Here is a 57,671-nt window from a genome sequence, read left to right on the forward strand (position 1 = left end):
AAGCGCAATTATTTAGCAGCACCAAGAGTGCCGAAAATACTTTAAATCGAGTTACTTGGGCATTAACGGTTGTTTTTCTGGGTCTAACTGTGGTTCTAAGTGCTAACTGGTTGCCCAAATAATTGAAAACGAACATGGGGAATATCACCCAAAATCAACTATTTTGGCGACGGTTAATAGTTCAATTTCGCTCACTACAAGTAGCAGTTCTGACTTTAGCGATAAGTACAGGACTGCTAGTTATTTTGAGTAATTTTCCAGTTGATGCTGTTTTGCCGGAACAGGGAAGAAACTCTCTATCTATTATCCAAAAACCCCATTCTTTACCACCAACTTTGGCACAATGGCAAGATCCAACAAATAGTGGTGATTATTTTGATCAAATCAAATCTACGAAAGTTGGCTATTTAATTTGGTCAATTTTTCCCATAAAAGTGAAGATAGAAACACCAACAAATATTAGTGAAAAACAATCGCAACTATGGGTTAGTAGTGTTTTAGAAGCAGTGCAAGAATGGAGTATTTATTTACCTTTGCAGATAGTGAAAACATCTGATATTGCAGATATTATCATTATTCGCAAAGCACCTCCTTTGCAACTTGATCCTAATAGGAAAATACTTAGGGCGCGTTCGGCTTTAGCTAGTTATGATTTATATAATTTCAATAATATTTTATTTCACCGTTTCACAATTCTGCTGAGTCCTAGTCAAACTGGTGATTATGTATTATCAGCAGCACGTCATGAACTTGGCCATGCTTTAGGAATTTGGGGGCATAGTCTTCTAGAAACTGATACTATGTATTTTGCTCAAGTTCGCAATCCACCGCTTATTTCTGCACGTGATGTGAATACTTTGAAGAAGGTTTATGAACAATCTACGAGTTTGGGGCATAATTGAATTTACTTCATGCAAAGGCACAAAAGTAAGATTTTAAGATGAAGGCAACCAGTTTTTATCTAAAATCTGATCTAAGGTGTAAGGACAGATTTCTGGTAAGTTGGTAAGTTTGGTTTTGGCTTTAACATAATCTAAGGCATTGCTGTAAATGAGATTGATATTTTCTGCTAAATGGTTGCGTAAGTTACTGGTTAATTCTTCATTAATTTGATTACGAAAACTAATAATTTCCGCAGCCCAATGGTTAGCATTTCTGGGCTTTTCTATATGCCAGTTTTGATAAAGTAGTAAATGTCTAATAATTTGTTCTAATAAACTTCTTACGCGTCTTTTTCGGTTTTCGCCAATTCTTCTAATTCTGCTATTAAGTTATCATAGTCAATCTCCCCTAATTGGCGAGATTTGAGACTTTCAATTGTCTCCTCTAACCATTGTGAGTAATTAGACTCATATAATTTGTTGATCTCAATAGCTGTTTTCATTTAGCTTGATACTTCATAGCTTGCTTATGCGCTTGAGCTAGTTCTTCCTCGTCAATACTATGATAACAAGTTTTTTATCCGTTGTCAATGGCGTTTTCTTCTTATAATTGGGAGGCTGTATAAATATATCAATGCAAACTTGATTTTTAACAGCCTCCTGATTTGATTAAACTCGACGTAGGTTCATTAGTTCTTGAGGAGATGCAAGCATATCAATGGCTACAAAGAAGATTTTTCCATCTGGATTGATTAAAAAGCGCCAAGAAATATTCATACCGACTGTGACACCAAACCAAGGAGTTTGCACTATCCCTGTGATTTTTAGTTGCTTAGAACCGTCTGGTTGAACTTCACAAATACCTTGTTGTGGCATCATGTTAAGTCCTTGTGCTTCTTCACGCATATATTTAGCGATCGCTTCTGGTCCTACAATTGGCTTTTGAAATGGTGGTTGTAGCGCACCGTCGTTAGTGAATAGGGCGATCGCATCATCAAATTTATCTGCATTCATGGCTTCAATGTAGCCTAATACAGCGGGTTCTGTAATCCCGTCAATTTTAACTGAGGAAATAACTGGGGTTGTCCGTTGGAAAGCAGGTTCTGTAGATTCTTTGGGGTAACTGCTTGGACCTAATTCAGAAGTATCAAAGCCCATATTTACTACGGTATTCCGTAATACGGTAATTTGCTGACCTTGATCAAGCTTTTGTGTAGCTTCTAACACAAATCTTACACCAGGAGACATTTGATAACCAACTGGAATGGGAGTAACGATTCCCTGTTTCATCAATTCTCCTAACTCATACCAAAAAGCGAGTTTGGTATTAACGCTAAAGAAACCATAGGAACGGCTGATAGGAGTATCAGCACGGCTGGCTAAATCCCGCATGACTTTGGTTTGATCTTCGCGTGTCATTTGCTTAATTTGAGTCAGCAAACTGTCTGCTAGTTGTAAACGTGCTGCTCCTGGTGCTGCGGGAGTAATGGTCTTACCCATTTCAGTATAAGCATACCAAAGATAAGCTAGTTGATCGTCAACGTTAAGTTGATCGAATAATGCTATGGTTGCGGGAATGGGACTAGGAACTTGAGTATTAGAAAAAATAGTTTGAGCAGACTGGATAGTTAAAGCCACAGTCGGAATCTCCAAGATAATTTGTTAATTAGTCGCTGTTGAGAGATAAGTTAAAAATGTTTATTATGAACTTATCTGCTATGTAAAGCAATGTAACGGCAATCTTAAATTTTGTAAAGTAACAGAAATTACGAATTGACAAAATGTATTAAATGTGATTTATAAAAAACTGGGATTTTAGTAGTTAAATCTACAATAAAAATCTTTCCCCCATAGAAGCAGAGAGAAAGATGTGATCAGTAATTCTCAATCGGGCTGGCTGATAGAGTAGTGTCAGCCATAATTATAATATGTTGAATGTCTGCTTAACTACCCCAACTTAGTGTCAAAGGTCGTTGTGCTAGAACTTGGCTATAAAGCTCTTCTAGTTGAGTAATATTATCACTGAGGGTATAACGTTCTAATACGCGATTTCTGGCTTTTTCTCCCAACAATGTTGTTAACTCTGGATGATCTTGGAATAGTGGTAACAGGGTTCTGAGTTGCGATCGCACACTGCTTGTATTAATTACAACACCTGCCCCTTTTTCTAAAACTTCCCCGTCTGCACCAACATCAGTAGCTAAACAAGCTAAACCGCAGGACATAGCCTCTAATAGAGACAAGGATAAACCTTCTACTAAAGAGGGTAAAATAAACACATCTGCACCCCGCAAAATTTCGATGCGGCGATTTTCGTCAGCGATAAATCCTAACCAGATGATGCCATATTCTCGCCCATAAAACGATTCCAAAGAAGGCTTTAATGGTCCATCACCGACAATCAGTAATTTGGTATTAGGTTCCATGTCTGATTGTTTCCAAGCACGCAAGAGAGATTCAACGTTTTTCTCTGGAGCAATTCTCCCTTGATAAACAAACAAACGATCTGCCCCAAATTCGGCCTTAATATGGGAAATACCAGGAGAATATTTGACAGTATCTACACCATTAGGAATGACAGCAATTTTACTTTCCCCAACACCCATGCTTGATAATAATTCCCGCTGAATTTGGGAAAAGATAATGACGCGATCGTAGTGATCCAAAAAAGGAGCGTAGAGTTGATAAGCTAGAAGTTGGGTACTAGATATTAATTTTGCGCCTTTCCCTGCAAATGGAGTGTGAAAAGTTGCAATGAGGGGCAAATTTAATTCTTCACAAATTTCTGGTAAGACAAAATCTAAAGTTGATAGAGTCAGAGAAGCATGAACTATATCAGGCTTAATTTCCCTAAGAGAGTCTTTCAGAACTTTAGTAGCTTTGAAAGAGGGAATTGTGTAAACCTGGGACTTGTAAATAAATGGTAAAGGAACTTCTTGACAATTAGGCCAATTGTCTTTGGTTGGTTCTTCTTGAGTAAAGTGGAGAAAACTAACCTCATGTTCCCTGTCTAGCAATCCGTTGGTAATTTCTCGACTGTAGGTGACGTTACCACAAAAGGGTGTTTTTTTTCCAATCCAAGCTATACGCATTCTTTGGTTATCTATGAAAGAAAAGCGAGTGTAAACAATACTGTTTTTATTATGCTGTTGTGATTGCTGAATTTTTGTGAATGACAAAAGCTCAGATGTTTTTAAATGACAGTAATGGCGAAACTCAGTAAATAAATTTATTGATAATGTTAATAAGTTATGAACTGTATAAATTAATCACAACTTAGATACTGATTATTTAGTTGATCCCCAGCAAGTATTTTACATCTTGCTGGACTAATTTTACCATGAAAGCCGATAGTTAGATACAGTTGTTGATTATTTACCAGATGATAACTTCCTAGAATGATAGTAACTGCCTAAGTGCTTAGAACCTGAATTGATCGTCAAAATTCTGCCACTACAGAGTTTTATTCTTGATGATTAACTGCTGAATCATGATTTCGGCTATACCAGGTAAAGAGACCCCCGCATAAGACGATGGCAGCCAAGGTAAAAAATACTACTTTTAATCCCACAAAAGTTTCCGCTACACCAGCTAAAGCCAAGGGGAGAGAGAGAGCAATATTAATCACATTATTTTGTAGTCCAAAGACTTTACCTCGCATAGCTGCGGGTGTTTCGGTTTGGATGACGGTTTGCATAGGTATACCGACTAGAGCGCCAAATACTCCCATAAGGGCGATGAATAGCAGCACTGGTAAGAGTTGGGTAGTGAATAGAGATAAACCGATTAAAGAGCCTGTCATTCCTAAACAACCCCAAAAACTGAGTTGTTTATAGGAAAAACGCTGGCCAAATTGACCAAGAATTGTTGCTCCTCCAGCCATACCCACACCACCAGATGCTAGTAAAAAGCCGAATTGAGAAGCTTTCAGATTAGGAATAATTTCTGCCATGCGAACTGCGAGAACAGTAAGGGCGGCAAAGACAGAAAATAAGATAATTAGTTGTAATAAAGCATTGCGGAGTTGATTATTCGCTTTGAGATAACTAAACCCGTCGCGCAAGTCAGAGAAAACATGAGGAAATTCTGTTTCTGGGGGGTGGGGTTTTTCTTTAGTTTGCAGTAGTAATAATATTAGTCCAGCGATCGCATAACTACCACCAACCAAAATTTCCTTACCCAGTCCACCACTACCACCTAATTGTGACCAGAGTCCATCGGCTAATGCTAAAACTGGTTCACCTACGGCAAAACCTATAATCAAAGAAGCCATCATTGTCGTTGTGTAGAGAGAATTAGCCGAAAGCAAATCCTCTTCTCGCACCACTAAAGGAATAGCTGATTGTTCGGCGGGGGCGAAAAATTGGGTTAAGGTAGAAACCAAAAAAGTCACACCTAAAATAATCAAAAAACCTACTGGTAAAACTCCCACAGGCCGCCAACCATGGGTTAACCAAAGTAGAGGAGGAATTACCAAAACCAGAATACCGCGCCAAATATTTGATGCTACCAATACGACTTTTTTTGACCAGCGATCTACAAAAACCCCGGCTACAGAACCAAAGAGAACTGCTGGAATCGTAAATGCCATCATTAAAGCCGAAACCCAACCACTAATACTCTGATCACTAGCTTGAAATTGGCTGTTAATCAAAGCAATCATTAATACTAAATAAACCTTATCTGCTAGTTGACAGAAAACTTGACCTGCCCAAAGAGCCAGAAAATTCGGATTTTTTAATACAGGTAAAAAACCCGCTTGTTTATTTTTTTCCGATGTGGCTTGTCCACCATCACCAGCATCTGTAAATGGCATCTTTTCTGGTGTTAAAACATCTTGAACGCCATTAATATTGCCATTTGTCTGTGTAATTTTTAATGATTGATCCGATTCTATTTCTGATGTACAAGTTTCATCTTGAGAAACATCCGGTGATGACATTTCTGGATTATGAATATGACTAAGTTTAGGTGGAGAAGCAACATTATGATCTGATGCTGTATGCTTTTTTTTAGCTTGGCTAGGTGAAAGAGACCGGCTTTTTCTATCTAAATCAGACGATTGCATCATGGTTAGCGGCAAAATAAGAATCAATCAAAGTGGCAGAGCGAATAGGTTGTCCAAAATGATACTGGACATACTGACGCAAAATTTGCTCAACAGATAACCAGCCAGAATAATCGGCTGAATCTATTTGTATTATCTCTGTTTCCGACAGATGTTGAAGCATAAGCAGTTCTTTCCCATTCAAACGACGAGAAATAATTGGTAACTCCTGCTGGTGAAAAACTGTTTCATAGCTGGGGTTAGAGGTTGAGGAATCAGGAAAATTTATGTTTTTTCTGGCTTCCGTCTCTCCATTTTCCCATTTCTCCTGCTCTATTTTTTTCGCAAGCTTTTCCAAGCATCTAAGCAAATTATCCCACCAGTGGGAATACTAAATCCTACTTGCCAGTGGGGATTTGTCCAGTCTGGAGTTAAAAGACGCTGGGTTAAGCCGCAAAATTCTACTTGGGGGGTGAGTCCTGCTAATCCTAAAAGGTGGAATACACCTTGGACTAGATGAGCAATTACAGCTTTTATTTCTGTTTTGGGGATACTTTCTAACCGCTGGAGATGTTCATTAAATAATTCATAAAGTTCTATTTGGGGTTGTTCGCTTAAAGCTTGACACAAGACTATTTCAGCTAAATATTGACTAGCAGCTAATTTACCTAAATCTTTAGATAGACCAGAATAAGTTTTTATAGTTTCAGCTTGAGTAATTCTATCGAGATTTCTACCGGGGGAAATTAGTAATTCATTGATGACAAATATCCCCATTCTCCCGCCCAAGCTGGAGTTTTGTTTACGAGTTCCCGGAGCGATCGCCCGAATTAACCCAAATTCATGAGTTAAAATTGTGACTATCTTATCTGATTCGCCGATCGCCTGAGTTTTGAGATTAATGCCAGTTGCTTTGTAGGTTTTACTCATTTTTAGTCAGTGGTCAGTAGTCAATGGTCAATGGTCAGTGGTCAGTAGTCAGTAGTAAAGGAAAAACAACTGACAACGAACAACGGACAACAAACAAATGACTACTGACTCGTTTCTTTTTCTGGGTTATTACGTTGACGGAGTAAATCTATCGCGCGAGATGTACCTAATCGAGTAGCACCAGCCATGATTAAATCTAAGGCTTCGTTGTGAGTGCGAATACCTCCTGATGCTTTGATTCCTACCCGATCTTTTGCTATTTCCTTTAAAAGCTTAACATCTGCTACAGTTGCACCACCATTCCAACCTGTACTGGTCTTTAAGAATGCAGCACCCGCATCCATAGCGAGTTCCGCAGCTATTTGTTTCTCCATATCCGTGAGGAGGTTGGTTTCGAGAATCACCTTTACAGGCTGTCCAGCTTCTTCGCAAATTGTAGCAATTTCCCGATGAACTTCCTCTGTTTTACCGGCTTTTAGCCATCCTAAATTAATGACTACATCTAACTCAGTAGCACCATTGTCTACTGCTTCTTTAGCTTCATACAACTTAACTGCTGAAGTCGTTGCACCATTGGGAAAGCCAATAACCGTACAAACATGAGGATTTTTTTATGAAGCAGTTCGGCTACTTGCTTGACATAGCAGGGATTTACACAAACCGCTGCAAAATTAAATCTGTATGCTTCATCGCACCACTGACTAATCTGCTCTGGCGTAGCTATTGGTAACAGCAGAGAGTGGTCTATAAATGGCGCAATATCAATATTGGGATAGTCTGCTGCCATCATTTGTTTTTCTGGTGTAGTGTTTATTAAACTTTATGAAAATTAAAGTATTTCTTATATATTAAACCACATACAGGAGAAGTGAGACAGTAGTGGCGCAGGGCGTGCGCCCTTATTATTGCAAGTCAGTATTTAAAAAGTCAAGAATAGTTTGTGCTAATGCTTTAGCTGCTAAGTATGGAACACCATTACCAACAGTTTTAAACATATTAGTAAGTGACATATTTTCTGGCAGTGAAAAATTAGCAGGTAAAGATTGAATAGCTAAAGCTTCTGCTACAGAAATGCGTCTAATTTTGTAAGGATGTAAATGGACTTCATTATTACCATAGCAAGCTGTGGGAGAATAACGCCATCTATGGAGACGTTTAAAAGACTTTTTGGAATCATCTCCTTCTTCAATAGTAGCAAATTTAATTTTACCTGCTCTGGGTTGAAAATAGTGTTTAGCATTGGGATGGTTGAGAACGTTATTTTTTCTAAACCAATATTCAACGGTGAGTTGTTCAGGAATATTTTCAGGACAAGGAATTATAGAATCTTCTTGAAATAGTTCGCACTTATTCCAAGGATGAGTAAACACTTTTTCTTGAGGATATAAAATATATTTTTCCCAAGGAAAGGTAAAATCATCTTTGATTTTCATATCTTTGAGAAAATTATCTTTAAAGCCTATTAAAATAATTCTCTCTCTATCTTGAGGGACACCATATTCAATAGAATTAATTAACCGTTCTGTTAAAATATAACCTGCTTGTTGTAATTTTATTTTTAATTCTTCAAAAAATAAACGGTGTTTTGTTGTTCTCCATAAACCTTTGACATTTTCAAATAAAAAGAAATCTGGTAAGTTTTGACAAATTAATTCAATATAAGCAGATGACAGTTTACCATTATCACCTAAATGTCCTTTGTTTTTGCCACCGACCGAAAAATCAGGACAGGGGGGACCACCAATAAAGCCAATTATATGATTTGATTTACGGGAATCTTTGACTAATTCATTTAATCGTTGTGCTGGTGTTCCTGTGATTAATTTACTTACGTCTGCGACTTCACCTTGATGATATCCATATTCAGGTTGTGGGAGGTTGAGTTTTTCCCGTGAATAGCGATATGCGGACATGAATGGGGGGAATATTTCGTTGACGTAAGCGATTTTATAGCCGCTGTTTTCAAAGCCTAAATCAAGGAATCCTGAACCGGAGAAAAAAGAGAAGACGGAAATAGTCTCATTCATTGGTAAGATCAAATGATGCTGTTTTTGCTGAATTAATTAAATATTATTATGTCTTCATCCGATTGGGAAAAGTTCTTATCTGAAGGAAAACGGGCAGTTGAAATAGTTCGTAGAGGGTTAATAAATCGCGGTATCAATGCTGGTGAATCAAGAATAACAGAATTTGGTACTGATGAAGATATTCCAATATATAGCAGTGATAATCAGTGTCAGCTATTTTGGGTATCCGTTAAGAGTGTTTCCAGTTTAGTGGAAAATCCCCGTATTTTACCTATTGGTTATCAAGGCTGGATGTGTGGTGAAGTTGAAAGCAAGCAATGGATTAATCCACCATCTGTCATTATTTGGTATTGTCTAGTCAATGGTATGGCCTGGGGTGCTATTCCTCCCAGACGGTTAAGTACCCGTTGGTTTATTTTTCCTAACCGTTGGGGAAAGATAGTAGACAAGCGCAAAACAAATGAGTTAGGTTATACAGTATATCTTTATCCAAGCTGGCTGTTACTACCGGATGAAATACTCAGCAAAGAAGAAACTATTTGCTATATTCAGAGGTTAAGTCAAGAATGAGTTGAATAGAATTATAATAGTATTTATACAGTTACCTGGATAGAGGTTACACAACAAAGATTAATATCTATACCAATTTAGAGGAAATGTAACTATGTATGAAGAATTTATAGATTTTGAGGGTATTTTCAATCTTGCATTTAAGCACACGGAAGAATTGATTGATCTAGGGTTTGATATTAGTGATCCTGCTGGTGTAACAGAACTTGAATGGATAGCAAATAAATATCCAGAAATTGCGGAACGTTGTAATGAAGCTTTGCTAGAACTAATTGAAAAGCAAGCTACATCTACTCCTGCATTTGTTGGTGTTGGATATTCTGAGAGTAATTTACATAGTTTTTGATTACATTATGAATGTAATCGGATTAACAATCATGAATATACCAGGGAATTAATTCCCTGTCTAATAGCTCAAGTCTACTTTAGTAGACTAAAGATTATTTTTTAGTTCACTTGAGTAGACTTTGACTATTAGCCTATGATTAAAATCGTAGGTGGTTTAGTTCCTTAGTGCAAGAGTTGAACTATTCAATAATTTCGTCATATTGATTTAAATCGTCTTCCGGTAATTGTTTTATTTCCATAAATACATCTTCCAAAGTTTTTTCATCTAGCCATTGATGACGTTCTTTTGTATAGTCTCCCTCACCAGGATGAAAATATTGAATAAACCGAATAGTATCAGCAACTCCCAGAGAATTAATTAAGGCATCATAGCCTTGTTTGATAATTTCATTTTGGGTTTTCATCATTACTTTCCTCTGCTTGTATTACTTCTGCCAGCCATTGCACAGGGTTATTAGTTTTGACGTTAATTAATTGAGAATATTTTTGATATTTTTTGATAAGTCTATCATCTGTTGTCAAAAATATATCTGCCTGACTTCTTTCAGCACTGGCAATGTGGGTGGCATCATAGCTGGAGAATCCTAATTTTTGGAGTTCAGCGGATCTGCTTTCAATGAAGGCGTTATTAATAACTTTAATTTTAGCAATAAAGAGTAATTTTTTGATGTTTTGTAATCTTTCTATATCAGGTGTTTGGTTTAATTCAGCGATTAAAGCACTACTATTGATGAGTTTCCAAGTCCCTGATTGACATTGACTCAGAATTGTCATAACTGCCTGTGCTTCTAAATAAATACGAGATTGCGTTTGATCATCAAATGGACGATTTAAACAACAAGCATCAAGATATATTATATATTGTGTAATCATAGTGTTTAATCATCTAAATCATAACTAAAATGTATAAATTACAAAGAATATTCAGCGGATTTGTATTACTATCGGTACAAGTAGTATATTGGATAATTAGTTCAATTGTTGATATTAAATATTTTTATCAAAAAAGGTTAGCACTGGCAAAATCTCAGGAAATTCTCGATTGGGTGAAAACTCAAAATATACCTTTAGATACTAGTGAAAGCTTGAAATTACCTGATCATATAGTAAATATCAGTCATGATGGGTTAGTTCAAGTTCTGCATACATCAGAGGATAGCTACTGTGTAGCAATTATAATTCAATATAAATATACAACAGGTGCAACACGAAGGGCTAAAGGTATATTTGTTTGTGATTTCCCCTTAAATCACAGATATTTGACCAAAATTCCTGATATTTGTCACCGGATTAATATATTAGGAGAATATCAAAAGCCATACAAAGTCGCCTGGGCGTTTACAAATCTTGAGGTTGAAAAGCAATATAATGATTGCTTGTTTGCAGTTTATCGTCAGTTGGGGTAATTAGTTTATTTCTAAAATCTACCAATAACTAGATAATTATATATACCTACGTAGACTTAACTATAATTAAAAGCATATTTTTGTTGAATAGTAAACTATATTTGATCTGTAGTTAAATAAATTAAAAATATACTGGATAAAATATTTAGCTAGATTCAGATAAAACGATACCATGTTGATGAATTGAGATGGTATAAAAATTATCTAATTGCTAAAAATTCAATTTACTACTAATTTAGACATGATTGTTGAGTATTGACTGGCTAGAACTTGAGTTGAATAGAGTATAAATTACATGGGACAAGGTTTTTTACAAATTGCTTTAACGCTGTGTATTGTCATAGTCATTACCCCAAGACTGGGAAAATACATAGCCCGCGTTTTTTTAGGAGAAAGGACAATACTTGATCCTGTTATGAAGCCAATAGAGGCAATAATTTACATTTTAGGGGGTGTGGGTAAAAAAAATGATATGAGTAGCTGGCAGTATATCCGCGCCTTGCTATTCAGCAATTTAATGATGGGTGGTATGGTTTATGCTCTCCTCTATTATCAGGAATTTCTACCCTGGAATCCCAATAAACTAGGGAGGATAAGATGGGATTTATTACTACATACTACTATTTCCTTCCTGACTAATACCAATCAACAGCACTACGCGGGAGAAAACACCTTTAGTTATTTTAGTCAAACATCAGCTTTAGGCTTTTTGATGTTTACTTCAGCGGCTAGTGGTTTAGTGGTGGGAATAGCCTTTATCCGCGGGTTGACAGGGAGAAAACTAGGAAATTTTTATGTTGATTTTACCCGTGCTATCACGAGGATATTACTACCTTTATCTATTATTGGGGCGATCGCTCTGATTATTTCAGGTGTACCCCAAACCTTAGCCGAAACTCTCGTAGTAGAAACCTTAGAAGGAAGAATTCAGTACATAGCTAGAGGTCCAGTAGCATCTTGGGAAATGATCAAAATGTTAGGGGAAAATGGCGGTGGCTTTTTCGCAGCTAACTCCGCTCACCCTTTTGAAAATCCCAATGGCGCTTCTAACTTAATCGAAATCATCGCTATGCTGGCCATTCCCACCTCTCTAATTTACACCTACGGCATATTTGCCAATAACCTTAAACAAAGCTGGCTATTATTTTGGATGGTGTTTATCATCTTTGTTTTCCTGATTGGAGTTACAGCCATAGGAGAATTGCAAGGAAATCCCCTGATTAACAATGCTTTGCGATTAGAATTACCTAATCTGGAAGGTAAAGAAGTCAGATTTGATTGGGCGCAAACTGCATTATGGGCAATTGCAACTACCGCTACCATGTGCGGTGCTGTCAACGGAATGCACGATTCTCTCATGCCCAATGGCATATTTTCTACCTTATTCAACCTATTTTTACAAATAATTTGGGGTGGACAGGGAGTAGGAACGGCTTATCTATTCATTTACCTGATTCTCACCGTTTTTCTCACCGGTTTGATGGTAGGGCGCACACCGGAAATTTTTGGGCGCAAAATTGAGAACCGAGAAATTGTTCTTGCTAGTGTAGTGCTGTTAATTCATCCAATGATGATTTTAATTCCCAGTGCTGTAGCTTTAGCTTATCCTATATCTTTATCAGGAATTAGTAACCCAGGATTTCATGGTATTTCCCAAGTAGTTTATGAATACGCCTCAGCCACAGCAAATAATGGCTCTGGCTTAGAAGGATTGAATAATGATACTTTATGGTGGAATTTAAGTACAAGTGTCAGCATTTTGGCAGGGCGTTATATCCCCATGATTGCCCTGATCCTTTTAGCTGCTAGTATGTCTGAAAAACAAGCTAGTGCCGAAAGTCGTGGGACTTTAAAAACAGATTCTCTACTATTTACTGGTATTACCGCTGGTGTCACTCTAATTTTAGGAGTTTTGACATTCTTCCCAGTTTTAGCTCTAGGTCCAATCGCTGAAGGTTTTAAACTCGCCGCTGGTAGTTAGAAGAAATGAGGTGATGAGGAGAATATTTCTCTTAATCACCCATTGTCAATTGTCAATTATCAATTATCAATATATGAACTCAGCCGCAAATACCTCTAATTCTAAATCGCCCCGTTCTCGTTATCGGCGCAAGAAACGTAAAAAAACGCGGGTAACAAACAACGGACTCTATTTCCGGTCAATTGGGGATGCTTTTATCAAACTACATCCTAAATATGCCATCAAAAATCCGGTGATGTTTTTGGTCTGGATAGGAACAATTATTACTTTCTTCGTGACCATTGATCCCGAATTATTTGGACCGATAAATCAAAACAACCCTCATCTGTTTAATGGCTTGTTAACTGGAATTTTGTTCTTGACGGTTCTATTTAGCAACTTTGCTGAAGCCATAGCCGAGGGACGGGGTAAAGCCCAAGCTGATACTTTGCGTTCCACCCAATCAGCAACGATCGCTAAAACCATCACCGTTGACGGCACAATTACAGAAGTTCCTTCCACTAGCTTGAAACCAGGAGATACCATCTATGTAGTCTCCGGTGATGTAATTCCTGCTGACGGTGAAGTGATCATGGGTGTCGCTTCTGTGGATGAATCGGCAATTACGGGCGAATCTGCCCCAGTTCTTAAAGAATCAGGTTCAGATGTTGCTAGTTCAGTTACAGGTGGTACGCGCATAATTTCCGATGAACTGATTATTCGCATCACTGCTGAACCAGGTAAAGGCTTTATTGACCGGATGATTGCCTTAGTAGAAGGAGCAGAACGCACCAAAACACCTAATGAAATTGCTTTAACAGTATTATTAGCGGTTCTAAGCTTAGTATTTTTATTGGTAGTGGCGACTCTTCCCGCCTTTGCCTACTATGTCAATAGTCCTGTTAGTGTCTCCATTTTAATTGCTTTGTTGGTAGCACTAATTCCTACAACTATTGGTGGTTTGCTGAGTACCATCGGCATTGCAGGTATGGATAGAGTTGCCCAATTTAACGTTATTGCTACCTCTGGAAGAGCGATCGAAGCTTGTGGAGATATAAATACCCTCATTCTCGACAAAACAGGGACAATTACCCTGGGCAACCGTTTGGCTGAAGAGTTTATCCCTATCAATGGTCACTCAATGTCAGAAATTGCTAATGTGGCCTTGGCTGCTAGTATTTTTGACGATACTCCAGAGGGTAAATCTATTGTCCGACTTGCAGAAAAGTTAGGTGCTAATTTTGATTTAGACCGCAAACAGGCACAAGGGATAGAATTTTCCGCAAAGACGCGCATGAGTGGCACTAATTTACCTGGAGGAAGGGAAGTGCGAAAAGGTGCAGTAGAAGCAATTAAAGGCTTTGTGCTTTCGCGTCATGGACAGGATAGCCCAGAATTAGATGTTGCTTACGAACAAGTTTCCCATCAAGGCGGTACACCTTTAGCTGTTTGTCTCGATAACAAAATTTATGGTGTGATCTATCTCAAGGATATTGTTAAACCGGGTATCCGTGAACGATTTGACCAACTGCGGCGAATGGGAGTGCGGACAATTATGCTCACGGGAGATAACCGGATAACGGCTTCTGTGATTGCTAAAGAAGCTGGAGTAGATGAATATATCGCGGAAGCTACACCAGAAGACAAAATCAGTGTGATTCAACGGGAACAGGCTGAAGGAAAAATCGTGGCGATGACTGGGGATGGAACTAATGATGCTCCTGCTTTAGCTCAGGCTAATGTAGGTGTGGCTATGAATACGGGAACACAAGCGGCTAAAGAAGCTGCGAATATGGTGGATTTAGATTCTGATCCTACCAAATTAATTGATATGGTGAGTATTGGTAAGCAATTGTTAATTACCCGTGGGGCGTTGACGACGTTTTCGATCGCTAATGATATTGCTAAATATTTTGCGATTATTCCGGTATTGTTTACTGCTGCTAATCTAGGAAGCTTGAATATTATGAAGTTAAGCAGCGTCAATTCGGCTATTCTCTCGGCGCTGATTTACAATGCTTTAATTATTCCGGCTTTGATTCCCCTAGCATTAAAGGGAATTAAGTTTCGACCTTTGACAGCTAATCAACTTCTCCAACGAAATATTTTAATTTATGGCTTAGGTGGGGTGATTACACCATTTATTGCTATTAAGTTAATAGATATGATGCTCACATTTGTGGGTTTAACGTAAATAATTACGTGAGTAAGTAATCGGATAAAATTAAATTCACTTGTTGAGAGAGGGAACAGGGAGCGGGGAACAGGGAACAGAAAAATCAGAATGTTATAGGAAACGGTATAAAATTAGATTCAAAATTACATTATGTCTATGATCAGAGAAGCTATCAGAGCAATCAGAATAACTCTGGTAATTTGGTTATTAACAGCGATTATATATCCTCTTTTTGTATTGCTAATAGGTCAGTCACTGTTCCCATTTACAGCTAATGGTAGCATGATGTTAAATATCAATGCTCAACCGATTGGTTCGACTTTGATTGGTCAAGGATTTACATCAGATAGCTATTTTCATGGTCGTCCCAGTGCTGTTAGGTATAGCCAAGGTAAAAAAGCTCAACCTACTGGTATTTCTGGGGGTAGTAATCTTGCGGCTACTAATCCAGAACTCAAGGAACGCATTCTCAAGCAAGTAGAAGAATTTCAGGATGACAATAAACAACCTCTAGCTGATTTGATTTATACATCAGGATCTGGTTTAGATCCCCATATTTCTTTGAAAGCAGCAAGACAACAAATAGAGAGAGTAGCACAAGCACGAGGCATAAAAGAAGATGAGATTATTCCTTTAATTACTAAATATATTGATGGGAGATTTTTAGGATTTTTCGGTGAACCAGGGGTGAATATTTTACGTTTAAATTATGCTCTGGATTTACAAGATATTAATCGTCAACGGAATTAGTAATTAGTCAGTTGTTTAATATTTGAAAGATCCGTAGGGTGCGATCGCGTAACGCACTCTATAAATACTTAAGTTAAGGAAATTGTCTGAATCAGGATATATGGTTACTGAGCGAAGTCGTTCGCGGAGCGTGGCGTTAGCCATAGTACAGGATTTAAGGATGAACAGGATTAAGACTGAGATTTTATCACCAATCACCAATTACCAGCCTCATAAATATGAGTATTGTTTTGACATGGGTAATTGTATGAATTACACTACCATTGACAATCTATAAAAATATTTGAGTCAATGCACCCGACTCGCGTGATTGGTTTAATGAGTGGTACATCTGTAGATGGGATAGATACCGCTTTAGTAGAAATTTCTGGTAGGGATTTGGATCTGAAGGTGGAATTACTAGCAGGAGAAACATATCCTTACCCTCCTCAAATCAGGGAAAAAATTCTGGATCTGGGGGCTGGTAGTGCTGTATCAATGCTAGAGTTAGCTGCAATAGATGATGCGATCGCTCATGCTTTTGCTGAAGCTGCTCAAAATATTCAAGCTGGTTATAAAGCGGCTACTTTGATTGGCTCTCATGGTCAAACTGTATACCATCGGCCACCCCAGATAGGAGAAGAATTAGGTTATAGTTGCCAATTAGGACGGGGAGACTTAATTGCCCATTTAACAAATATTACTACTATCAGTAATTTCCGAGGTGCTGATATTGCTGTCAGTGGTCATGGTGCGCCGCTTGTGCCTAAAGTTGATGCTTATTTACTCAGTCATCCCCATGAAGACCGTTGTGTTCAAAATATTGGTGGAATTGGGAATGTAACTTATCTCCCAGCCCGTGGTGATAATTGGTTATCGCAAATTCGGGGTTGGGATACAGGTCCTGGTAATAGTTTATTAGATTTAGCTGTAGAGCATTTTACAAATGGTGCTAAAACCTATGATGAAAACGGTGATTGGGCAGCTAGTGGGACACCATGCAATCCATTGGTAGAACAATGGCTAAGTCAAGAATATTTCCACTTACCACCCCCTAAATCTACTGGACGGGAGTTATTTGGCATAAATTATTTGCATCATTGTTTACAAGATGCCCAAGCCTACGAACTCAATCCCGCAGATTTTTTAGCAACCATTACAGAACTGACAGCAGCTTCTATTGTTCATAGTTATGACACTTTTCTCACAAGAAGGCCACATAAGGTGATATTGTGTGGTGGTGGTAGTCGCAATATTTACTTAAAAAATAGACTAGAGTTATTGTTGGGGAAAATACCGATTGTAACTACTGATGAATTTGGCTTGAGTGCCGCTTTTAAAGAAGCGATCGCCTTTGCGGTTTTAGCATACTGGCGAAACATGGGAATTACGGGTAATTTACCCGCTGTAACAGGAGCATCCCATGATGTGCTTTTAGGGGAAATTCATGGTAATCATAGCTAACTCAGCTATATTTCCGCCTTTTTCTCTCAGAAGACTATGGTAATACGTATTTCTAAAATTTTACTGTGCTGGATTAAAACAAGGAATTTAGCAAGTGGGTCATACTTTTTTATTAGAACCAGGACGTTGGGTAATGCAAGGTAATTGGCTGGAGCGCAATAGTCCACCAATCCCCTTGAAAGGTTTAACATTGGTTGTTTGGAATCGAGATAATTGGTTCTCTATGGCTACAAAATTAACATTCCCAAACAGCGATCGCGCAGAAATCTCTTTTCAATACAAGGGACGACTTCATGATGGAGAACGCCAATATACTTTTTTGCTCCAGCATAATTCTTTAGGACAAGTAGAAGGTGAAGGTTGGATTTGCCCAGAGACAATTGTGCAGCGTTATTGGGTAATCAATGACACTTCTAGTGAGGGAAACTATCGTCAAAGACGTAGTGGTTTTGAAACCTTGCATCGAATTAATGACGATCAATATTACTTAACAAGCGGACTGCTTGCTGGTCATTTTTTAGACAGTACAATGGAAGCTAGTCTAGAACGTCAAATATAATTGTTACACTCATTTATAAATATGTGAATCATAGCCATGACAATCCTATTCAATTTGGGCAAAAACTCAGTATATACTTAGGGCTAGAAATCATAGGGACGTATCCCTGACGGGACTGGAAGCATCAGCATTTGGTGTAAGGGCGAAGCATTCGATGTAAGGGCGTTCGCGAAGCGTGCTGGAAGCATCAGCATTCGGAAAATAAACTTGGGAAAAACCGATAATTTATCACCTGAATGCTTCGCCCCTACAGGAGTCAGAAGGAAGAAGAATATTTCGCACTTACTCCTTGCGGACTGGCCTCTGCTCCTTTGTGCTAAGGTAAAAATCTGATTATGTAGTGTAACTCTTATGGGGTGGGCAAAAAGCCAGCCCTTAATGTGCTTTTAATTCAAGCACAAAAGTATAGTAACCTTTAGTAGTAGAAATGTACTCAATGCGGATTAATCAATTTTACGTAAATATATGGGTAGGATTGAGTATCTTGCGTAAATCTACTCAAAAAAGGGATAATTAGCTTGGAAACCGTTGTCTGATCTAGACTTCATCTCTTAATATATCCCATCTATGTAAACAGAACCCACAAAATTGTCCTCTGAATTGTTAAACATTGGAGTCGAATTTTTTCTATGTCAGACCCCAACATTGGTCGCTTACTCGGAAACCGCTACCACATACAAGAACTAATTGGTACTGGAGCAATGGGACGAGTTTATTGTGCTAAGGATACTTTGTTGGGCGGTGTCCCCGTTGCTGTTAAGTTTTTGTCTCTATCAGTCCAAAACGAAAAAATGCGCTTGCAAGACCGATTTGAACGAGAAGCAAAAACTTGCGCTTTACTAGGTCAAAAAAGTATCCATATTGTCCGAGTGATGGATTATGGCGTAAATGAAACATACTATGTGATGGAATATCTACAAGGACAAAGCTTGAGTAATATAATTCGCAAGCAAATTCTGACCTTACCTAGATTTCTGAGCATGGCCAGACAGATTGGGCTGGGATTACAGTGCGCTCATGAAGGTATTATTGTAGATGGAAAAATTTGTCCAATCATTCATCGTGATATTAAACCTAGTAATATTATGGTGATTCAAGATCCTAGTTTTGGCGAATTAGTCAAAGTTCTAGATTTTGGTATTGCTAAATTATTAATATCTGATAGCGACCATACAAAGTTCTATTTAGGGACTCTAGCTTATTCTTCTCCTGAACAAATCGAAGGCAAAGAATTAGATAGTCGCTCTGATATCTACAGTTTTGGTATCATGATGTTTGAAATGCTCACAGGGAAAATGCCCTTATTAGCACAAACTAATACCTTTGGAGCATGGTATAAAGCCCACACTAGGGAAAAACCTCGCTCTTTTACGGAAACTTCTCCCACTGTGCCAATACCAAAGCAGTTGGAAGATTTAATTATGAGTTGTTTATCCAAAAAAGCTAGTGAACGCCCTCAAACTATTAGGGAAATTATTAATATTCTTACCGTTCTAGAACAGCATAAAGATATACGCAATATTAACCAGGATACTCTGACAATTACGAATGCCTTTGCATATACAGGATCAGAAGAAACTGTTCAAGGTAATTTCCCCTTAGTTCCTACACCAATAGGGAAAATAAAACCTGAAGCGTGGGTATCTCCAATTCCCGATAATAATACATCATCAGAATTAAAAAGATATTCAATCAATGATGATGTCACCCAACTTGTTACTTGGCCAAACAATAAACCAATTGCAGATATTGTGTTTATTCAACCTATTTACCACAACAAAAATCTGTTACCCGCACTTTGGGTAATGTTACCCCAACAAGAAATTCAAAAACGTTTAGTTTGTACTCGCTACAATCAATTTTTGTTTATTTCTTCTCCCCATCCAGTAGTGTTATGGATTACAGTTATTTATACCCGTCAGCATGGTGCTAAATGGTTGCCTTACTATTTGGATCTCAAGACTAGTTTTGGTCAAGAAATTACGCGGTTATTACAAAATACTGGTCAATATCGTTTATTATTCTTTGCCAAAGAAACTCCTAATCCTTGTACTCATATATTGCCGTCAAGTATTGCACCTGCTCAACGTGAACGATTACAAGAATGGCTACAAGCTAGTAGTTTTTCCAATTCATCAACAGATCCTCAGATTAGTAAAAATTTGTTGAAAAAAGAATATGAAAAAATTAAATCTAAAATATTATCTAAGTTAGAAACCATTGATACAGATTCTCCTTTTGATCTTTCTGGTTGATCAAGTTGTTAATATAAAATTCCGTTACTTTACCAAATACTAATATGTCATTTGTTCCTTTACATATTCACAGCGATTACAGCTTGCTTGATGGGGCTAGTCAACTACCAGAATTAGTAGATAGAGCGATCGCATTAGGGATGAAAGCGATCGCCCTCACAGATCATGGTGTCATGTATGGCGCAGTTGAACTCATCAAAATCTGTCGTAACAAGAACGTCAAGCCAATAATTGGCAATGAAATGTATATTCTCAATGGTGAGATTGACAAACAAGAACGTCGTCCTAAATATCATCAAGTCGTATTAGCTAAAAACACACAAGGCTATAAAAACTTAGTTAAAATTACCACCATTTCTCACCTCCAAGGAGTACAAGGTAAAGGCATTTTTTCCCGTCCTTGTATTAACAAAGATTTACTCAAACAATATCGAGAAGGTTTAATAGTCACCAGTGCTTGTTTAGGTGGAGAAATTCCTCAAGCAATCCTGAGTAATCGGCCAGATGCAGCCAGAAAAGTTGCTAAATGGTATAAAGAAGTATTTGGTGAAGATTTTTATTTAGAAATTCAAGATCATGGTTCACAAGAAGACCGAATTGTGAATGTAGAAATCGTCAAAATTGCGCGGGAATTAGGGATTAAATTTATTGCTACAAATGACTCTCATTTTATCTCCTGCTTTGATGTAGAATCCCATGATGCCTTGCTCTGTATTCAAACAGGTAAACTAATTAGTGAAGATAAAAGAATGCGGTATAGCGGCACAGAATACCTCAAATCTGCCGAAGAAATGCAACAGTTATTCCGTGACCATTTAACCGATGATGTCATCGCTGAAGCCATAGCAACAACAGAAGAAATTGCTGATAAAGTTGAACCTTATCATATTATGGGTGATCCGCAAATTCCCACACCCACAATCCCTTCAGGACATACTGCGGATACTTATGCAGAAGAAGTTGCATGGGAAGGACTTTTAGAAAGATTACATCGCAAATCTCGCAATGAAGTAGATCCAGTCTATAAAGAAAGATTGGAATATGAATTAAAAATGATTCAAAAGATGGGATTTTCTACCTACTTTTTAGTAGTGTGGGACTACATCAAATTTGCACGAGATAATAATATTCCTGTTGGTCCGGGACGGGGTTCTGCGGCTGGTTCTTTAGTAGCTTATGCCATGAAAATTACGAATATTGACCCCGTACATCATGGTTTACTATTTGAAAGATTCCTGAATCCTGAACGGAAATCAATGCCTGATATTGATACGGATTTTTGCATTGATAAACGCGATCAAGTCATTGATTATGTAACTAATAAATATGGTGTTGATAGAGTTGCCCAAATTATTACTTTTAACCGTTTGACATCAAAAGCAGTGTTAAAAGATGTCGCTAGAGTGTTGGATATTCCCTATGGTGAATCTGACAAAATGGCGAAAATGATTCCAGTGGTGCGGGGTAAACCCACTAAGCTGAAAGTGATGATTTCCGATGAAACTCCTGAACCAGAATTCAAAGCCAAATATGATAATGAACCTCATGTAAGGCGCTGGATTGATATGGCCATGCGAATTGAAGGAACTAACAAAACCTTTGGTGTTCATGCTGCTGGTGTGGTTATTTCCGCAGAACCATTAGATGAACTTGTTCCCCTCCAACGCAATAATGATGGTTCTGTAATTACTCAATATTTCATGGAAGATTTGGAATCATTGGGATTATTAAAAATGGACTTTTTGGGTTTGCGTAATTTAACCCTAATTCAAAAAACCATTGATTTAATTGAACAAAGTAAAGGATATCGAATTGATCCTGATGAAATTACAGGACAAGAAAGAAAAGCCCAAAAAATATTAGCTAAAGGTGATCATACAAGCTTACCCAAAGATGTAGCTAAGGCTTATTCATTATTAGAAGCTGGTGATTTAGAAGGGATATTCCAATTAGAATCTTCTGGAATGAAACAGATAGTTCGAGATTTGAAACCTTCCAATATTGAAGATATTTCTTCTATTCTGGCACTTTATCGCCCTGGTCCTTTAGATGCAGGATTAATTCCTAAATTTATTAATCGTAAACATGGTAGAGAAGAGATTGAATATGATAGTCAAATTTTAGAACCAATATTAAATGAAACCTATGGAATCATGGTTTATCAAGAGCAAATTATGAAAATTGCTCAAGATATGGCTGGTTATAGTTTAGGACAAGCTGATTTACTCCGTCGGGCTATGGGTAAAAAGAAAGTATCGGAAATGGAGAAACAAAAGCAAAATTTTATTGATGGTTCTGCAAAAAACGGTGTAGTACCGCAAGTTTCTGAACATTTATTTGGGGATATGTTGAAGTTTGCGGAATATTGTTTAAGTTATGATACGGAAATTTTAACTGTTGAATATGGCTTTTTACAAATTGGGGAAATTGTTGAAAAACAGGTTGAATGTAGTGTTTATACTGTTGATAGTAATGGAATGCTTTACACTCAATCAATTGCCCAATGGCATAATCGTGGACAACAGGAAGTTTATGAATATTTGTTAGAAAATGGGGCAATTATTCGCGCTACAAAAGACCATAAATTTATGACTGACGAAGGGCAAATGTTACCTATTGATGAGATTTTTGCCCAAGGATTAGATTTGTTACAGGTGGAAAGTTTACCGCTGTCATAAATCTTGGTGTTGATAATACGTGATAATATACGTTAATCTGTGGTTCTAAGCATTTAGTTGTATTATGGTTTAAATATTCCTCAACTATTTATATTCATGATTTTCTAAAATCGCTATGACGGATCACCTTTTTATTTTGGAACAGGGGTGAATAACTACGAAATCAGGCTCTTTTTTTGGTTTTGTGCGCGAGGAGGTGGGTGTAAAAAATCTATTTTCTCTCAATTTGGCTGAAATTATATCTACATAAGGCTTTGACTGATTTTTTCTATCTACACTCTCGCGCACCTTACACAGTAAGAGTTTCGGCTATTTTTCTTCTTGACACTTTTTCTGGAATGGACTATTATGATATCAGTCGCGCAACCGAACCTTGAAAACTATATATACTCAGGCTTTCAGCGCCCCGCTATTGCAATTTCCACTAATCCCTATTAGGGATTGAAACAGTAATTTGTGGGATGAGGAACTTACTTAATTTTATTGCAATTTCCACTAATCCCTATTAGGGATTGAAACTTACCATGACTAACGTTAACTTAGAAGCAATCCGTTATTGCAATTTCCACTAATCCCTATTAGGGATTGAAACGTTTGCCTCTTCGATTCTGCTGTCTAATTCTTTCAAATTGCAATTTCCACTAATCCCTATTAGGGATTGAAACAACACCAATCCTATCACCTGATTTCCTATAGCTGGAATATTGCAATTTCCACTAATCCCTATTAGGGATTGAAACATGAAGTAAATAGTGTGAGGACTTACTAAAATGATTGCAATTTCCACTAATCCCTATTAGGGATTGAAACACTCCATGACCTTACAAGCCACTCAAGACCATAAAATTGCAATTTCCACTAATCCCTATTAGGGATTGAAACGAATTACTTTGTAAGTGATCATCAAATCGGGGTTATTGCAATTTCCACTAATCCCTATTAGGGATTGAAACTAGGTCAGTTTTACCAACAATCAGGCGAATTTGAAAATTGCAATTTCCACTAATCCCTATTAGGGATTGAAACTAGCAAATGCTTGACTACGCACGGATAAGGACCCAGAAATTGCAATTTCCACTAATCCCTATTAGGGATTGAAACACAGATTTCTCTCGACCAATTACTTGAAATTGCGTTAAGATTGCAATTTCCACTAATCCCTATTAGGGATTGAAACTAACAGTGAAATAGTCATCACTAATTGGGCGCACATATTGCAATTTTCATTAATCCCTATTAGGGATTGAAACGCTTGAAAATGTAGCATCTACTAAACAGAGAAAAATTGCAATTTTCATTAATCCCTATTAGGGATTGAAACGATCAAGCTGTGCGTCGGTAGCGTTCCAGTTAAAATTGCAATTTTCATTAATCCCTATTAGGGACTGAAACCCACAGCAGAAACTCATTTACCAACTATTGAAATTTAATAACAATCTAAACTCAAAATAAATCCAGGTAATATCTCTTCACCTAATAACTCAGTCGGTAAATTTCGTACTTCTACATTTTTTTCTAAACGATAAATTTCTACTTGTTGCTGTTGAGGATTGATCAACCATCCTAATTTTACCCCTGCATCCATATATTCTTGCATTTTAGAACGCAGACTTTCTAAATCATCCGTTGCTGACCTCAATTCAATCACAAAATCCGGTGCAATGGGGGGAAATTTGCGCCTTTGTTCTGGGGTTAATGCTTCCCAACGTTCTGTTTTAATCCAAGCAGCATCAGGAGAGCGATCGCCTCCATTTGGTAATTTAAATATAGTCGAAGAACTAAAAGTATAACCCAGTTTTGTTTGACGATTCCAAATACCTAAATCAGTAATTAAATCAGCTTCTCTATTACCGCTTTCTCCTCCCACTGGTGGCATAATAATTAACTCTCCTCTTGCTGTGCGTTCAAATTTTAAATCGCTATTTTTTTGACATAGTTGATAAAATTGTTCATCTGTGATATTGACACTGTTAATATTTAACTTCAAAGCAGTAGTAACCATATCATTTTATCCACTACTTGAGGAATAGAGTTTTTTACATTATATATTTTAGCACAATTAATAACTTTTAATTTTTCTCATTCTTCCGTTCATATCTCGTTCCCATACTCTGTATGGGAACGAATGTTAAAAGGCTTTGCCTTTTGTTTTAAACTAGAGTCAGAGACTCCTGATAGCATTCCCAGTCTGGAGACTGGGAACGAGATATTGATCATGTTTTATTATAAATAAAAATCGGAACTCTTTTATATGCAGGTGTCCCACTTTTTGGATCAATTTCTGCTTTAAATAAAACATTAGTTTCAGGATAAAACATAAAAGCTACACCTTCACGAATTGCACCACAAATAACTTCAATATTCTCTAATTCTCCTACATTTCCTTTAACGATAACTCGTTGATGTTCCTGAAATCCTGCTTTTTTAATATCCAAACTATTCATTAAAATACAATGACGATGGGGCATATTTCTATATTTATCTTCACTGCGATAAACTACTGTATTATGTTGTCCATAACTGCGCCCTGTTCCCAATATAACTACAATCCCTGACTGATTTTCTTCAACACCAAAATCTGCTTTTTTAGGTAAATCTAATTGCGGTAAAGGTGTAACAAACATCTGCGCTTTACCATCAGATGTGGGAAATTTCGGTTCTTCTAAAATCCGTCCTGGAATGATAAATTCTTCTTTTGTTTGATCAATATCAGCTATTTTTTCATAACCAGGAATGGTTTTAGCAATTAATTCTCTCACATAAACTGTATCTTGTAATTTATGCCAATTTATCGGATTTTCACCATGTAAACCATGAGCAATTTCTGTAATTAATTCTATTTCGGAAATCAAATCAGAATTATGGGGTTGTAAATGACTTTTACCTTCATCATTTAACCTCACAAAATTATTTCCTGATTCAGTTGTGGTTTTATGAGGATTTTCAAATCTATTAAAGACTGGTAATATTAAAGTTTGCGTTTTTCCTAATCCGTGAAAATGTCCTAAGTTCGGTTTGGTAGATATATAAAATATAGTTTCTATTTGTGATAATGCTTGTTTTGCTTGCTGTAAGTCTGGGTTCGCTGCATACAAATTTCCCCCTAAACAAAAGAGTGTATCTATCTTTCCTATTTCTGCTGCTGCTATTAAATCACGGGTATGATAACCAGGTGTTTCACTGAGGGGTTTTCCTAATAGTTTGGATAGTGCTTGTTTGATTTCTGCTCGCAAGTGAACCGTCACACCCATTGAACCAAATCCTTGGACGTTGGAATGTCCTCGAATGGGCATTGTTCCCGCACCAATTTTTCCGACGTTACCTGTAATTAAGGCTGTATTTGCTATACTAAATATATTATCAACTCCGTTTGCTTGTTGGGTTACACCCATAGCCCAAGCAAAAATTACTCTTTCTGATTTACCTATTATATAAGCTGTGGCTGTGATTTCTTCTGGGGATAAACCGCAGGTGTTAGTGATATTTTCCCAGGATGTATTATTAGCATAATCTATAATTTGTTGCCAATCTTTTGTATATGATTTTAGGTATTCTGTTTTTATTAAATTCTGTTCAATGAGGGATTTTTGCAACCCCACAAATAATGCGACATCACTACCAGGAATTGGTTGCAAATATAAAGATGATATATCTGAACCTCCTGTCAGTAATGATTTGATGGGAAATGCAGGAGAGGCAAATTTAACTAAACCTATTTCTATTTGGGGATTAATAATAATTACTTTACCGCCTCTTGACCGCAATTGGATCAATTCGTTCATCAATCGCGGATGGTTTGCTGGTGCATTAGAACCAATTAAAACCACACAATCACTGTGTTTTAGGCTCTCTAAACTTACCATTGATGTGCCTGAGCCAAAAACTTTTTTTAACCCCACTGTTGAGGGGGCGTGACATAAATCAGAACAGTCTGCTAGATTATTACTACCAAGCGATCGCATTAATAATTGTAATAAATAAGCAGCTTCATTAGATGAACGTCCAGAACTGTAACTAGCTATTCTTTCTGGTGCTAAATTAAAGGCTGATGTAGCGATTTGATAAACTTCTTCCCAGCTAATCCGTTGATAATGTGATGAACCTGATTTGAGAATGAGAGGATAACTTAATCTACCTAAATTATCGCATTCTTGAGAAGTCAGTTTTTGTAATTCACTAATATTATATTGTTGAAAAAAATCTTGTTTAATTCCTGATTGTAATTCTGCTGATATTGCTTCTACACTTTTAGCACAGCGTTGTAAATATTCCCCCGCTTCATTTACAAAGCCTCCTTTTTGTCCACCCGTACCCCAAGCACAGGATAAACAAGTGCTTTTATGATTGAGAGTTTGCCATAATTTCAAACCTTGGGGAGATAAAGTTTTTTCTACCCAATATTGAATTACAGGTAAACCACCACCAGCTTCTGAGTTAGAATTATTTTCAGGTATATTATCCATAATCAGGAGTTCTATATCTTATTTACAAATTTTCATAAACCTCATCATCATTTCGCTTACCAACTCGAAAAATTTCAATCTCCTCATCTTGAATTTTATAGATAATGCGAAACTCTCCCTGATCAACTCGATAGAGATCAGGAAATCCTTTTAATGATTTATAATCTTGAGGTTTAGGATTATCTATGAGAGAGAGAATTTTTGACATTACCTGTTTAAAAAACTTGGGTTGCAGTTTTAGCAATTCTTTACGGACGGATTTTTTAATATTTAGCTTATATTGTTTACCTTCACTCATTGACAATATTCTCTACAGTAAATTCCGTACCATGAAGCTGATTATATGCTTGAATGACTTCTTCAGGAGTAAAAGATTCTGTATCGTCTTCCGAAATTAAATAACTTTCTAATTGTTTTAAACGTTTCCATTCTTCATAACTAATTAGAGTAGCGATCGCTTTTCCAGCTTGTTCAATCACAATTGATGTTTCACCTTGAGTAAGACTATCCAAAAAATCACTCAAATGTTCTTGTACTTCAGTAGCATTTACTTGAGTCATGGTAATTTCACTATCATCATATTGATTATTTTAGCTGATCTGAATATATAGGCAACAGGGATTAGCAATTAAGATTTTACAATCACCCATTACCTATTACTAATCACCTATTCAGCAGTTTTATTAGCTGCACGATTAGCACGAGCTTCTGCTGAACTCATCACTTCTGCGAAATTTTCTACAACTTCACCAGGGTGGTTTTCCAAAACTCTGGTAGAAATAGCAACTCTACCTTTACCTTCATCTAAATCAATAATTACAGCTTTAATTGGCTGACCAACTTGAAAGACTTTTTCTAAAGATTCAATGAATTTTTGACTGACTTGTTTGATGTGTAGTAAGGCGCTGACACCATTTAAATCTACAAATACACCAAAAGGTTTAATGCCAGTAATTTTCCCTTCTACTAATTGACCTAGTTCTAGTAAACTGAAACTGCTAGAACGAGTTGCTAAACGTTGGGAAAGAACGAGTTTATTGGTATTGTTATTAACTTCTAAAAAGCCAGCCGTGAGAGTTTGACCTTTGAGTGCATCTAGGTTATCACGTTCGGACAAGTGCGATCGCGGAATAAATCCCCGTAAACCCAGAAGATCAACAGTGACACCACCTTTATTCACACCAGTGACGCGCACTTGTACAGTTTGGGAATTCTCCTGCATTTCTAACAGTTTTTCCCAGATGTTGCGAACTTCTAATTGTTTACGAGAAAGGGTAACTTGACCTTCAGCATCTTGATCCCGAATAATCAAAAACTCTAGTTCCTCATTCATCGGTAAAAGTTCCGACAAATCAGTTACTGCTCTCAAAGAAGCCTCTTCTTGGGGGAGAAACGCAGAAGATTTGCCACCAATATCTACATAAGCGCCATCATGGTCAACTTGAAATACCTTTCCTCGGACAACTTGTCCTTTTTGAAATTGGTAATCGTGTTTTTCCAGGGCTTTGGCAAAATCGTCCATTGAAAAAGACGAGTTGGCTGTTTGAGAAAGTTTAGATTCGGAATTCATGACTTTTGCAGATAAGTTGTTATTTGTCATTTGTCAGTAGTCAGTGGTTTTTGACTCACTACTGGCTAAAGACGGCGGAGATTTTCAGGCCAGTTGACTAAAAAGTTTTTGGACTTGCTCCCAAGCATCGGCCGCAGCTTTAGGATTATAACTGGCACGGCGGTCACAGAAAAATCCGTGATCAGATCCATCGTAGCGAAACAGACGATGAGAAATGTTATATTTTGCAAATTCGGCGGCAATTTCGTCTACCTGTTCTGGGGGAATACTGGCATCTTCCTGACCAAAGAAGGTGTAAATAGTGCCTTTAATGTCTGCTGTCCTGGTAATAGTGGGTTTTCCACCGCCAGGAGTGCGGGTTGTGATCCCAGCGCCGTAAAAGGATGCAGTGGCTTGAATATCTGGTAAAGTAGCAGCTAGATAGGCGACATGACCACCAAAACAAAAGCCAATACAACCAAAGCCATCTTTTTTGACTTGGGGCAACGTTTTCAGGTAGTCAATAGCTGCTTGAATATCGCTCAACAGTTCTGAGGCTGTGGTTTGTAAGGCGTATTTTCTGCCTATTTCTATATCTTGGGAGGTATAACCAGTTTCAAATCCAGGAGCTTGACGTTGAAAAAGTGCCGGAGCGATCGCTACATATCCCAATTTAGCAATTCGTTCTGTGACATCCCGAATATGCACGTTAACCCCAAAAATCTCTTGTAAAACCACAATTCCGGGATAAGAACCGGGTGCTGTTGGTTTTGCTAAGTAAGCATCTATGTGAAAATTATTTTGAGAAATCTGAATTGTGGCCGTGTTTATTGCTGACTCTGTCATAATATCAGGGAACAAAGAAGAGTTAATAATAGTTATATCCACCAGTCGGACTCCTATTTATTCTGACACGGTGACTCCTGACTTCTCTATTCTTCTTTGGTAATATTTTTCAAATAAAGTTAATCCATTAATAATCAATACTTGTCGGTTGAAAACCTAAAAGTTGTAAATTGGTTTGGGTGAAGGTTTTTTTACCCTCTGAACCGAACAGTATTGCATTAATAATATATTTAACAAGTAGTTTATAACCATTTATCATCAATTTTATGGAGCAGAATTGGTAATGATTCAATTCCGTATTCAGCCAGATAGTGAAATTCCCGCATCTAACCAACTGTTTAATCAAATCCGATTTGCGATCGCTTCTGGGCAGTATTCCCCTGCATATAAATTGCCTAGCACCAGGGCTTTAGCAATGCAAACCGGATTACATCGCAATACAATTAGCAAAGTTTACCGCCAGTTGGAGGAAGAGGGATTTGTTGAAAGTCTGGCAGGTTCAGGAATCTATGTCCGCGCTCAAGGTCATGAAGGTGGAAGCCGTTCACAGTCTCCCATTCTCAAACAACATCCTCAAGCCTATAAAGTAGTCCAACAAGCCCTAGATGAGTTACTTAGCCAAGGCTGTTCCCTCAATCAAGCCAGAGAACTATTTCTAGCAGAGGTAGACTGGCGCTTGCGCTGTAGTGCCAGAGTGTTAGTTGTAACTCCATCTCAAGATATTGGGGCGGGGGAATTAATGGTTGATGAACTAGAAGAATCTCTGCAAATCCCAGTCCAACTGGTAGCAATGGAAAAACTCATCGGGGTACTAGACCAAACAACCTCAGCGACATTAGTTACTAGTCGCTATTTTATCGGTGAAGTTGAAGCGATCGCTGCACCAAAAGCAGTTCGTGTTATTCCTTTAGATATTCACGACTATGCGAAAGAACTGACTGTAGTTAAAAGCCTCCCAAAATCAAGTTGTATAGGAATAGTTAGTCTCAGTTCGGGGATTCTCAGAGCCACAGAAGTGATTCTTCACGGTTTACGAGGAGATGAATTATTAGTGATGACAGCCCAGCCCAAGGATGCGTATAAATTACACGCGATCGTTAAACGCTCAGAAATCATATTTTGCACCGATCAAATTAGTCATTCAACAGCACAAGCAACTGTACAAACAGTCTTAGAAGACCTAATTCGTCCACCTAAACTAATTCGTTGTGAGAACTATATCGGCACTCAGTCAATTAATTTACTGAAACGCGAACTAGGCTTAATTTAAGATATAAGGTTGGCGTTAAAAATTGTCGTTGGGGTAAGGCAGGGAGCAGGGGGAAAAAGGGTTTTATGGCTTTTTTCTGATAACAATTCCTGTCTGAGGTACAAGCAGTAAAAATTAACCGCAGATAAACGCAGATTTTTTGTACTTCATTAGATTAGGAAACACTATAAAGAAATGATTACTACTGAATTACCAAAGATTGTTGAAATTATCGCCAAACAACGGCAGTTTTTCCAAACTGGTAAAACTAAAGATGTGGCTTTTCGGATTTCCCAACTCAAGATTCTTAAACAATTAGTAACTGAAAATAAAGCTGCAATTATTGAAGCATTGAAAGCAGATCTACATAAACCAGAATTTGAAAGTTACGCTACAGAAATCGGTGTTACCAAAGAAATTGATTATGCCCTCAAACATATCAATAATTGGACAAAACCCAAAAAAGCCGCTGTTCCTTTAGAATTTTTTCCTTATGGGGCTAAAATATATCCAGAACCCTTGGGAATAGTATTAATTATTAGTCCTTGGAATTATCCCTTTCAGTTAATTATTTCACCTTTAGTTGGGGCGATCGCTTCGGGAAATTGTACTATCATTAAACCTTCAGAACTTGCACCTCATACTTCTAATTTAATCATCGAACTTATTCATAAATACTTTCCTCCAGACTATATTACAGTCGTCCCTGGTGCAGTAGAAACCAGTCAACAGTTGCTAGCGGAAAAGTTCGATCACATCTTTTTTACTGGTGGTACAGCCATTGGTAAAATTGTCATGGAAGCGGCTGCAAAACATCTCACTCCAGTAACGTTGGAGTTAGGGGGAAAAAGTCCGTGTATTGTAGATACAGACATTAATCTAGAGCATACTGCTAAACGCATTATTTGGGGTAAATTTATTAATGCTGGACAAACTTGTATTGCACCTGATTATCTTATAGTTGATCACAAAATCAAACCAGATTTAATCAAAGCTTTACAAAAATGTCTGAAAGAATTCTATGGTGAAAATCCGGCTAATAGTCCAGATTATGCCAGAATTATTCATCAAAAACATTTTGATAGATTAGTTAATTTACTCAAATGTGGTGAAGTCATTGTTGGTGGAGAAACCAAAGCAGAAGAACTTTATATTGCACCTACACTTTTAGAAAATTTTTCTTTAGAAGATACGGTAATGCAAGAAGAGATTTTTGGTCCAATTTTGCCAATCATTGAATATACAGATATCAATGAAGCAATTACCTTAATTAACTCTAGACCAAAACCCCTAGCTTTATATTTATTTTCCCAAAACAAAAACCTGCAAAAACGGATTTTACAGGAAACATCATCTGGGGGAGTATGTATTAATGACACAGTGTTACAGGTTGGTGTTTCTTCCTTACCTTTTGGGGGTGTGGGTGATAGTGGGATTGGTAGCTATCACGGTAAAGCTAGTTTTGATACCTTTTCCCATTACAAAAGTGTCTTACAAAACTCATTTCCTTTGGATATAAATTGGCGATACGCACCCTATAAAGGTAAATTATCACTTTTGCGGCGAATTCTTGGTATTTAATTAAGTAAAAACTTTGTAGGGGCGCAGGGCTTGCGCCCAGGAGTCACAGAGTCAGAAGAGGGATAAATTTATTCTGACTCCTGAATTTTCACTTATGATTCTTCGGTTTCTTCTTCCTCAGCAGTTGGATAAACGAAATTAGAACGACCACTCAAAATAGATTTACCGAGGGAGATAGCTTTTCGCGCTTCCACAACAGCCTTATGTCTCCAGGTGGCGCGGCGTTTATCTCTTTTAGATTTTGATGTTTTCTTCTTAGGAACAGCCATGACAGCGGTATATCGTGATTCTTGACAACCTTCCTATTCTAAGCGATGAATTGACATCAGGCACTATAAAAACGACTATTGTAACAGGTGACAGACTTTCATAGTGAGTGTCAGTTGAACAGTGACAGAGTTGAAAGTCTTACACTGTCTTGCTTTATCCGAATTATTGTTTTTCTGGCGGATCAGCAGGGGGTGGATTATTAGGTGGCTGTTCTGGGTTGGGGTTTTGAGGGGCTGGAGTTGCGGCTTCTGGTTGATTGGTTGTCATTTCTTGATCAAATAACAATAAAAAGCGTGCTGTTTTGAAATAATTTGACCAAAGTTGGGGATCAGGTCGTTTTTTCCATTGAGGACGACTGACTTCTAATGATAAAATTGGTGCGATCGCTCCTTGATTTTGTGCGGAAATAATCACAGATACTTCTGTCACCAAAATATCTTGGTCAAAGCTACGTTGAGTTGTTGCCCTAGCGGCTGCTTCTGCCCTCCTGAGAACGTTGTCGTAGCTTTCCTCCGGTAAACGGTCTATCAGCAAATCTACTCTTGCTGTGTAAGCTTGGACAACTTGTGGAGCGATCGCTTCTGTCGTTAACCATAAAGGAATTGCTAGTAACAACCAAACTCCACTCTGAATGATCCGGATTTTTTTGCCAATTTGGCCAATAATTGAAAAGGGGATAACCGAAAATGGTTGTTGTGTATAAATCCTGAACATAAACTTGTAGCTCCTGAATAATCGATCATGGAAATCGAGTGCAAGTATTTTACAATTATTTATGTTGTATAAACTACAACAAATGAGCGAAATAAGTGAAAATTCCCTAAACGATAAGACATCAGTTAGCTTTGTGGTGAAAGCCCCTTGTTAAAAACAATTTCTGGCAAACAACAACCGACAAAGAGCGGGATGGTAAATTACTGGGCGATCGCCATTGGTATTAATCAATATGAATTATTTCAACCTCTAAGTTGCGCTCAAGCAGACGCTGAGGCTATCAAAGATTTTTTGGTGTTCCCAGCCGGGTTTTTACCAGAAAACTGCTTGCTAATGACCAATACTTCGCCCCCTATTGGAGAAAACTCCTCCTCTCCTACGAAAGAAAATATTCTCTCGTTGCTAGAAGAATTAGCAGCGACATTTTGGCAACCAGAAGACTACTTATGGTTATTCTTTAGTGGCTATGGGGTTAACTACAAAGAACAAGATTATTTAATGCCAGTCGGTGGAAATCCTGATCAAGTTCCCGAAACAGGTATAGAAGTGCGATCGCTGATGCAAAGTCTACAAGTTACTGGCATCAATGTCTTACTTGTCTTCGATATTAACCGCGCTTTTGGGACTCAAGCCGATGCACCGGTAGGACAAGAAATCATTGAACTTGCCAAAGAACTCCAAATGGGCGCAATTATTTCTTGTCAACCAGAAGAATTTTCCCATGAAAGTACAGAATTAGGTCATGGTTTTTTCACAGCCGCATTATTAGAAACCTTGAATACTGGGAAAGGATACCACTTCCCTGATTTAGCAGCTTATCTGAGTTATCTGACTCCCAAACTTTGTCAACACCACTGGCGGCCAGTCCAAAACCCTGTGACTGTTATTCCTTCTCCACAGCCAGTAATTTTACCTCCGTTGACATTAGATGAAAACTCAGCAGCAATCATTTTTCCAGAAGAAAATTTTGCTGTCACTCAAACTGCACCTCCCCTAGAAAATCGTGAATTTATTACCACCACAGACAAGGCTTGGTGGACAGAAAATGCCTCAGTAGAAACCACTCTGAACAATATAGCTTCACAAGAAACCCAGATTAATGAATCAGTTTCTCAATCACTTGTCGAAAGCAATCACACCTTAGCAACGTCTCCAGAATCGAAGCAAGGGGGCAGATTTATCCCCCCTCTGACAACAGCCAATACTTATCCTTCACGTCAGACGGAGACACCTGTATGGCAACAATTTATCATCTGGGGTGGCGGAACTATGGTGATAGTAGGGTTAATTGCTACATTTTTACTCCGCAATCACGAAAGTTTCCGCTTTAAAAATTTCTCAAAAACCATATCCAATAACACTACTAACCCACCTCAATTTCCTCCGACATTTCCCACTACCCAAAACTCTAGCACCGCCCAAATTAGTTTTAATCCCGATACTAAAAAACGGAATCAAGCCATATTAGAGTTAGAAAAAATGTCTCTGGTGGCGACTAAACCAGAGGATTTGAAGATAGCGATCGCCAAAGCCCAGAAAATTCCTGCAAATTCACCGCTATCCGCCCAAGCACAAGAAAATATTCAGGCTTGGTGTCAGCTAATTTTAGAATTAGCCCAAACACAAGCTCAACAAAAGCAATACGAAACCGCCATAGCCACTGCTCAATTAATTACCAAAAAAGAGCCGCTATATTCCCAAGCCCAAGGTGTGATTCAAAAATGGCAACTCGAAGCCAAGCAGTATGTTAGTAATAAAACTCTCCTAGAAGCAGCAACAGCCTTGATTATTCCCGAACAAGCATCTACTTATAATCGCGCCATTGAAGTTGCTAAAAAAATACAACGGGGACAACCAGGTTTTGAAAATGCTCAAACATCCATTAATCAGTGGAGTGAAAAAATCTTAGATCTAGCTAAAAGCCGTGCTGCTCAAGGAGATTTTAATACGGCAATCGCCACCGCTGCTTTAGTTCCAGAAGTGACGATCGCTTATGAAGATGCTCAGGATGCGATCCAAAAATGGCAACTTCAAAAAAATTAGTTAGTTGTCGGTTGTTAGTAATTCAAAAATCAGCAATTAGCAATATTGTGATATGTCCTCGCCACACGCATCAGCTAAATAGCACATTGCTCTAAATCGTAAACCTACTACTTCTTCGTACAAAGGGTTAAGTTTACACATTGGGGGAATGTGAAACAGGGTTTTACCGAATACTTGGACATCACGCTCAAATGGACACTGAGACGGGATGAATTTACACAACCGATGAGCTAATAGGCGATCGCTTACTTGAAAGTTGTCTACCCAATTTCGTAACGGACCAAATAAGTCCCAAAGAGGTTTAGATGCAACATTGTGTAACGGATTAACATTAGCTTCACCAGCGTCTACATGATGTAGAGAAATCCAACTTACTAGGAAAATCTTTTTGCTGGTATTTTTAGATACCTTCATGGTAATGCCTCTCTTCTTATGAGGGTATTCACCTTACGGATGAATATACAATATGACAAGAACCTAAATCGAAAAACAGTATTATGACGGAAATTTTGTCAAAAGTGGAATGAACTGCTGCCTCTTTTTAATCTATGTATTGATACGTTACTTTAAACGTAATTTCCCAAAAGCAATACTGTATTTATTTAATCTTATTGATAACTTGACACAGTTAAAATTTTAGTGAAGACATCTGCCTTTAGACGTGATTTTTTTTAACTGTAACATAACTTAATACAGTCATGATTATCAATAATCAAGATTAAGTAAAATACTTGCAAATAGCTAACTCCAGGCAGTTATTTCTACTAATTTTGCCATTTATAGTCAATTATGTTGAATCTGCCTAGCTTTAGCTCTTGGTTACAACTCCAGTTTACGAATGAACTTGTTTTTTCTGGACTGAGTTGATGCTGCTGTGGTGTTGATAACTTTGGGAATTCTAAATTGACAGGAAACTGGCTAGAACATAGATGCCAACACCATTGTATTTTTGTTGAGTCTGATGGTGATTAGCTCCAACTTTACCTTTGCTAGATTTTCCTGCCAAGCAATGATGCTGCTATTGAACTCTGCCCCTAGTCCTTTAGATTGATTGATGGCTCTAACTTTCGGCTGTGGTATCCTCTCGCCCTTGTTTCTCCATGACACCATAACTCTAATTCTTACACCCCTCACTTTCAGTCTAACTCTATCTCTAGGCTTAACTACCATCCCAGATATAGTAGCTGTAGCTGGTGCGACTAATATTGGTTCTGTCGCAACGTTAAGCAGTAATCCTCAAAATATATTAATTGGCTCATTTTCACAGATTCCCTACCTAGAATTTTTGCGTATTCTTGCACCAATAGCTTTTACAGGACAAAGATGGTACAAGGGATCTGTTAAAATGTGGGGTTATGATTTACGTAACCAGTTAGTTGCTAATATTGCCTCTAATCAAGCTAGAGAGTATATTGTATTTACCAATGGTAAAAAATTATTAGTAGAGACAGCATGGCGTTGGGGATGGGAACGAGTGCTTAATTATGCAACTACTGAATAAATAACTAATTAGCTTATGTCCTTAAACTACTACGAATATATTAATTCTCTACAGTGGCAGGAAGTTCGTAAACTAGCTTTGCAACGAGCTACTTACAAATGTCAAATTTGTGGAAAAACTAATGATTTAGATGTTCATCATAATTCTTATTCAAATCTTGGTAACGAACAAGAGCATTTAGAAGATTTAGTTGCGTTGTGTGCGGAGCATCATCAACTCTATCATGATGCTTTAGCTGATTTTGAGAGACTTACTAACCCAAAACTGGAAGAAAAATTTCTTGGTGCTTTACTTCAGCAAACACCTACTTTCATTAAATCTTTATCAGATAATTTATTTGCTGATATTTTCACCTCTAGTCTTAGAAAAGAGGTTTTTAATTACTTGTTGTCAAGAGCTACGAATGAAAAAGCTACTGACACAGTAATTATATCTATATACCTAGATCAAATTAAACTTTTAGAACTGGAAGAAGCGGAAATATTACTAAATAATTGGGTTAGTTATTGTCCAAAACCACAGAACGCAGAAGTTTATTTACAAGAACTAAATGATTTATATCTAAGACGAAAAATTCAGCAATTACCCGCTAAAATTACAAGACTAAATCGAGCTTTACAGCGACCAGTTATTGAATTAATTGATAGTATACAAGCATCAGTTCAGGAAATAGTTAATAAAACGACTACTAATGGGATCGTTCATATTTCAGATCCTTTAACCGAAACTTTTCAAAATATAGAGATAAGACATCAAGGATTAAGTTTACCCGGTATTCCTTGTGGATTTTATGATTTGGATGCCATGACTAGCGGATTTCAGCCTTCTGATCTAATTATTGTAGCTGGTCGTCCATCAATGGGCAAATCTTCATTCGCGTTAGGTATTGCTCATAATATTGCTGCGGGTTACAACCTACCAGTCTGTATTTTTAGTCTAGAGATGTCAAAAAACCAAGTTGTTGAACGTCTATTATCAGCAGAAGTAGGGATAGAACATGGTTTTTTGAGGTCAGGTCGGATAAGTCAGACACAATGGGAGCCGCTTTCACGTGCAATAGATAGGCTTCATGAGATACCAATTTATATTGATGATACGCCAAACCTTAGTATTAGGGAAATTCGATCTAAAGCTCGCCAAGTTATGGTCAATCAAGATAATTCATTAGGTTTAATTGTCATTGACTATATACAATTATTAGCAGGGGATAATGATGAAAATCGGGCGCGTGAATTGGCAAAAATTACTCGTTCTTTAAAAGCACTTGCTAAAGAATTCAATGTTCCCGTGATTGCATTATCTCAAATTAATCGTAGTGTTGAATCTCGAACTAATAAACGACCAATGTTGTCAGATTTGAAAGAATCAGGTTCTATTGAGGAAGATGCTGATTTAGTGATGATGCTTTACCGAGATGAATATTATAGTCCTGATACTCCTGATAGAGGTATTGCGGAAGTTATTATTGCTAAACATCGCAACGGACCAACAGGAACAATAAAGCTGTTGTTTAATCAGCAGTTCACAAAATTTAAGAACCTTGCACGACCGAATTGGTAATAAACACAGTAAATTTTACTGGCAAATACTTTACGAAATCGCCTTCAGAAATTAAAACTGCTATCATCCAACGTCTTCTTTTCTTCCTTCGTGTCCTTCGTGCCTTCGTGGTTCATTCAATAGCTATTCTTTAGCTAAGAAAAGAGTAATGAACTGTCTTGTTAACTCTCAAACAAAAAACGCAAAGATGCTAAAACACCTTTGCGCCTTTGCGTCTTTGCGTGAGCTAATTCTTAAGAAGCCACAGCAGTAGAACGAGTGCGTCGTCTTCTGCCATCAGAAACCTTCACAGGAGGCTCTTCCGGGATTTGCATTAACAAAGTCAAAGAAGGTTGACATTGCAACTCTCTCCGCATAGAACGAGCTAATTCACGTTCTAACATTTCTTGCAAACCACCCCAGTCTGTATCTGCGGGCTGTCCTTCTAGGGGAGAAAATTCTGACCACCGGACACCGAGAATTTCTTCAAGGCGCTGTTGTACCCATTTCTGTAAGAGCGATCGCTCGATACTTGTCACCACACCTTGCATATGCAGTTCTGGTCTAGCCATGAGCTTACCGTTCCAATCAATGGCAGCAGCAATAGTCACCATGCCTTCTGAAGCCATGCGTTGGCGTTCTTGCAATACTTGAGAACTCACCATGCCAGAACTAGAAGTATCTACCAATTCAATTCCAGATGGTACTTTTGCAGTAGCACGAATAGAATTTTCTGTCAACTCTATCACATCGCCATTTTGGATAATCACCATATTTTCCGCCGGGATGCCCATACTTTGAGCAGTTTGCGAATGCTTGACTAACATCCGATGTTCACCGTGGAATGGCACAAAGAACTTAGGACGAGTTAAAGCAATCATCAGCTTTTGTTCTTCCTGACAGCCATGTCCGGAAACGTGAATCCCTTTATCCCTTCCATAGACTACTTTTGCCCCTTGAATCATCAATTTATCAATGGTGTTCACCACTGCAATTGTGTTACCGGGAATGGGGTTAGCAGAGAATACAACTGTATCTCCTTGGCGAATTTTGATATGGGGGTGTTCTTTGTTAGCAATTCTGGTCATTGCTGCCATTCTTTCACCCTGAGAGCCAGTAGTTAAAATTAACACTCTATCATCTGGCATTCCCCGGACAGTATGCAACGGTTGGAACAGGCTATCTTCACATTTGATATAACCTAAATTCCGAGCGTGGGCGATTAAATTCAGCATTGAACGCCCTACAACTGTCACCACACGATTATGTTTTCTTGCTAGTTGCAAAATCATGTTGATGCGATGAACACTCGAAGCAAAGGTAGTGACAAATAAGCGTCCAGTCGCGTAGGAAAATTCTCGATCAAGATTGGGAAAAACAGAACGTTCGGAAGGGGTAAATCCGGGAACTTCGGCGTTGGTGGAATCACTCAATAAGCAGAGTACGCCTTTTTCGCCATGTTCTGCTAGACGTTGTAAGTCGAATTTTTCACCATCTACGGGAGTATGATCAATTTTAAAGTCTCCCGTGTGGATAACTACGCCCAATGGTGTATGAATAGCAACAGTAAAACTATCAGCGATGGAGTGGGTGTTGCGGATATATTCGGCAAAGAAATGTTGACCAATTCTCACCACGTCGCGGGGCATGACTGTTCTTAATTCTGTGCGATCGCGCACTCCTGCTTCTTCTAATTTTCCTTCTAGCATTGCCATTGCTAGTCTTGGTCCATGAATTACAGGAATATCAAATTGCTTCAAGTGAAAAGCAATGCCCCCAATATGGTCTTCATGACCATGAGTGACGATCATGCCTTTAATCTTATGGCGATTTTCCCGCAGGTAGGTTGTATCTGGTAATACAATATTTACCCCGTGCATGGCCTCTGTAGGAAATGCTAATCCTGCATCTAAGAGAATAATTTCGTCGTCATACTCGAAAACGCAAGTATTTTTACCTATTTCGTGTAGACCACCCAAAGGAATAATTTTGAGAGTGGGATTAGTTTCGGTTTTAGACATTTTCTCCTGGAGATTGTTGTTGGTTGTTAATCAGTTGATAGTTCGGTTTCTTGTATGAAAGAAAACACCAAATTTCTGTTTAAATTCAGCTTTTATGCAGTCCTATGCAATTGTGTTTACGTAAAACGGACTTAAAACTGAATGGTTTTTATATGGTTCAGTTGTAGCACAGGTGTTTCAATTGCAATCAAATAACAATTCATACACATTATTTATAAGTCGCTTACTTATTGCTGTTTAGATTAAATTCAGCTTTTCCATGACTGATTTTAATTTTTGAGAAACATCCAGATCAGCTTCACATAGGGGTGGCCGAGTTGAACCTACTTCCCAACCTTGCAGTTTTAGTGCTTCTTTGACAGGAATGGGATTTGTAGTTAAAAATAAAGCTTTAAACAATGGAAACAGTTGTAGATGAATGTCGGTAGCAATTTGAGTTTTTCCTACTTGCCATGCTTGAATCATCTCTTGGAGTTGATTACCAACCAAATGAGAAGCCACGCTGATCACACCTTGAGCGCCTATTGCTAACATAGGTAAGGTTAAAGAATCATCCCCAGCGTAAATCTGAAATTCTTTTGGTGTCAAGCGACGGATTTCACTAACTTGATCTAAGTTGCCACTGGCTTCTTTAATTCCTACAATATTATCAATTTCTGATAACCGTACTACTGTTTCTGGATTGAGGTTTTGGCCAGTCCGACCGGGGATGTTATATAGTATCATTGGCAAGTCAGGACAGGATTGCGCTATTGCCTGAAAGTGCTGATATAACCCAGATTGCGGCGGTTTATTGTAATATGGGACTACTTGTAAAGAACCATGTACTCCTATTTTAGCTGCTTTTTGAGTGGCGGCGATCGCTTCTTTAGTGTAATTAGAACCACACCCAGCAATTACTTTAGCTTTACCCGATACGGCTTGCAATACCTCAACAAATAATTGGTATTCTTCATCCCAACTCAGTGTCGGGGATTCCCCTGTTGTTCCACACACCACTAAAGCATCTGTGCCGTTGTTAACTAAATGATCTGCTAGTTTGGCTACCACATCATAGTTAATACTACCATCTGCTTTAAACGGCGTAATCATAGCCGTTACAATTGTACCAAAATCTCCCACCCTTTTTTCTCCTCATTTATCAGTTTTTAGTCGTATGGGCGTGTTTAGCAGATAAATATAGCTACTATTTGATAATTTATATATAAAACCCGCCCACATATTGGAATTATCAGTTATTTCCCCACCTCAAATTAATGACTAAACCAATCTTTGTTTACTAATAACTCCGCAATTTGAACTGCGTTTAATGCTGCACCTTTACGGATTTGATCGCCACATAGCCACAATTCTAAACCACAAGGATGAGAAATATCCTGACGAATTCTCCCCACTAAAATTTCATCTTTTCCACTGGCATCTATTGGCATCGGAAAATAATTTTTTTGCCAATCTTCTACTAATTTAACACCAGGTGATTTACTCAATATTTCTCTAGCTGTATCTGGATTAAAAGGTGTATCAAATTCTAGATTAATTGCCTCAGAATGGGCGCGGAGTACGGGAACTCGTACACAAGTAGCTGTAATTCTGATTTCTTGATTACCGAATATTTTGCGAGTTTCGTTCACCATTTTCATTTCTTCCTCGCAATATCCCCAAGCAGTTAAAGGGGAATTATGGGGAAATAAATTAAATGCCAACGGATAAGGTAATACCTCTGCTACTGGTTGCTTTCCTTGTAGTATAGCGCCACTTTGGATTTTGACTTCCTCCATCGCCTTTGCCCCAGCACCACTAGCTGATTGATAGGTAGCGGCAATAATCCTTTTGACTGGTTTTACTTGATGTAATGGCCACACTGCCAATGACATCAGAATTGTCGTACAGTTGGGATTAGCGATAATTCCTTGATGATTAGATGCGGCTTGGGGATTTACCTCTGGCACTACTAAAGGTACATCTGGGTTCATGCGGAAGGCGCTGGAATTATCAATTACCACTCCTCCTTTTTCTACAGCTATCCCCGCCCAAGCTTTGGAGATACTGCCCCCAGCACTGGCTAAGACTAAATCTACATGATCAAAGGAATGATTACTGACAGCCTCTACTGATATATCTTCTCCTTTGAATCTTAGTTTTTGTCCAGCACTGCGTTCTGATGCCAACAATTTGAGGTCAGCTAGGGGAAAATTTCGGCTTTCTAGTAATTCTAGCAACTCTGTGCCTACAGCACCCGTTGCTCCCAAAATAGCTACACGATAGGATTTAGACAAACTCAACTCCTCCTTTAAGAGGTTATTAACACGTTTTCTTTTCGGAACAAGCAAAAAAACAAATATCTCTGTTGTTGATCTCAACAGCCGATGTTAAATAATAAAATTTGAATATTTTTGGAATTTTATCTCAGTTTTTGACGATTATTGAGGAATTTGAGACGCATTTGTTTATATTGCAGTTAAAAAATAGATGATATCGTAGTTTACAGCAATTTATTAATAACAATCAAAGATACTACCGTATAATGTTCTATCATACAACAAGCTGCAAAAAAAGGAAACTCAGAAAAATTAACATTTAGATATTTTTGATCAGCTGGGATTGTAAAGTTATATTACCGGAACTAGGGCGACTATCTTGAATCAGTGGGATATGTTACTAGAAACTCCCTACTAACTTCTTTACGCCGGCCTCACGAACTAGATTATACCTTGCTACGTCCACTAGTACCGCAGGGCGGAATTAAAAAATCATGATTAGAAATTCCCAAAGCAGATGGAACAAGCTTGTTAAGGATTTTGAATGATTTGCTTATTTACGTCATTGTGTAATAGTCGTAGAGAACTCATTTTGAATTAACACTCACCTACTTAGTCCTAATTCTGATGTTAGGATAGTTTAATCAGTACAAGATTAAAAACCTACCTCCGGACTGGGGGAAAGTCTACGCCCGAAACAACCTTGAGGAGATATCACTACGCCCTACTGGGCAAACGTGGTGAGCCTGAGAACCTGTGTAAACAGGATATTAAGACTGTGAAGTCTTAAGAATTTCCTTGCCTTTAGGCAGGAGAGTGTCAAGTTTTGAGAAAGTTTTCAGTGCCTTGCTTTTGGCCGTAAACTGGATATCTGCTAGAGGTAATCATCCATTTTTGGATTTGAATAATGCCTGATCAGCATATCCTCACCGTGAGATATTCAAGATAGAAACGCCTGAAAATAGTGATAGCCGAAGCCGTGAGCGATCGCTTCCCGTGGTGATAGGCAATTGCGTCTTGTGTGTACTCGTAAATAAAAATACCAGAAAAATAGAAACAAAGCATGAAAGTTACCCAGGAAAGACTTCCCGCCAGTCAAATTGGTTTAGAAATAGAAATTACACCGGAAATTACCAAACAAAAATACGATCAAGTCATTAGAAATTTAAGCAATACCGTCAACATTCCTGGGTTTCGCAAAGGCAAAGTACCCCGGCAAGTATTAATCCAACGCCTCGGAACTACTCGTGTCAAGGCGGCCGCCCTGGAAGAAATAATTCAAGAAGGTATTGAGCAAGCAATTAAACAAGAAGCCATTGCCGCGATTGGTCAACCGCAATTACGCTCTTCCTTCGATGATTTGATTAATAATTATGACCCCGGCCAACCTTTGACTATTTCTGCTGCGGTGGATACAGTCCCAGAAATCAAGTTAAACCAATACACTGGGTTAGAGGCCAAAGCCGAGGAAATCAAATATGATCCTACCCAAGTAGATACAATCATCGAAGAACAAAGAGCAAAATTAGCAACATTAGTCCCTGTAGAAGGACGTGCAGCCGCAATTGGTGATGTAGCTGTAATTGATTTTAAAGGTGTGATTGCTAAAGCAGAAGGTGAAGACCCCGACACCGAACCAAAACCAATTCCCGGTGGAGAAGGAACTGATTTTCAAGTTGAGTTACAAGAAGATAGGTTTATCCCTGGTTTTGTCTTGGGTATAGTGGGTATGAACCCTGGAGAAACCAAAGAAGTCTCGGCTCAATTCCCAGATCCTTACGCTAACGAAGAATTATCTGGTAAAGCGGCTCTGTTTACCATCACACTTAAAGAAATCAAAACCAAAGAACTACCAGAGTTAGATGATGATTTCGCCCAAGAAGTCAGTGAATTTGAGACATTAGATCAATTACGGGCATCCTTGGAAGAACGGTATCAAAAAGAAGCCGCAGATAAAACCAAAGAGAATCAGCAAGAAGCTTTATTGAAAGAACTGCTCAACTATGTAGAAATAGACTTACCGACAACATTCATTGATCAAGAAGTTGATGCTATGCTGACACAAACAGCAATGAAGTTGTCTCAGCAGGGGATAGATGTTAAAAAGCTATTTACCCAAGATATTATTCCCCAATTGCGAGATAGATCAAAGCCTGAAGCGATAGATCGTCTCAAACGTTCTCTCTCTTTACAAGAAATTGGCAAACGCGAATCCATCGCAGTGACAGCAGCAGAAGTTCAAGCTAGAGTCACAGAGTTGATGGTAGAGTATCCTGATCAAGACTTGGATGAAGATAGACTGCGTGGAGTAGTCGAAGAAGAACTTTTAACCAAAAAGATTGTTGATTGGTTACTAGAACACTCTTCTGTGGAATTAGTCCCAGAAGGTTCTTTAACTGCTATAGAAGCAGAAACAGATTCAGCAGTTCCAGAAGCAGAAACCAGTAATCCTGAGTAATAGGATAGGTGACAGATGACAGGTGACAGGTGACAGGTTAACCAGCGCGGTCTTGGGGGTTTCCCCCTTGCTTCCTGCCCCCTGCTCCCCTGCCTCTTACCCCTGACTCCTACTATATGAGGCATAATGGTTAAGAGTTCACAATTCCATTTATTGTTAAATATTCTAGTATGCTTGTATCGCAGTCGGGAAATTACCCAATCACGAGCTTGAGTCCCATCAGCATTAACAGCAATTTCAGCAGCCCTAGCAACATCGTACCGATGGTGGTAGAACAGTCTGGTATGGGAGAAAGAGCATTTGATATCTACTCCCGCCTACTACGCGAGCGGATTATTTTCTTGGGAACACCCATAGATGATGTTGTCGCTAACTCTATTGTTGCCCAATTACTATTCCTCGATTCTGAAGATGCAGAAAAGGATATTCAACTGTACATAAATTCTCCTGGTGGCTCTGTCTACGCAGGTATGGCAATTTATGATACAATTCAACAAATACGTCCCGATGTTGTCACCATCTGCTTTGGACTAGCCGCGAGCATGGGGGCCTTTTTATTAACATCTGGAACTCCAGGAAAGCGGATGTCTTTACCTGACTCCCGGATTATGATTCACCAACCCCTTGGTGGCGCTCAAGGACAAGCCATTGACATTGAAATTCAAGCGCGAGAAATTCTGTATATTAAGGGTGAGTTAAATCAATTAATGGCCAAACATACTGGTCAACCCTTAGAAAAACTTGAAGCTGATACAGAACGCGACTTTTTTATGTCAGCAGAAGAAGCGAAGAATTATGGTTTGATCGATCAGGTCATTTCTAGACAAAATCTTCCCACAGCAGGGTAAAACGTCACCATTCTGAAATAAGAGGCTGATATGTCTAAGTACGACTCCCATTTAAAATGTTCATTTTGTGGTAAGTCTCAAGAGCAGGTGCGTAAGTTAATCGCGGGTCCGGGAGTCTACATCTGCGATGAATGCGTTGACTTGTGTAATGAAATCCTCGATGAGGAATTGCTGGATACCAATACTGCGGCGGCGCAACCAGCCCAAAAGTCAGAACCACCTGAAAAACAACGTCGTACTCGTTCGGCTAATCTCTCGTTTAATCAAATTCCTAAACCGAGAGAGATTAAAAAATATTTAGACGAACACGTTATCGGCCAAGATGAAGCCAAAAAAGTGCTATCTGTGGCTGTTTACAATCACTACAAACGCTTGGCTGTGATTCAGTCTAAAGCCAGTGGAAAATCGGGATCTGATGATGCTATCGAACTACAAAAGTCTAATATCTTGCTCATTGGACCAACTGGTTGCGGGAAAACTCTCTTAGCGCAAACTCTAGCAAAAATTCTAGATGTTCCCTTTGCTGTTGCTGATGCCACAACCTTAACTGAAGCGGGGTATGTGGGGGAAGATGTGGAAAATATTTTGTTGCGATTGTTGCAAGTGGCAGATTTGGATGTAGAAGAAGCTCAACGGGGCATTATCTATATTGATGAAATTGACAAAATCGCCCGCAAAAGCGAAAATCCCTCCATTACTAGAGATGTTTCCGGAGAAGGTGTACAGCAAGCTTTACTAAAAATGTTAGAGGGGACTGTGGCTAATGTCCCACCCCAAGGCGGACGCAAGCACCCATATCAAGATTGTATCCAAATTGATACGAGCAATATCTTGTTTGTTTGTGGTGGTGCTTTCGTTGGTTTAGATAAAGTGGTAGATCAGAGAGTTGGTAAAAAGTCAATAGGCTTTGTCCAACCAGGAGAAGGTCAAAGCAAGGAAAAACGAACTGCTGATACATTGCGTCATCTCGAACCAGATGATTTGGTGAAATTTGGGATGATTCCTGAGTTTATTGGGCGGATTCCTATGGTGGCTGTGGTAGATCCTCTGGATGAGGATGCGCTGATGGCAATTTTGACTGAGCCACGTAGTGCTTTGGTGAAACAGTACCAAAAACTCCTGAATATGGATAATGTCCAGTTAGATTTTAAAACAGATGCTTTGAAAGCGATCGCTCAAGAAGCCTATCGGCGGAAAACTGGGGCGCGGGCTTTACGAGGTATTGTGGAAGAGTTGATGCTGGATGTCATGTATGAGTTACCTTCCCGTAAGGATGTGACTTGCTGTACTATCACGAGAGAAATGGTTGAGAAGCGTTCAACGGCTGAACTATTAGTACATCCGTCTTCTTTACCTAAACCAGAATCGGCTTAATTGATAATTGATAATTGACAATTGACAATTGACAATTATCAATTTTTAATTTTAATTTTTACTTGTGACAAATGAGTTATATAAACGTTCGGGGTGTTGAGCATTATTACGAGTGGATGAAAAAACCATCAGATGTTATTAAACCTGTGATGGTTTTTTTGCATGGTTGGGCGGGTTCGGCTAGATACTGGCAAAGTACGGCGGAAGCTTTATTAGATGACTTTGATTGTTTACTCTATGATATGCGCGGTTTTGGGCGTTCTCAGGCTAAATTTAGCTTGGAACAACCCCCTGGAATTGAAAATTTAAGTTATCAATTAGAGGATTACGCTGAGGATTTAGCAGCTTTATTAGATGGGTTGCATCTGGGGCGTGTTTATATTAATGCTCATTCTATGGGCGCTTCCATAGCTACTTTGTTTTTTAACCGCTATCCTCAAAAGGTGGAAAAGGGAATTTTAACTTGTAGCGGTATTTTTGAATATGATGAAAAGGCTTTTGCTGCTTTTTATAAATTCGGGGGATTAGTAGTTAAATTTCGTCCCAAATGGTTAGGGAAAATCCCTTTGGCTGACAGAATGTTTATGGCTAGATTTCTTCATAGTTCTATTCCTAAATCTGAACGCCAGGCTTTTTTACAAGATTTCATTAATGCTGATTATGAAACAGCTTTGGGAACAATTTTCACGTCTGTTAGTAAAGAACAGGCGGATTTTATGCCCCAAGAATTCGCTAAATTAACTGTGCCGACGCTATTAATTGCGGGAGAATATGACATTATTATTCCGGCTGAATTGGCAAAAAGAGCCGCAGCACTAAATGATAAAGTCGAGTTAACTATTATTTCTAATACTGCACATTTTCCGATGTTGGAAGATCCAGAAACGTATTTGGCAAGGGTAAAAGAATTTTTAAATAATTGACAATTGATAATTGACAACTTTTAATAACCCAGATTCGAGACTATTCTGATCTTCTTCTAATTCTTCCTCAGTGACTGGGCGCAGGCCCTGCGCCCCTACCTCCTCACTCCTAGTCCTCACGAAATGACTTTCTCGGCAAACCCTAAGTCTTCCTGCGGGGACTAAAATAAAAAAGTATCTTTGTGCCATTGGTAAAACTGTTGCAGGTTCACAGGTTAGTAATTCACCGTCTGCACGAACTTCGTAGGTTTCGGGATCTACTTCAATATGAGGTAAAGCATCATTTAATTTCATATCCTGTTTAGTTAATTGTCGAGTTCCTGAAACAGCGATCGCTAAGTTTTTTCAAACCTAATTGTTGAGGAATGTCTCTTGCTAAAGCTGCTTGAGAAACAAAAGTTAATGATGTGGCGTTTCTTGCACCAGCAAAACTGCCAAACATCGGGCGCATATACACAGGTTGGGGTGTGGGAATACTAGCATTAGCATCGCCCATTTGTGACCAAGCAATCATGCCTCCTTTAATGACAATTTCCGGTTTGACACCAAAAAATGCAGGTTTCCACAAACATAAATCTGCTAATTTTCCTGCTTCCACAGATCCTACATATTCAGAAATACCATGAGTAATAGCTGGATTAATTGTATATTTAGCAACGTATCTTTTGGCACGTAAATTATCTGCATGGCGATCGCCCGCAAGACTTCCTCGCTGTACCTTCATTTTATGTGATGTCTGCCAAGTACGAATTATGACTTCGCCAACCCTTCCCATCGCTTGGGAATCGGAAGCAATCATACTAAATGCCCCTAAGTCGTGGAGAATATCTTCCGCCGCAATAGTTTCTCTACGGATACGAGACTCAGCAAAAGATACATCTTCAGGAATTGCCGGATCAAGGTGATGACATACCATCAACATATCCAGATGTTCATCGAGAGTGTTGACGGTGTAAGGACGAGTGGGGTTGGTGGAAGATGGTAAAACGTTACTTTGTCCACAAACTTTGATAATATCGGGTGCGTGTCCTCCTCCTGCCCCTTCGGTGTGGTAGGTATGAATAGCACGATGTTTAAAAGCGGCAATTGTATCTTCGACAAATCCGGCTTCGTTGAGGGTGTCAGTGTGAATGGCTACCTGCACATCATATTCATCAGCAACAGTGAGACAGGTGTCAATTGTGGTAGGAGTCGTTCCCCAGTCTTCATGGAGTTTTAATCCCATTGCCCCCGCTTCAATTTGTTCTACTAGTCCTTGAGGTTGGCTGGTATTACCTTTTCCTAAAAATCCTAAATTGACAGGGAAAGCGTCAGCAGCTTGCAACATTCGGTACATATTCCAAGGACCAGGAGTGCAAGTTGTGGCATTTGTACCTGTAGCGGGACCTGTACCACCACCGATCATTGTAGTAATGCCGGAGGCGATCGCTACTTCAATTTGTTGGGGACATATAAAATGAATGTGAGAATCTATTCCCCCCCGCAGTCAAAATCATTCCTTCTCCTGCTAAAGCTTCAGTTCCCGGTCCAATAATAATATCTATATTGTCTTGAATATAAGGATTTCCGGCTTTACCAATTTTGTAAATTTTGCCGTCTTTAATGCCGATATCGGCTTTAACAATTCCCCACCAATCGAGAATTAAAGCATTAGTAATAACTAAATCTACAGCACCATCAGCATTAGAAATTGGGGATTGTCCCATACCATCCCTAATGACTTTACCACCACCAAATTTCACTTCATCGCCGTAGGTTGTAAAGTCTTGTTCTACTTCAATAAATAATTCCGTGTCGGCTAATCTAATTTTATCACCTACAGTTGGTCCGTAGGTTTCAGCATAGGCACGACGATCCATTTTATAACTCATAATCACCCTTTCAGAAGTTAAGAAACTGTTCAGAAAGAATAAGGAACGGGCAACAGGGAATAGAAAAAACTCATGTTTAAAAACATCTTTTTTTGACTGAGCTTTAAACTGGTGCAAATGAGTGTTTCTTATCTGTTCCCTGTTCCCTGTTCCCTGTTCCCTTTTTGTCAGGACTTACGCACAAGTCACGAAGAAACGAACCACGAAGGAACGAAGAACACGAAGAAAAGAAGGTTTCAGAGATATTTTGCGTAAGTCCTATTTGTGTAATTTTCCCCTGTCCCGTTGCTTCCCTAACTGGTAGCAGAATTAGCTGCTTCAGTAGCTTTTGTAGATGCAGCGGTACTACCCATCCGGATTTCGGAAGTAAAGGAAGCCATACTAAAGCCACCAAACCGTTTGAGAACACTTACTCGCATCCGCAAATTGGGACTAGCAAACCATAACCTTTCTTCTGACCACATGGTTTCATACTCGGTAGTGAGAGTTAAAGCGCCATCACTGCCGATTTTATAGCTACCGGCTACGGGTGCTTTTTCGGCGTAACCCATTTCTCTCAGTAATCTACCTTCATCTGGGTTATTGCGATCGGGAATGGTAGCTAAAACCGTAGAACCTTCATGTTTTTCCTCATCCCATTCCATTGTGCCGTTCCAGGTAACTCTTGCACCACAAGAAGCAGCACTAGGTTCAATTTCATACTGTTCACACAGTTTAATTACTTCTGGATGATCAGCGGCTAATGTCTCAATCACAATGTCTGATTTGCCGTCTTCAGACTGCTTGAACGCCAAATGGTGGCTAGTACGATGGGAAAACCATTTACCAGCACTTAACTCAAAAAATTCCTCAATGTTCATAAACGAAGTTATCCTGCATCACAATTTTGAGTATTCCTCTTAATTTATTAAAAACTAGGAAGAGACTTTAATATCAACTAAGATTGTTTACTTCCTCAAGTCTTTGTAGAGAAATCCTTGCGGCTTCAGCAACGTTACTATGACTATCTTTTTCTAAATATTTTAAAGCCGAGACACTTTTAAGAGTGGGTAAATTGCCTAAAGCTTCAGCAAGACGTTGCCGTACTAACCAATCCTCTGATTGGGCAAAGCGCAGAATATATGTGACAGAATCGAGATCGCGGATTTCTCCCAAAGCAGAAATAGCAGCTTGTTGGATGACTATTTCTTCACTATTTAGCGCCTGGATGAGAATATCATGGGCGCGGGGGTCTTTAATATTACCTAAAGATACAGCAGCACTAAACCTAACTAACCAGTCTGTATCTTCATAGAAAGCCCGTGATAGCACTTCAACGGCTCGATTATCCTCAAGATATCCCAACGCACCAGCCGCATCAGCACGGATACCATAGTCTGGATCTGTTTCCAGAATTTTTACCAGGATAGAATAACACTCCGGCGTTTTTTTAATACCAAGAGCAAATATGGCCATGGAGCGCAGTTGTAGAGATTCATCATCCAAAACTTTTTTAATTAAAGGAACTGCATCATCAGCAGACACTTGGCGCAAACTAGCAAGAGCTACCATGCGATCGCGCAAATTTGGACTTTCTAATTGAGCGGAAATTACTTCTAAACTTGGAGCAGCCATTTATTTGACAGCATTTTCTTAATTTATCTTTACTTTAACGTAATTAGGAAGAAATCTATTGTCTCGCCTCTTCCTTCTGCCCTATTCCCCATGTGTGATCTTGTCACTTAAATAACAATCAGATTTCATCCCCATACTGTGTCTTGGGTATGAAGAGAATAGATCAAGGTGGACGTAGGGTTAATAGAACGACTATCAATACTGTGCGATTAAGGGGGCAAGGGATAGATCAAATTTTTCACTTTTACCCAAACTTCCTTAACTGACAAGTATTGGCACGACTGTTAAATATAGCTTCATACCATCAGGAGAATAATCATGGTTCAACTGAAAGAACGTCCAGGCACACAAAAAATCACCAACTTACAGCAAAAGTTTGTCTATGAAATTAACGCCATGTACGATGCTGAAAATCGCTTTTTAGAAGCCCAGCAGATGATGTGGCAATGTGGTCAAAATAGTAAGTTGAAGGCAGTGATTGAGACACATATTCAAGAAACTGAACAGCAGATTAGAAACCTGGAACAGGTGTTAAATGTCTTAGGAGAACAACCACAACGGATTACTTGTGATGTTGCAGCTAGTTTAATTAGTGAAGGTCAAAAATTTGCACTTCTAGCTGCTGATAATCCCAAACTTGTAGACTTAGGACTAGCAGGATGTAGTTGTAAGATCGAACAAATGGAAATTGCTTGTTATCGTGGTTTAATTAAAGTTGCGGAACAAATGGGACAAAACCAAGTTGTACAGTTGTTAGAGCAAAATTTACGCCAAGAAGAACAAACAGCACAAAAGCTTGAGCCGTTAATGATGCAGTTACTTCAAGACTTAAAGACAACTGATACCAAAACCACTGCTAAATCTCGTTAGATTGCCAAAGTCAGATCCCCGACTTCTCTAAAAAGTCGGGGATCTTGTTGTTAATAATTTAATTCCGCTCTGGGATAGTTTATAAGCTGGGTGGCAGAATCAAATTATCAATTTGATGAATAACTCCGTTGCTACCTTGAATATCTGCCTGAGTTACCTTTGCATCATTCACTTGAACGCCATTATTATCAACTTTGACAGTAATAGGATCTCCTTGTAAACTTTTCACTTCCCCAGATTTTAAATCACCGGAAAGTACCTTACCAGGTACTACATGATAGGTGAGAACCTTCAGCAATACTTCCTTATTTTCTGGCTTTAATAAATCTTGTACTGCGTCTTGTGGTAGTTTCGCAAATGCCTCATCTGTGGGAGCAAAAATAGTAAAAGGACCATCTCCTTGTAATGCTTCAGTGAGTCCTGCTGCTGTTAAAGCTTTAATAAGGGTTTTAAATGAACCATTGGCGTTAGCCAGCACTATTAAGTTCCTGGTTTCTGTTGTGGGTGTGGTGGGAGTAGTTGGGATTGTAGGAATTTCTGTTTCTGAAGGAGTAGGTTTGATGATAGGTGGGGTTTCACTAGGTCTTGTCCCCCGATTGTAAGGCGGTTCGTTGAAAATACTTGGTCTGGGATTGAGTAATTCTTTTGCTGGAGATGGGGTACTAATCAAAAGACTGGCACTAATTAATCCCATGATTGCAGTGATTCTGGTCAATAATTTGCTGTAATTCGCGTTCATAAATTTTGTTTGTATTGATTGTCTACAAGTTATATCAAGATTTATAACATTTTGCCAACTCGAAAATTTCTTTAATTTTGTCAATATGAATCTATCTGCAAATTTAGGAGTCGGTCGCCATTAGTGAAAATATTTGTAAAATTAGGCAATTTTATGCTAAGTTGTAATTTGCATCGTCAAAAAAGTTAAAAAGTTGTATTATTTTCATTCATATCAATCGCTATAATCCCCCATTAATTATCAGACATACAGGATTCTTAAACATCCTCATTTGCATCTTATGAAAAATGAGGGAAAGTTAAGACTCATCATTAAAATATGAGAGAATCTAAAACTAAGAGTATATTTGTCCGCTAGTTAAGTCCTATGAAATAGCTCGAAAATATAAAACATCCCTTGTTAGGATAATTAAAGTTGAGTGACAGCAAATAATTTCAAAAAATGGTTGATTAACAAAAAAATTTCTAGAAATTGAAGATAGAATTATTGAAGTTGAGAACCAAAAAAGTTGCAAAGTATAAAATATGCTAGAATTATATCAGTGGGAATTATCTCAATTTTCTGAAAAAGTCCGTCTTATCCTTGATTATAAGGGATTAGAGTATCGTAAAATCGAAGTTGCGCCGGGGATTGGACAGCTAGAATTATTTCGGATGACTGGACAGAAACAAGTTCCAGTGTTAAAGGATAGAAATAGATATATTGTAGATTCTACAGAAATCGCTAAGTATTTAGATTCAGAATATCCAGATCGGCCGCTGATACCGACAGATCCGAAAAAACGGGCTTTGACTTTATTGTTGGAAGATTGGGCTGATGAGTCAATAGGTGTTAAGGGTAGGAAGGCTCTGTTTGCAGCTATTAGTCAAGATCCAAATTTTCGGAAGTCCTTGTTACCGGTGTCAACTCCAGACATTCTCAAAAATGTGTTGGAAGGTGTTCCTAGTGATTTTCTGTCTGTTCTGGGTTTTGGTGTAGGTTTTACTCCAGATACGGTAAATGCTGCTATTAATAGCTTAAAACAAGATTTGGACATTGTTACCCAGTTGTTGGTAGGTAGTCCTTATTTAACAGGTGATGAACCAACTTTAGCTGATTTAGCAGTAGCTAGTTTGTCAATGCTGTTAAAGTTTCCTGATGGTGCATACTTGGATTTACCAGTATCACTGAGGGGGAAGGGATTGCCCATTTTCGCGGAGAATCCTGATTATGAAGCATTTTTTGCATGGCGCGATCGCATTTACGCACAATTTAGAAAACCATTACCAGGAATAACTCCACCAGTGGGAAATGCACCAACAAGCATTCAGATTGATTAAATAATTGACAATTGACAACTGACAACTGACAACTGACAACGAACAACTGACAACTGACAACTGACAAAATTAAAATGAATTTGGGACAGCCATTAGGTTCAGTTATTGAAGGTTCTCTGACTGGGGGTTTAGAAGTGAGATTACACCCCGATATCTGTGTAGAAGATATGCGGGTGGGTAAATTTCTGGTAGTACAGGGGATGCGATCGCGCTTTTTCTGTATGCTGACAGATGTATCCTTGGGTATGGCAAATGACCGCATTACAGCTAGTCCTCCCAATTGGGAAGATAGTTTTTTACGTGAGGTATTAGCCGGAAGCGGTACTTATGGGATGATCAACCTCGCACCCATGTTGATGTTTACCCCTGAATCTAATGAATCTGTCTTTTTCAGCAATGGTAAATCCCCCAACTCCTTTGTACCATCATCTACGGGTTTAGCCTCTTTTCAACCCCAAACCAGTACGACGATGGAATTGTTACCTGTTAAAACTATTCCTAGTCATTTTAGCCAAGTTTACGAAGCAAGCGAAGAGGATTTCCGCAAGGTATTTGGCTGGGAAGATGATCCTCACCGCAAAAACTTTTCCATCGGTAAACCCTTAGATATGGATGTGCCGATTTGTATTGATTTAAACCGTTTTGTCGAACGAAGTAATGGGATTTTTGGTAAATCTGGGACTGGTAAATCTTTCCTCACCCGCTTAATTTTAGCTGGTGTCATTCGCAAAAATGCTGCGGTTAACCTAATTTTTGATATGCACTCGGAATATGGTTGGGAAGCAGTAGCAGAAGGTAAGAACGTTAATACTGTAAAGGGATTAAAACAATTATTTCCCGGACAAGTTGAAGTTTACACACTTGATCCAGATTCTACTAAGCGGCGGGGTGTACGTGACGCACAAGAACTATACCTGAGCTATGAGCAGATTGAAGTTGAAGATATTAAATTATGTAATCGTGAATTAGGACTTTCCGAAGCGGCGTTAGATAATGCCAATATTCTATTTAGTGAATTGGGTAAATCTTGGATTGTTCAGTTGCTAAATATGAGTAATGAAGAAATTGAGATGTTTTGTGAAGAGAAGCGGGGACACAAAGGCTCAATTATGGCATTACAGCGTAAGTTATTACGCTTAGATAGTTTAAAATATATGCGCGGTGCTTGTCCCCAAAATTATATTAGAAATATTGTCCAATCTCTAGAAGCTGGGAAAAACGTAGTTATCGAATTTGGTTCTCAGTCGAATATGCTTTCATATATGTTGGTGACGAATATGATCACCAGACGGATACATGAGCATTATGTGAAAAAAGCTGATAAATTTCTCCAAAGTAAAAATCCTTTGGATCGGCCGACACCATTAATGATTACAATAGAAGAAGCACACCGCTTTCTTGACCCAGGAGTAGTGCAGAGTACAATCTTTGGAACTATTGCTAGAGAACTGCGAAAGTATTTTGTAACACTTTTGGTAGTTGATCAACGTCCATCAGGCATAGATAATGAAGTCATGTCCCAGATCGGTACTCGGATCACTGCTTTGCTTAATGACGAAAAAGATATTGATGCTATTTTTACAGGTGTATCTGGTGCAGGTGGTTTACGCTCAGTCTTAGCTAAGTTAGACTCTAAGCAACAAGCATTAATTCTCGGTCATGCTGTTCCTATGCCGGTGGTGGTGCGGACTCGTCCTTATGATTCCACTTTTTACGCGGAAATTGGCGCTATAGCTTGGGAAGAGAAGTCAGATGAGGATGTATTCACCGCTGCTGAACTAGCTAAAGCAGATTTAGGATTTTAGCTCTGAATCAGCAATTGACAACTGATAATTGACAACTGACAATTGACGCTTTCGTAACATCCCTCCATTATAGAAGTAACTCAAGTTCGGTTATCCGGCTACTTGAGAGCAACTTGAGAGGGGGTTTTCGCGTCACTATGGATATATCGCAATGGTTAAGGAAGTTAAAGTAAAATAGTTTTCAAGTTTTTGGCTTGATCACTGAAACATTTATCTTCTGGGAACTTTACTATTCACTCTGTTTGTCGTAACATAAAACCAAAGTAAAGTCATACTGACTCCGTTTTTTTAGACGACTATTAGATAAAAAAGAAGAATTGTTGAAAATAGTCGAGTGTACTTGTGTTGAGACTCCAAAATTTCAGGGAGAGGAAGGTAATCTCTATTTAGAGTAGCAACATCTTGACAAAGGCTCGATCAATGTAATTGCTGATGATAGACCTCTATAACCAGTCATGTTTATAGAAAGCTTAGTAATTCGTCTGTGTTGAAAAATATTTATTGTATTTATGGAGTAGAGGATAAAGCACCAATGCCTACTGTTAACAATCATACGGAAAATATCAATGCTAAATTTACGGCGGATATGGTGCGAACCTATCTGCGGGAAATTGGTCGTGTACCTTTGTTGAGCCGTGAGCAAGAGATTGTTTATGGTAAGCAAGTACAGCAAATGATGACACTGCTAGAAGCAAAAGAAGCTTTAAGCAAAGAAATCGAACATGAACCTAGTTTATCAGAATGGGCTGCTCATGTTAACCAATCTGAAACAGAACTAAATCAATT

46 protein-coding genes, 4 pseudogenes and 1 CRISPR repeat array (1 of these 51 only partly in view) are annotated in these 57,671 nt (G+C 38.5%); of the genes and pseudogenes, 25 read left to right on the forward strand and 25 right to left on the reverse strand.

Annotation, left to right across the window (positions count from 1 at the left end; all coding sequences use genetic code 11):
* Nucleotides 1-122, forward strand: a 122-nt coding sequence (gene secG, locus FJR38_RS28220; protein WP_254449399.1) for a preprotein translocase subunit SecG, incomplete at its 5' end; no start/stop codon positions are given.
* 12 nt (nt 123-134) lie between these two features.
* Nucleotides 135-902, forward strand: coding sequence for a peptidase (locus FJR38_RS05930; RefSeq protein ID WP_168535922.1), 768 nt, complete (start codon nt 135-137; stop codon nt 900-902).
* A 33-nt stretch (nt 903-935) separates the two neighbouring features.
* Here the strand turns inward: FJR38_RS05930 and FJR38_RS05935 are convergent.
* The 7 genes and pseudogenes from FJR38_RS05935 to FJR38_RS05965 all read right to left on the reverse strand — a co-directional run bounded on the left by FJR38_RS05935 (nt 936) and on the right by FJR38_RS05965 (nt 8,885).
* A pseudogene (locus FJR38_RS05935) lies at nt 936-1,384 on the reverse strand (DUF29 domain-containing protein).
* Nucleotides 1,385-1,550: 166 nt separating this feature from the next.
* The gene (locus FJR38_RS05940; RefSeq protein WP_168495607.1) at nt 1,551-2,519 is read right to left on the reverse strand and encodes an orange carotenoid protein N-terminal domain-containing protein; all 969 of its coding nucleotides are present in this window, start codon (nt 2,517-2,519) and stop codon (nt 1,551-1,553) included.
* Between the two features lie 305 nt (nt 2,520-2,824).
* Nucleotides 2,825-3,973 (reverse strand): glycosyltransferase family 4 protein, encoded by a 1,149-nt coding sequence (locus FJR38_RS05945; protein ID WP_168495605.1) that lies wholly within the window; start codon nt 3,971-3,973, stop codon nt 2,825-2,827.
* 371 nt (nt 3,974-4,344) lie between these two features.
* Nucleotides 4,345-5,952: an MFS transporter gene (locus FJR38_RS05950; protein WP_168495603.1), complete on the reverse strand. Its 1,608-nt coding sequence runs from the start codon at nt 5,950-5,952 to the stop codon at nt 4,345-4,347.
* A pseudogene (gene recO / locus FJR38_RS05955) lies at nt 5,936-6,858 on the reverse strand (DNA repair protein RecO). The gene FJR38_RS05950 and the pseudogene recO overlap by 17 nt, the downstream one beginning before the upstream one ends.
* A gap of 101 nt (nt 6,859-6,959) precedes the next feature.
* A pseudogene (deoC, locus tag FJR38_RS05960) lies at nt 6,960-7,645 on the reverse strand (deoxyribose-phosphate aldolase).
* A 115-nt stretch (nt 7,646-7,760) separates the two neighbouring features.
* Nucleotides 7,761-8,885 (reverse strand): DNA cytosine methyltransferase, encoded by a 1,125-nt coding sequence (locus FJR38_RS05965; protein ID WP_168535924.1) that lies wholly within the window; start codon nt 8,883-8,885, stop codon nt 7,761-7,763.
* A 48-nt stretch (nt 8,886-8,933) separates the two neighbouring features.
* On the opposite strand from FJR38_RS05965, the gene FJR38_RS05970 reads away from it, so the two are divergent.
* Both FJR38_RS05970 and FJR38_RS05975 read left to right on the forward strand, forming a co-directional pair.
* Entirely contained in the window at nt 8,934-9,455 is a 522-nt protein-coding gene (locus tag FJR38_RS05970; RefSeq protein WP_168535926.1) for a hypothetical protein, read from the forward strand.
* Nucleotides 9,456-9,549: 94 nt separating this feature from the next.
* Nucleotides 9,550-9,801, forward strand: coding sequence for a hypothetical protein (locus tag FJR38_RS05975; protein WP_174763896.1), 252 nt, complete (start codon nt 9,550-9,552; stop codon nt 9,799-9,801).
* 181 nt (nt 9,802-9,982) lie between these two features.
* Here the strand turns inward: FJR38_RS05975 and FJR38_RS05980 are convergent, their stop codons facing one another.
* Both FJR38_RS05980 and FJR38_RS05985 read right to left on the reverse strand, forming a co-directional pair.
* On the reverse strand, nt 9,983-10,207 hold the full coding sequence (locus FJR38_RS05980; protein WP_168495642.1) for a hypothetical protein: 225 nt from the start codon (nt 10,205-10,207) through the stop codon (nt 9,983-9,985).
* A complete protein-coding gene (locus tag FJR38_RS05985; RefSeq protein ID WP_168495595.1) occupies nt 10,191-10,676 on the reverse strand; it encodes a type II toxin-antitoxin system VapC family toxin in 486 nt (161 codons plus the stop codon). Before FJR38_RS05985 ends, FJR38_RS05980 begins: the two co-directional genes overlap by 17 nt.
* A 29-nt stretch (nt 10,677-10,705) precedes the next feature.
* Here FJR38_RS05985 and FJR38_RS05990 point away from each other — a divergent pair, with 29 nt between their 5' ends.
* From FJR38_RS05990 to FJR38_RS06025, 8 genes are all read left to right on the forward strand, one after another.
* Nucleotides 10,706-11,209, forward strand: coding sequence for a hypothetical protein (locus FJR38_RS05990; RefSeq protein WP_168535928.1), 504 nt, complete (start codon nt 10,706-10,708; stop codon nt 11,207-11,209).
* 295 nt (nt 11,210-11,504) lie between these two features.
* The gene (kdpA, locus tag FJR38_RS05995; RefSeq protein ID WP_168535930.1) at nt 11,505-13,190 is read left to right on the forward strand and encodes a potassium-transporting ATPase subunit KdpA; all 1,686 of its coding nucleotides are present in this window, start codon (nt 11,505-11,507) and stop codon (nt 13,188-13,190) included.
* A gap of 73 nt (nt 13,191-13,263) precedes the next feature.
* The gene (gene kdpB, locus FJR38_RS06000; protein ID WP_168535932.1) at nt 13,264-15,363 is read left to right on the forward strand and encodes a potassium-transporting ATPase subunit KdpB; all 2,100 of its coding nucleotides are present in this window, start codon (nt 13,264-13,266) and stop codon (nt 15,361-15,363) included.
* A 132-nt stretch (nt 15,364-15,495) separates the two neighbouring features.
* Complete coding sequence (gene kdpC, locus FJR38_RS06005) at nt 15,496-16,095, forward strand: K(+)-transporting ATPase subunit C (RefSeq protein WP_168535934.1); 600 nt, start codon at nt 15,496-15,498, stop codon at nt 16,093-16,095.
* Between the two features lie 291 nt (nt 16,096-16,386).
* Nucleotides 16,387-17,538, forward strand: coding sequence for an anhydro-N-acetylmuramic acid kinase (locus FJR38_RS06010; protein ID WP_168535936.1), 1,152 nt, complete (start codon nt 16,387-16,389; stop codon nt 17,536-17,538).
* Nucleotides 17,539-17,632: 94 nt separating this feature from the next.
* Nucleotides 17,633-18,097 (forward strand): hypothetical protein, encoded by a 465-nt coding sequence (locus tag FJR38_RS06015; protein ID WP_168535938.1) that lies wholly within the window; start codon nt 17,633-17,635, stop codon nt 18,095-18,097.
* 629 nt (nt 18,098-18,726) lie between these two features.
* Entirely contained in the window at nt 18,727-20,352 is a 1,626-nt protein-coding gene (locus FJR38_RS06020) for a serine/threonine-protein kinase (RefSeq protein ID WP_168535940.1), read from the forward strand.
* 44 nt (nt 20,353-20,396) lie between these two features.
* Complete coding sequence (locus FJR38_RS06025) at nt 20,397-23,030, forward strand: DNA polymerase III subunit alpha (RefSeq protein WP_168535945.1); 2,634 nt, start codon at nt 20,397-20,399, stop codon at nt 23,028-23,030.
* A gap of 411 nt (nt 23,031-23,441) precedes the next feature.
* A CRISPR array of direct repeats spans nt 23,442-24,422; the repeat unit is 37 nt; unit sequence ATTGCAATTTCCACTAATCCCTATTAGGGATTGAAAC.
* Between the two features lie 34 nt (nt 24,423-24,456).
* Here FJR38_RS06025 and FJR38_RS06030 read toward each other — a convergent pair.
* The 6 genes from FJR38_RS06030 to FJR38_RS06055 all read right to left on the reverse strand — a co-directional run bounded on the left by FJR38_RS06030 (nt 24,457) and on the right by FJR38_RS06055 (nt 29,888).
* Nucleotides 24,457-25,032 (reverse strand): Uma2 family endonuclease, encoded by a 576-nt coding sequence (locus FJR38_RS06030; protein WP_168535947.1) that lies wholly within the window; start codon nt 25,030-25,032, stop codon nt 24,457-24,459.
* A 211-nt stretch (nt 25,033-25,243) separates the two neighbouring features.
* The gene (locus tag FJR38_RS06035) at nt 25,244-27,493 is read right to left on the reverse strand and encodes an FdhF/YdeP family oxidoreductase (RefSeq protein WP_168535949.1); all 2,250 of its coding nucleotides are present in this window, start codon (nt 27,491-27,493) and stop codon (nt 25,244-25,246) included.
* 22 nt (nt 27,494-27,515) lie between these two features.
* Nucleotides 27,516-27,791: a type II toxin-antitoxin system RelE/ParE family toxin gene (locus tag FJR38_RS06040; RefSeq protein WP_168535951.1), complete on the reverse strand. Its 276-nt coding sequence runs from the start codon at nt 27,789-27,791 to the stop codon at nt 27,516-27,518.
* Complete coding sequence (locus FJR38_RS06045) at nt 27,784-28,053, reverse strand: type II toxin-antitoxin system Phd/YefM family antitoxin (protein WP_168535953.1); 270 nt, start codon at nt 28,051-28,053, stop codon at nt 27,784-27,786. The genes FJR38_RS06040 and FJR38_RS06045 overlap by 8 nt, the downstream gene beginning before the upstream one ends.
* A 107-nt stretch (nt 28,054-28,160) precedes the next feature.
* Nucleotides 28,161-29,063 carry a S1 RNA-binding domain-containing protein gene (locus tag FJR38_RS06050; RefSeq protein ID WP_168536434.1) on the reverse strand — a complete coding sequence of 301 codons (903 nt, stop codon included), beginning with the start codon at nt 29,061-29,063 and terminating at the stop codon, nt 28,161-28,163.
* An 84-nt stretch (nt 29,064-29,147) separates the two neighbouring features.
* Nucleotides 29,148-29,888, reverse strand: coding sequence for a dienelactone hydrolase family protein (locus FJR38_RS06055; protein ID WP_168536436.1), 741 nt, complete (start codon nt 29,886-29,888; stop codon nt 29,148-29,150).
* A gap of 283 nt (nt 29,889-30,171) precedes the next feature.
* Between FJR38_RS06055 and FJR38_RS06060 the strand changes: the two genes are divergently transcribed.
* Both FJR38_RS06060 and FJR38_RS06065 read left to right on the forward strand, forming a co-directional pair.
* The gene (locus FJR38_RS06060) at nt 30,172-31,158 is read left to right on the forward strand and encodes a GntR family transcriptional regulator (RefSeq protein WP_168535955.1); all 987 of its coding nucleotides are present in this window, start codon (nt 30,172-30,174) and stop codon (nt 31,156-31,158) included.
* Between the two features lie 174 nt (nt 31,159-31,332).
* Complete coding sequence (locus tag FJR38_RS06065) at nt 31,333-32,718, forward strand: aldehyde dehydrogenase (protein ID WP_168535957.1); 1,386 nt, start codon at nt 31,333-31,335, stop codon at nt 32,716-32,718.
* Between the two features lie 92 nt (nt 32,719-32,810).
* Here FJR38_RS06065 and rpmF read toward each other — a convergent pair whose 3' ends face one another.
* Together rpmF and FJR38_RS06075 are read right to left on the reverse strand one after the other, a co-directional pair.
* A complete protein-coding gene (gene rpmF, locus FJR38_RS06070; RefSeq protein WP_168495573.1) occupies nt 32,811-32,987 on the reverse strand; it encodes a 50S ribosomal protein L32 in 177 nt (58 codons plus the stop codon).
* Between the two features lie 163 nt (nt 32,988-33,150).
* Complete coding sequence (locus FJR38_RS06075; RefSeq protein ID WP_254449368.1) at nt 33,151-33,702, reverse strand: hypothetical protein; 552 nt, start codon at nt 33,700-33,702, stop codon at nt 33,151-33,153.
* A 192-nt stretch (nt 33,703-33,894) separates the two neighbouring features.
* On the opposite strand from FJR38_RS06075, the gene FJR38_RS06080 reads away from it, so the two are divergent.
* Complete coding sequence (locus tag FJR38_RS06080) at nt 33,895-35,745, forward strand: caspase family protein (RefSeq protein ID WP_168536438.1); 1,851 nt, start codon at nt 33,895-33,897, stop codon at nt 35,743-35,745.
* Nucleotides 35,746-35,781: 36 nt separating this feature from the next.
* On the opposite strand, the gene FJR38_RS06085 is transcribed toward FJR38_RS06080, so the two are convergent.
* Complete coding sequence (locus FJR38_RS06085) at nt 35,782-36,159, reverse strand: Mo-dependent nitrogenase C-terminal domain-containing protein (RefSeq protein ID WP_168535959.1); 378 nt, start codon at nt 36,157-36,159, stop codon at nt 35,782-35,784.
* A 640-nt stretch (nt 36,160-36,799) separates the two neighbouring features.
* On the opposite strand from FJR38_RS06085, the gene FJR38_RS06090 reads away from it, so the two are divergent.
* On the forward strand, nt 36,800-37,246 hold the full coding sequence (locus FJR38_RS06090) for an SLC13 family permease (protein ID WP_168535961.1): 447 nt from the start codon (nt 36,800-36,802) through the stop codon (nt 37,244-37,246).
* Between the two features lie 15 nt (nt 37,247-37,261).
* Nucleotides 37,262-38,806, forward strand: a complete 1,545-nt coding sequence (dnaB, locus tag FJR38_RS06095) for a replicative DNA helicase (protein ID WP_168535963.1) — start codon at nt 37,262-37,264, stop codon at nt 38,804-38,806.
* A 233-nt stretch (nt 38,807-39,039) separates the two neighbouring features.
* Here the strand turns inward: dnaB and FJR38_RS06100 are convergent, their stop codons facing one another.
* The 3 genes from FJR38_RS06100 to FJR38_RS06110 all read right to left on the reverse strand — a co-directional run bounded on the left by FJR38_RS06100 (nt 39,040) and on the right by FJR38_RS06110 (nt 43,082).
* Nucleotides 39,040-40,806, reverse strand: coding sequence for a ribonuclease J (locus FJR38_RS06100; RefSeq protein WP_168495569.1), 1,767 nt, complete (start codon nt 40,804-40,806; stop codon nt 39,040-39,042).
* Between the two features lie 237 nt (nt 40,807-41,043).
* Complete coding sequence (dapA, locus tag FJR38_RS06105; protein WP_168495567.1) at nt 41,044-41,928, reverse strand: 4-hydroxy-tetrahydrodipicolinate synthase; 885 nt, start codon at nt 41,926-41,928, stop codon at nt 41,044-41,046.
* A 131-nt stretch (nt 41,929-42,059) separates the two neighbouring features.
* Nucleotides 42,060-43,082, reverse strand: coding sequence for an aspartate-semialdehyde dehydrogenase (locus FJR38_RS06110; RefSeq protein ID WP_168495565.1), 1,023 nt, complete (start codon nt 43,080-43,082; stop codon nt 42,060-42,062).
* 1,045 nt (nt 43,083-44,127) lie between these two features.
* Between FJR38_RS06110 and tig the strand changes: the two genes are divergently transcribed.
* The 4 genes from tig (at nt 44,128) to FJR38_RS06130 (ending at nt 48,667) form a co-directional block, all read left to right on the forward strand.
* Nucleotides 44,128-45,522 carry a trigger factor gene (gene tig / locus FJR38_RS06115; RefSeq protein ID WP_168535969.1) on the forward strand — a complete coding sequence of 465 codons (1,395 nt, stop codon included), beginning with the start codon at nt 44,128-44,130 and terminating at the stop codon, nt 45,520-45,522.
* A gap of 170 nt (nt 45,523-45,692) precedes the next feature.
* A complete protein-coding gene (gene clpP, locus FJR38_RS06120) occupies nt 45,693-46,370 on the forward strand; it encodes an ATP-dependent Clp endopeptidase proteolytic subunit ClpP (RefSeq protein WP_168495561.1) in 678 nt (225 codons plus the stop codon).
* Between the two features lie 30 nt (nt 46,371-46,400).
* Nucleotides 46,401-47,744 carry an ATP-dependent protease ATP-binding subunit ClpX gene (clpX, locus tag FJR38_RS06125; RefSeq protein WP_168495559.1) on the forward strand — a complete coding sequence of 448 codons (1,344 nt, stop codon included), beginning with the start codon at nt 46,401-46,403 and terminating at the stop codon, nt 47,742-47,744.
* A gap of 71 nt (nt 47,745-47,815) precedes the next feature.
* The gene (locus tag FJR38_RS06130; RefSeq protein ID WP_168535971.1) at nt 47,816-48,667 is read left to right on the forward strand and encodes an alpha/beta fold hydrolase; all 852 of its coding nucleotides are present in this window, start codon (nt 47,816-47,818) and stop codon (nt 48,665-48,667) included.
* A 171-nt stretch (nt 48,668-48,838) separates the two neighbouring features.
* Here FJR38_RS06130 and ureC read toward each other — a convergent pair.
* The 3 genes and pseudogenes from ureC to FJR38_RS06145 all read right to left on the reverse strand — a co-directional run.
* Nucleotides 48,839-50,538, reverse strand: a pseudogene (ureC, locus tag FJR38_RS06135) (urease subunit alpha); the annotation flags it as partial.
* Between the two features lie 293 nt (nt 50,539-50,831).
* Entirely contained in the window at nt 50,832-51,398 is a 567-nt protein-coding gene (locus tag FJR38_RS06140; RefSeq protein ID WP_168495553.1) for a phycobiliprotein lyase, read from the reverse strand.
* Between the two features lie 73 nt (nt 51,399-51,471).
* Nucleotides 51,472-52,152 (reverse strand): HEAT repeat domain-containing protein, encoded by a 681-nt coding sequence (locus FJR38_RS06145; protein ID WP_168495551.1) that lies wholly within the window; start codon nt 52,150-52,152, stop codon nt 51,472-51,474.
* Between the two features lie 318 nt (nt 52,153-52,470).
* Here FJR38_RS06145 and FJR38_RS06150 point away from each other — a divergent pair, with 318 nt between their 5' ends.
* Nucleotides 52,471-53,022, forward strand: a complete 552-nt coding sequence (locus FJR38_RS06150; RefSeq protein ID WP_168495549.1) for a ferritin-like domain-containing protein — start codon at nt 52,471-52,473, stop codon at nt 53,020-53,022.
* A 79-nt stretch (nt 53,023-53,101) separates the two neighbouring features.
* On the opposite strand, the gene FJR38_RS06155 is transcribed toward FJR38_RS06150, so the two are convergent.
* Nucleotides 53,102-53,761 carry a fasciclin domain-containing protein gene (locus FJR38_RS06155; protein ID WP_168495547.1) on the reverse strand — a complete coding sequence of 220 codons (660 nt, stop codon included), beginning with the start codon at nt 53,759-53,761 and terminating at the stop codon, nt 53,102-53,104.
* Nucleotides 53,762-54,285: 524 nt separating this feature from the next.
* Here FJR38_RS06155 and FJR38_RS06160 point away from each other — a divergent pair.
* The 3 genes from FJR38_RS06160 to FJR38_RS06170 all read left to right on the forward strand — a co-directional run.
* Nucleotides 54,286-55,080 (forward strand): glutathione S-transferase family protein, encoded by a 795-nt coding sequence (locus FJR38_RS06160; protein WP_168495545.1) that lies wholly within the window; start codon nt 54,286-54,288, stop codon nt 55,078-55,080.
* Between the two features lie 74 nt (nt 55,081-55,154).
* Nucleotides 55,155-56,885: an ATP-binding protein gene (locus tag FJR38_RS06165; protein WP_168495542.1), complete on the forward strand. Its 1,731-nt coding sequence runs from the start codon at nt 55,155-55,157 to the stop codon at nt 56,883-56,885.
* Between the two features lie 532 nt (nt 56,886-57,417).
* Nucleotides 57,418-57,671, forward strand: the start of a protein-coding gene (locus tag FJR38_RS06170; protein WP_168495540.1) for an RNA polymerase sigma factor, RpoD/SigA family. 730 nt of this gene lie beyond the right edge of the window; the window shows 254 of its 984 coding nt (coding positions 1-254); it begins with the start codon at nt 57,418-57,420; its stop codon lies beyond the right edge, outside the window.

This window comes from Anabaena sp. UHCC 0253, assembly GCF_009712085.1.
Classification (GTDB): Bacteria; Cyanobacteriota; Cyanobacteriia; order Cyanobacteriales; family Nostocaceae; genus Dolichospermum.

What these genes read in the sequence shown, in the direction of transcription:
- FJR38_RS05930 (WP_168535922.1), top strand. Translation starts at nt 135, where the DNA reads ATGGGGAATATCACCCAAAATCAACTATTTTGGCGACGGTTAATAGTT.
- FJR38_RS05945 (WP_168495605.1), bottom strand. Translation starts at nt 3,973, where the DNA reads ATGCGTATAGCTTGGATTGGAAAAAAAACACCCTTTTGTGGTAACGTC.
- FJR38_RS05950 (WP_168495603.1), bottom strand. Translation starts at nt 5,952, where the DNA reads ATGATGCAATCGTCTGATTTAGATAGAAAAAGCCGGTCTCTTTCACCT.
- FJR38_RS05965 (WP_168535924.1), bottom strand. Translation starts at nt 8,885, where the DNA reads ATGAATGAGACTATTTCCGTCTTCTCTTTTTTCTCCGGTTCAGGATTC.
- FJR38_RS05970 (WP_168535926.1), top strand. Translation starts at nt 8,934, where the DNA reads ATGTCTTCATCCGATTGGGAAAAGTTCTTATCTGAAGGAAAACGGGCA.
- FJR38_RS05975 (WP_174763896.1), top strand. Translation starts at nt 9,550, where the DNA reads ATGTATGAAGAATTTATAGATTTTGAGGGTATTTTCAATCTTGCATTT.
- FJR38_RS05980 (WP_168495642.1), bottom strand. Translation starts at nt 10,207, where the DNA reads ATGAAAACCCAAAATGAAATTATCAAACAAGGCTATGATGCCTTAATT.
- FJR38_RS05985 (WP_168495595.1), bottom strand. Translation starts at nt 10,676, where the DNA reads ATGATTACACAATATATAATATATCTTGATGCTTGTTGTTTAAATCGT.
- FJR38_RS05990 (WP_168535928.1), top strand. Translation starts at nt 10,706, where the DNA reads ATGTATAAATTACAAAGAATATTCAGCGGATTTGTATTACTATCGGTA.
- kdpA (WP_168535930.1), top strand. Translation starts at nt 11,505, where the DNA reads ATGGGACAAGGTTTTTTACAAATTGCTTTAACGCTGTGTATTGTCATA.
- kdpB (WP_168535932.1), top strand. Translation starts at nt 13,264, where the DNA reads ATGAACTCAGCCGCAAATACCTCTAATTCTAAATCGCCCCGTTCTCGT.
- kdpC (WP_168535934.1), top strand. Translation starts at nt 15,496, where the DNA reads ATGTCTATGATCAGAGAAGCTATCAGAGCAATCAGAATAACTCTGGTA.
- FJR38_RS06010 (WP_168535936.1), top strand. Translation starts at nt 16,387, where the DNA reads ATGCACCCGACTCGCGTGATTGGTTTAATGAGTGGTACATCTGTAGAT.
- FJR38_RS06020 (WP_168535940.1), top strand. Translation starts at nt 18,727, where the DNA reads ATGTCAGACCCCAACATTGGTCGCTTACTCGGAAACCGCTACCACATA.
- FJR38_RS06025 (WP_168535945.1), top strand. Translation starts at nt 20,397, where the DNA reads ATGTCATTTGTTCCTTTACATATTCACAGCGATTACAGCTTGCTTGAT.
- FJR38_RS06030 (WP_168535947.1), bottom strand. Translation starts at nt 25,032, where the DNA reads ATGGTTACTACTGCTTTGAAGTTAAATATTAACAGTGTCAATATCACA.
- FJR38_RS06035 (WP_168535949.1), bottom strand. Translation starts at nt 27,493, where the DNA reads ATGGATAATATACCTGAAAATAATTCTAACTCAGAAGCTGGTGGTGGT.
- FJR38_RS06040 (WP_168535951.1), bottom strand. Translation starts at nt 27,791, where the DNA reads ATGAGTGAAGGTAAACAATATAAGCTAAATATTAAAAAATCCGTCCGT.
- FJR38_RS06045 (WP_168535953.1), bottom strand. Translation starts at nt 28,053, where the DNA reads ATGACTCAAGTAAATGCTACTGAAGTACAAGAACATTTGAGTGATTTT.
- FJR38_RS06050 (WP_168536434.1), bottom strand. Translation starts at nt 29,063, where the DNA reads ATGAATTCCGAATCTAAACTTTCTCAAACAGCCAACTCGTCTTTTTCA.
- FJR38_RS06055 (WP_168536436.1), bottom strand. Translation starts at nt 29,888, where the DNA reads ATGACAGAGTCAGCAATAAACACGGCCACAATTCAGATTTCTCAAAAT.
- FJR38_RS06060 (WP_168535955.1), top strand. Translation starts at nt 30,172, where the DNA reads ATGATTCAATTCCGTATTCAGCCAGATAGTGAAATTCCCGCATCTAAC.
- FJR38_RS06065 (WP_168535957.1), top strand. Translation starts at nt 31,333, where the DNA reads ATGATTACTACTGAATTACCAAAGATTGTTGAAATTATCGCCAAACAA.
- rpmF (WP_168495573.1), bottom strand. Translation starts at nt 32,987, where the DNA reads ATGGCTGTTCCTAAGAAGAAAACATCAAAATCTAAAAGAGATAAACGC.
- FJR38_RS06075 (WP_254449368.1), bottom strand. Translation starts at nt 33,702, where the DNA reads ATGTTCAGGATTTATACACAACAACCATTTTCGGTTATCCCCTTTTCA.
- FJR38_RS06080 (WP_168536438.1), top strand. Translation starts at nt 33,895, where the DNA reads ATGGTAAATTACTGGGCGATCGCCATTGGTATTAATCAATATGAATTA.
- FJR38_RS06085 (WP_168535959.1), bottom strand. Translation starts at nt 36,159, where the DNA reads ATGAAGGTATCTAAAAATACCAGCAAAAAGATTTTCCTAGTAAGTTGG.
- FJR38_RS06090 (WP_168535961.1), top strand. Translation starts at nt 36,800, where the DNA reads ATGGCTCTAACTTTCGGCTGTGGTATCCTCTCGCCCTTGTTTCTCCAT.
- dnaB (WP_168535963.1), top strand. Translation starts at nt 37,262, where the DNA reads ATGTCCTTAAACTACTACGAATATATTAATTCTCTACAGTGGCAGGAA.
- FJR38_RS06100 (WP_168495569.1), bottom strand. Translation starts at nt 40,806, where the DNA reads ATGTCTAAAACCGAAACTAATCCCACTCTCAAAATTATTCCTTTGGGT.
- tig (WP_168535969.1), top strand. Translation starts at nt 44,128, where the DNA reads ATGAAAGTTACCCAGGAAAGACTTCCCGCCAGTCAAATTGGTTTAGAA.
- clpP (WP_168495561.1), top strand. Translation starts at nt 45,693, where the DNA reads ATGCTTGTATCGCAGTCGGGAAATTACCCAATCACGAGCTTGAGTCCC.
- clpX (WP_168495559.1), top strand. Translation starts at nt 46,401, where the DNA reads ATGTCTAAGTACGACTCCCATTTAAAATGTTCATTTTGTGGTAAGTCT.
- FJR38_RS06130 (WP_168535971.1), top strand. Translation starts at nt 47,816, where the DNA reads ATGAGTTATATAAACGTTCGGGGTGTTGAGCATTATTACGAGTGGATG.
- FJR38_RS06140 (WP_168495553.1), bottom strand. Translation starts at nt 51,398, where the DNA reads ATGAACATTGAGGAATTTTTTGAGTTAAGTGCTGGTAAATGGTTTTCC.
- FJR38_RS06145 (WP_168495551.1), bottom strand. Translation starts at nt 52,152, where the DNA reads ATGGCTGCTCCAAGTTTAGAAGTAATTTCCGCTCAATTAGAAAGTCCA.
- FJR38_RS06150 (WP_168495549.1), top strand. Translation starts at nt 52,471, where the DNA reads ATGGTTCAACTGAAAGAACGTCCAGGCACACAAAAAATCACCAACTTA.
- FJR38_RS06155 (WP_168495547.1), bottom strand. Translation starts at nt 53,761, where the DNA reads ATGAACGCGAATTACAGCAAATTATTGACCAGAATCACTGCAATCATG.
- FJR38_RS06160 (WP_168495545.1), top strand. Translation starts at nt 54,286, where the DNA reads ATGCTAGAATTATATCAGTGGGAATTATCTCAATTTTCTGAAAAAGTC.
- FJR38_RS06165 (WP_168495542.1), top strand. Translation starts at nt 55,155, where the DNA reads ATGAATTTGGGACAGCCATTAGGTTCAGTTATTGAAGGTTCTCTGACT.